Source organism: Pseudomonadota bacterium, from assembly GCA_039193195.1.
GTDB lineage: Bacteria > Pseudomonadota > Gammaproteobacteria > Steroidobacterales > JBCBZW01 > JBCBZW01.
This window is the reverse complement of sequence record JBCCWS010000033.1, coordinates 1-57,032: the sequence shown is the minus strand read 5'-3', so window position 1 is coordinate 57,032 and position 57,032 is coordinate 1. Positions and strand designations below refer to the sequence as shown.

The following is a 57,032-nucleotide window of genomic DNA, read 5'->3' as shown; positions in this document are numbered from 1 at the left end:
CGAGGCAGGCCAAAAACCCTGGACCGCGCGCGCGTTGTCGACAGTGCGATGACGCTTTTGTGGGAGAGCGGACCGGGGCTGCTCTCGGTGAATGAGCTGTGCGAGCTGATCGGTGTCTCGAAACCAAGCCTCTATCGCGAGTTTGGAGGCGAAGATGGCCTGCTGTCTGTGGTCCTCGCGCGCTACTACGAGGTGCGGATCGAGCCTTTGCTCACCAGGCTCTGCCAGGATCAGTCTCTGGCGCAGGCCGTGAGCAAGCTCGCCGATTGGTTGGCCACGCCGAACACCCCGCTTCCAGCGGGATGCCTGTTCGCTAAGGCTCGTACGGCCTTGCAACCCTTAGGCCCGCAGTCACGTGCGCAGATCGCTTCCATGAGGGAGATGCAGCTCGCGGCGTTGACGGCGTGGATGGAGGAGGCGCAGCGCCGCGGGGACCTCGCCGAGGGTATCGATCCTGAAATCGGCGGGCGCTACGTCGACACACAGCTCACCACGTTGCTGATGCTGGTCGCCGACGCGGAGCTTCCAGCGTCCATTCGGGAACAAACACGGCTGGCCTTTGCCGGCATCGTCCGGACCGCTGTCTAGGCTTCATCATCCCCACGCATCATCGCGCAGCCTCAGTGCGGCCCTCGTCGAGGAGGGCTCGGCGCGGCGCGACTGCGCTCGCAAGTGTGCGCGAATGACCCCTGAGCTCAGCTGAGCCTGTCTTCGGGCCTTCCCCGGGCGGTGTGCGACTAATCAGACGCTCGCTGCACGTAGGAGACGTGTCGGTGGGCAAGCCTGAGTCTTCTGAGCTCTCGAGGGCCCTCCGCGACCCGATCAGCCCAATGGCTCAGGAACGCTGAAAAGCAAGGCGGTGGGATGGACTCCTCCTCATTGAAAGAGAACGACTTCCATGGTGCGTCGCCGGACCCAGCCCCGACTGAGCGATCCTGGTGGAGCGGCTTGCTGTGCTGGCTTTGCGGCACCAGCCAGACCGGCGTTCGGGGCTATCCAAAATCGGAGCAAGATCGCATAAAGGTGCTGGGTTTTGCGATCTTGGTGCCGAGCTTCTTGGCCGTGGCCTCGATGTTCTTCTACGTGACGCATCAGTGGAGTGGGGTGCCGCGTTGGAGTGTGCTCGGATGGGCCTTAGCTTGGGGGCTCGTCATCATGAGCGTGAATCGAATCCTAATCGCCACGTACCGCCCCTTGGAGCCTCTGCGCGGGAGACTCCCACAAATCGCCCTACGCGTACTCCTGGCGACCTTCTTGAGCAGCGCCATAGCGCTTCCGTTTTGCTTGGATCTGTTCTCCGCCGCCATCACGACCCAGCATCTCGCCTCGCAGCAAGAGCTCCTAGCGCCCACTAGAGGCGCCTACGATCAGCGCCGATCGCAGATCGAGTCGCGCGCGAGGGAACGTCGCGAGGTGCTGGAGACACGACGGGATGAGCTTCGAGCCAGCGCCTATGTGCCGCGTGAGCTGCAAGTCTCTCAGCAGGCGAAAACATGGGAGTCTGAGATCCTGCCGCGCTTGCTGTTGGCGGACTCGGCACTTCAAGCGTTGGCCACAGAGGAGGTCCAGCTTGCATCGCAGGCGGATCAACAGCAGAGACGTGTGCTCGAGCTGGAAGCGCTGCGCGAGCGCTACGAGAAGGCAGCTCAAGCCGATGAGGACGGGGAGTCGCATGAGTTCATCAACGAGTTCCAGGACCGCACGTTGGGGAGAGGTCCGGGCGTCAGAACGGCGCAGCTACGCGGCCGCGCTGCGCAGACTCAACAGCTCGAGTCCGAAGCTCGCCAGCAGCTGGAAGCGACAACTGCGCAGTGGAACTCCGTCAGTGCTGAACGTCAGCGCGCCAGTGCCGCCGCGAAATCCACCCGGCGTCAAGAGTATCTTGCGCAGCTATCACAGCAAATCGACACCAAGACTGCGGCCGATCAGAGCAGTCTCGCGGCCGTAGAGCAGGCCCTGGAGGAGCTTGATCAGCGCTACGAGGCTGATCGTGCGGATCTCGAGCGCGCCTTTCCCCTGCGCGCCGCGTCCTCCGCTGGCCCCGAGGGTAAACCGGGTTTCTTGCAGCAAGTGGTCGCGATGTACCACTTGGCATTCTCAAGCGAGTCGGCGGCGACTCGTGGTGCCGTGTTGATGCAGTGCGTGTTGGTGTTCGGTGTGATCTTCACTCTCGATCTGATTCCCCTCATTGCCAAGGTGATGATGAAGGGAGGATTGCACGATGCCGTTGTCCACGTGCAAGAGTCTGTGGCCAGAGAGAACGCCTTGGCAATGGCTCGCGACTATCCTGCCGCGGCCGCAGCGTGGGTCAGCGCTCGCTCCAAGGGAGTGCCCGATCCCCGGACCGCCGGCACCCTGGATCTTCGCGATGAGGCGTCCTTGCTGCGCATGATCAGCGGCGTGCACGACGTCACCTTGCCCGCGCAGCAACTCGGCTTTCCAGGCGCAGTGACGGCGCCACCGGACGCGCGCTATCAGCGATCTGACGAAGAGCTCGAGCGCATGTTTGCCGATCAGGACTGAGTGGCACCGATGGGCAGCGTAGATGTATTCATCAGCTATCGCAGCGCGGACCGTGCTTGGGTTCGCGGCTTGGCGACGTACCTGATCGCCAATGGTCTGAGTGTGTATAACAACTTCTCTGAGAGTACCGATGGCATCGAGTCCGGAGCGGAAGTGGTGACTGGATACTCCGCAGCGCTGCGTCAAGCGGCCTGTGTCGTTTTCGTGATCACTCCGGACTTCTTCCTGTCCGACGATACATCTCGTGAGGTCGCCAATGCCTACAACTGGGGCAAGCGGAAGATACTGCTCTACGCTCGAACGGTGTTCGATACCGCCAACGAAGAGCGGCTGCCCCACTTCTACCGCTCCTTGAACTTCGTAGACTGCAGGCACTTGAACGAGGACGACGCCTTCGCGCGGGCGTTCAAGGCAACGAAGAAGGAGATCCTCCGTCCCCTGGCGAGTGCGTCGGCGGGAGATCTTCGCGCCGCCTACGACGCAGTGTGTGCTGGCACGGTCCTCGTGGAAGGAGACCTCTCCGGCCACCTCGGCCTCGCCTGGCACGACGGAGGTGACGCCCTCGCGTGTAGTCAGCGCACCGCCGCAGAGATCCAAGGTGAACTCTCCAAGGGGGGCGAGGTGAGGGTCTCTAGGATTCCACCCGATGCCGGCGAGACCTACGTGCGGGTTGTCGAGGCAGATGAATCGCAGAGGCTCGCACGGCTCAGAATTCGACAACCGTGGCGCTTTCCCCGCGTGTTGGCATACCGAATGGACGCCGAGCTTGCTTGCCTGGGTAGTCCGCTGGGCACGGTGGGGTGGGGAACCGAAAAGGGGCATCCAGTGTCATTCGCCAGCTTTACGCTCGAGCGCTGGGCAAGCCCTGTAGATCTGGACGGCGGTAGCACGCTGTACGTCGAGGGAGCTCCCATCTTCGACCCCGCCGGTTACATCGTGGGTACTGCCGATCAGGGAAGCACCCGCCAGGAATTTCTGCCAACACCGATGGACACAAGATGACATCTGAAGTCGAGCAAGATACCGCCAGCGAGGCCTTGTCCGAGTCGCCGACGCTCGAGCAGTCCCCAGAAGCGGCGCCGTCGGAGGAGACCCCAACCCAGGCCTCGACTGGCGAGCATGGCGCAAACGATGCTGCTGTGCCCGATACCACCGAGTTACACGGTGCCACGCCCTGGTACGAGCTTCTCGGCGAGAGGCCCTCTAACGAACCGTCGCTGGATGCTTCGGCACATCGGATAGATGGTGATCCCACGCGCCCGTTGGAGAGGGTCGCTGTGGACGAGCGGGATTTCAGCTTCGTCACCGGCTTAGCAAGAGACTATCAGCGAACGCTTAGGGACAAGGGCGTGCTGCTGATTGTGGCAAGCCATGAGCCGATCGGCTCCGCCGCCGCAATCGCCGCAGCCAATGCAGAGGAGCAGAGAGGACGCCAGGCGCGTTGTTGGGATATCGATACCAGCAACGTAGGCAACCTGTCCGCATACCTAAATCAACAGGCCAAGTTCGGCCTCCTTGGCAGTGCGACGACCACGGGCGTCGGCGGTGGGCACGACATGCTGCTCGTGGTGCGGATCCGCGACGATGCCTGCATCGATGAGCTGTTCCGCGTGGCGCCCGAGGGTTGGTGGGTCGAACACAACGTTGGCGTGATCTTCCTAGTCGCAGGATCGGCCACTACCTATGCGCGACCGCTAGTCGAACGATTCCATGGATGTTGTTGGATCATCGATTGCGTATCCGGCCTTTTGGCAGAGGCAGGCTGTGACAGCACAGAGCTTGATGAGACCCAGAGCTTGCTTCGAAATGCATGGGGCGGCGGCGCCGCTGACCACGAGGTCTGCAGAAGGCTCGAGAGGTTCATTCGAACCAACGGCCGATACCCTGGCGAGCTCGATCTGGGCGCCCGAGCCGATGCAGGATCGGCGTCGCAGGCAATCGCCTTGCTTAGGGACGCGAACGCAGTGGATAGAGCCGTGCTCTTCGTCGCGGCCTACCTGCCAGACTTCGCCGCCGAGGATGCGACGGAGCTCATCGACGCGCTCGTAGACGGGAGTTCCGTTCAGCAAGGCCCGATCGGTGTGCGCGTAAACCGTGTCCCCGCGCTCGAGCATTGGCAAGACAAAGAAGAGCACATCCTAAACTCACTCGGGTTGGCCTACGTTGGGCGCCCGCCCCGGCTGCAGTTCGTGGAACCCGAGATGGAGGTGGCTGTTCGAGAGAGCCTGGGCGTCCGGTACACGCTACGGGCGTTCGAGACGCTCTTCGACCTCCCGACACTCCTAAGCCCGAGCATGCGCTCAAGCAGCGTCCACTCACTGTCGTCGATGTGTGCCCAGCTGATGGTTCGCTTTCCGCAGCGGCTCGATTCCGGCTGGGCATTTGCGCAGGTTGCGAGCCTAGATCTCGGTCAGTCGCTGCAGATCGACCGGCTGAGCTCCTGGTTTCGGGCGATGCTCCGCCACCAAGAGACTGCCCAGGTGGTGGACGCGGTACTGAAACGGCTTGCGACCCACAAAACCCACGCGCATTTGAGCGTCAATCTCCTGTCGCGTCTCGGTTTTGCTCAGCAATTCGATGCCCTACAGCACTACCGGCATGTGTTCGACGTGGCAAGCCGTGGTTTGTGCGAAGGGGCGGCCCTGTCGATGTGCAGCCATTTTATTGCAGACAATCCCGAGGCGCTCTCCGTGCTCGAGACTATCTCGAGTTGGTTCCCCCCCGAGGATCAGGACGCGCCCCTATCGGGCTCGCAGCGTTGGGGGCTTGCGCTTCCGCTAGTGGCAAGCGCGGCGCGAGAACTGCTCACCAACGTCGCACAAGGGGATGACACGCGACGCTATGACCGTCAGCGCTGGGCGGTTGCCCCTGTGACTGAAGAGCACTTGTCGCTGCTGGTCAACTGGCTTTCGCACAAGCGATTCCTCGAGGCGGTGACGTGGGTCCTGGAGCACGGCAACCGCGCGTTCGTCAGTCGGTTCAACGCTGGACTTCCTCAAGGCTCGATGTGCCACTTTGCCTTGGTCGATCTGCTGGCGACCTGGTTGGAAGACTTCCCTGACCTGGCCGTCGAGCTTGTGGCCAAGCTGGCCAAACGGCTTGGTAAGAGCGAGCGGGATGATCTCGCCGCGCTGGCGTCATGGATGTCCAGGGGACCGATCGCAAGCGAGCTCCCTCCGGACGAGCTGGAACGCGTGCGCCAGCGCCTGCGGTCCAGGGAAAAGTTGAAGCGAATCTTGCACGACAATCGTTGAACTAGGTAGGTGCGACATGGACGGAAGTGGGAAACCAAACGGCGGCGGTGCGTACGGTAGGCGCTTCGAGAGGTTCTTCAAACGAATCGGTGAGCCACCGGCGGACTACCGTGCGCGAACCGATGCTCAGTACTTTGCTTTGACGGACTCCGGAGTAGCGAAACCTGCTCGCAGGTTTATCGGGTGGCCGACGAACCTGAGCTATTTCGAGCTGCGTACGCACGGCGCCGTAGTGTGCGACCCGATCCTGCTTCGGGAAGTTCGAGATGCCGCTGGAACCACCTACAACATCGAGGTCTTCCTTAGAATCACAGATTTGCGAAGCGGGCACGAGCTGGGCTTCGTGGAGAAGATGGCGCGCGCGCGCCATCCCTTTGACGTGATCGTCGAAGCGGTCGGGAACGCGTTTTGGGACTTTGTGCGCGACAATCTGATGCAGAAGCAGGACGTGGTCGCTCAGTTCGCCGTGGGCGATGCGAGTGAGGTCAAGGCGGCTCGAGAGCAGTGTACGGAGGCGATAGCGAGTCACCTAGAAGGGGAGTTCGGGCTGCTGGTGGACGTCAGCATGTCGGTGCCTTCCGCAGACTTCGTGGTACCGGAAATCGTTATCGACGAGCTGTCCGTGATCGTCTCTGACGCGGAGGATGATCTGAGTGTCGGACTCAGTATGGCGCTCGGCTCGGATCCATCCAGCGCGGAGGGCCCTCAGTTGGCGACGTCACCGTCGCGCCTGAAACAGCTGGTTGCTGACTTCGTTGTCAGTTGGTTCAAAGGCTCTTGCTCACTCGAGATGTACTGCTACGAACGCGTCCGAGTGCGACGTCTCTTAGAGGCGTCAGTGTCAGAGCGCCTATCCAAAACGCTAGGTCTAGAAGTTCGCCGCTTCCGCCTCGAGCTTCGCGTTCCCTTTGACACGGAGTTCAAGTTGGAGCACGAGTTCGCGATTCCATGCGAGGTGCAGCCAGGACCGACGCGGCTGGAGATACACCACACGGTGATCCTCGAGCGCCAAGATGTGGCTAAGTACCGCGCCTCTCGCGTCGAGGATCTCCGAGAGCAGGTCGAGGACATCCTGCGCCGCAAGACGAAGTCGGTGCTGCTCGAGAGAATGTACGCAGAGGTGCTCGTAGACTTCGACAGTCTCAAGGGTCGAATCAAGGAGCGTGTGTCGACGGAGTTGGAACGCATCGGATTTGGCGTAGCGCACTTTGTTACGCGGCCGAACGATAAGGACATGGAGGAGGTTCTCAGCGGGGAACTGACGTTCTCCGTGGAAGCGAATAGATTCAAGACTCGCGATGGGCGGGTCGATTTTGGTGTTAGCGCGATCGTTCGGGTGGAGCTCGGTGATGACCTTGGCGATGTCGCCAGATTCCTGCGCCCGGGTGGATACTTGGCCAAGCAGATGGAGCAGACCACCAAGGAAGAGCTAGCGAGTGCGATTCGCCAGCTGAACCCTGAACCCCTGCACCTGCATTTCGATGAACCGATGCAGGAGGTGGAAGGTCAGCCCTCGCCCGTGGATGTGATCTCCAAGCGTGTGGAGGCGGCTCTTGGAGCACGCTTCGGGGTGACGCTTCGAAGCATCGAACTGAGCCCGGAAGAGACTGATTTGAGCCGAGTCAATTCGCTGCTCTGCCCTCCCGAGCCTCGCTCGGTGAGCATCGGGGTGGATGTGGCGGGCAGCAAGGGGGAGGATCTGAAGTTCACCGTATCCTTCCGTGTTGTAGGTGTTGCCTTTGACGAATGGTCGCGCTTTGAGGAAACCTGCCGCAATGCTCGCGTCGGTGGTGAACATCAATCGGCAGCGACGGACGACGCACCGGTCACTTCGGATTTGCAACAGGCCGCCGAGCGGATCTTGGGGTCCGTGGACACCATGGTCGAGGCGTCTGCGAGAGAAGTGCTGAAGCAGTATCCGCAGGCCGTACTTACAGCCTCGTCGCGCGAGATCGTGGACGGGTTGAAAGATGAGCTGTGGGTTGCGGCGAGTGGAATGGTCGCCAGGGAGCTAGGCCTGGCCTTGTCGGGCTACACCTTCGATCGTCCCCGATCACCGATTCAGCAGGTTCAGGCCTTGATGCATCAGCAGAAGATACAGGATGCGATGAGCTCACTGCAGGGCGCTCGTGACCGGCTAAGGCAGCGTGTCTCTGACTTTGGTATCGACGATCCGGAGGTTGAGAAGCTGAGCGAGCAAATTGAACGCTGGACCGATCATCTCGAATCCATGTTCGATGATGACCACGATCGGAGCAACGAGGCCGCGGCCCAGGCGCTTCGTAGCTTGCGAGGTGACACAGCGCTGCCTGCGTTGCCCTCGAGGCGAACCAAGGGCAGGGCAGACCCTGATTGGAAGCCGTAGTCAGGATGTACACTCGTTCCCAACGTGCAGGGAGGTCGCCCTAGGTGGAAGAAGCGGTCTCTCCTGGCTATTCCTATCGCTCGCGCGGGGCAGCGGACGGGTCCGCGCTTTCCTGTGTCGCGCCCTCCGTGGCGTAGTCGTCGGAATCAGATTGTGGCCCGCCGTGGCGCGGTTTGTGCGGAGGTGGAGCCCCATGGAACCGCCGCGCATCCGTCGGTACGTTCGGGTCCTACGAACGACGCGTTACAATACGCCTCGTCCGAGCGCTCTGCGCCCGAAGAGGCGAGCTATGCACTGTCCATTCTGCGGTCACGAGGAGACCCGCGTCACCGATTCGCGCCTGGCGGGCGAAGGCTCCCAGGTGCGCCGCCGCCGCGTCTGCTCACGCTGCGGGGAGCGCTTTACCACCTTCGAGGCGCCGCAGCTGGTGATGCCCCACCTCATCAAGAGCGATGGCAAGCGCCAGCCCTTCGACGAGGCCAAGCTCCGTCGGGGCATCAGCATGTCCCTGCAAAAGCGGCCCGTCGGTGAAGACGCTGTGGAGGATGCGCTCCAACGCATCAAGCACGCGCTGCTCGCCACGGGAGAGCGCGAGGTGCCCTCCCGCCTAGTGGGCGAACTGGTGATGAACGAACTGCGTCGTATGGATCAGGTGGCCTACGTGCGCTTCGCCTCCGTGTACCGCAGTTTCGAGGACATCTCCGCGTTCCGGGAGGAACTCGAGAAGCTCGAAGCCTTAGATGAGCCGACCGGCGAGGCCGAGGAGCAGATGTCCCTGCTGCCAGATGCGTCTCGCGCCACCGTGACGCCCGCTACGGGTACCCGCCGCCGAACGCGCCGCTCGCGTCAGTGAACGTATCCGATAGGAAACATATGGCCGCCGCCGTACGCCTGGCGAGACGTGGCACCAATGCCTGTGAGCCGAACCCTCGCGTGGGCTGTGTGATCGCGAATGCAGGGGGCGATGTGCTCGGCGAGGGATGGCATGCTCAAGCGGGAGAGGGCCATGCGGAGGTGAGGGCGATCGCCGCAGCGCGCGAGGCTGGCCTAGGCGAAGCGCTGACCGGCGCCACCGCCTACGTCACCTTAGAACCTTGCGCGCACCATGGCCGCACGCCCCCCTGCAGTCAGGCGCTGCTTGAGGCAGGGATCGCTAGGGTGGTCGTCGCGGTCGAAGATCCGAACCCTCGCGTCGATGGTGCTGGGATCGAGCAACTGCGTGCGGCCGGTATCGAGGTGAGCGTTGGCTTGATGGCGGAAGAGGCCAGGCGCGTGGCACGCGGCTTTCTAAGTCGCCTCGAGCGAGGTCGGCCCTTCGTTACCGTCAAGGTGGCGACGAGCCTGGATGGCGCAACGGCCATGCGCGATGGAGAGAGCCGATGGATCTCCAGTGTGCCGTCGCGCCGCGACGTGCACCGACGTCGGGCGAACGTCGGCGCGATCCTCACCGGGGTTGGCACCGTGGTCGCGGACGATCCTTCCTTCACCGTTCGCGACGCCTCGCCCGTCGCGCCTTGGCACCACCCCCTGCGCGTGGTGATCGATCCGCAGCTTCGCACCCCGCCCCGGGCGGCCCTGCTCAACGACCAGGGCCGCACCCTGCTCATCCACCAGGCAGGCCTCGCGCAGGAGCTGCCGGCGGCACTTGCGGAGCGCGAAGGGGTGGAGCTGGTGCCCGCGCCGACGCACGCAGATGGCGTGGGACTGAATCTGTCCGCCGTGCTGGACGAACTTGGAAGGCGCGGCATCAACGAGGTCATGGTGGAGGCCGGCGCGCGCCTGAACGGGTCCCTGCTGGGGGCTGGTCTGGTGGACGAGGTCATCTGCTACTTGGCGCCTCACCTCATGGGCACGCAGACGCTGGGCGCTTGGAACGTGCCAGGGCTCTCGCGCATGGATGAGCGCATCCGCCTGCAGTGGCGCCAGGTCGATCGTATTGGCGAAGACCTGCGGGTTGTGGCCACGCCTCTAGCGTAGGGTTAAAGAAGGCTGAAAAGGCAACGCGATGTTTACTGGACTGGTTCAAGCGACCGCCCGCGTGGTGGCCCTGGAGGGAGTGGGCGGCGATGCGCGGCTCACGATCGATGCGGACGGCTGGGCGCCCCCGACGCCCATCGGCCTCGGCGACAGCATCTCGATTAGCGGGGCTTGCCTGACGGTCGTGCAGATGGACGGCCTGCGCCTCGCCTTCGACGTCTCCCGCGAGACCCTCGAAAAAACCACCTTGGGCGACCTGACTGCTGGGGCTCTGGTCAATTTGGAGCCTTCGCTGCGGGCTGGCGATGTGCTCGGCGGCCATCTAGTCACTGGTCACGTGGATGCTATTGCCGTGGTGCTGTCGATCACCCCTGAGGCCCGCTCCCAGCGCCTGCGCATCTCCCTGCCGCCTAGTCTCGCGCCGCTGGTGGCGCCAAAGGGGTCGGTCTGCGTGGATGGGATCAGCTTGACAGTCAACGAGGTAGAGGCAGAGGCCTTCGGCGTGAACATCATCCCCCACACGTGGGAGGTGACGGCCATGGCCCAGTACGCTACGGAGCGCCGCGTCAATCTCGAAGCAGACGTGCTGGCCCGCTACGTCGCCCGCCAGCTGGCTGCCAGCAGCGGCGATTGAATCGCCGTGGCGCAGCCGGCACCCCCGGCCGCAGCGCAGTAGAATAGGGCGATACGGATAAAACGAGCACGGCACGGCCATGACAGATAGCAGCAACATCACCCCCCTGCCAGAACGGGGCAGTTCCAACGACTTGGCGGACATCGAGACCATCCTGGCGGAGCTACGCGCGGGCCGCATGGTGGTGATGCTCGACGACGAGGATCGCGAAAACGAGGGCGACCTGGTGATGCTCGCCTCCCACGTACGCCCGGAAGACATCAATTTCATGGCGCGATACGGCCGTGGCCTGATCTGCCTGACCCTCACCCGCGAGCGCTGCGAGCAGCTGCGCCTGCCCCTGATGGTGAGCGAGACCGATTCGGAGCAACGCACCAACTTCACCGTCTCTATCGAGGCCGCCGAGGGGGTGACCACCGGCATCTCCGCCCACGACCGAGCCCGCACGGTGCTCGCGGCGGTGGCGCCCGATGCGGGCCCCGCGGACCTCACCCAACCTGGCCACATCTTTCCGCTCATGGCCCAGCCCGGCGGCGTGCTGACCCGAGCCGGCCACACGGAAGCCGGCTGTGATCTGGCGCGCCTCGCCGGTGCGGAACCGGCGGCAGTGATCGTGGAGGTGCTGCGTGAGGATGGGAGCATGGCACGGCGCCCGGATCTCGAGGCCTTTGCTCGCGAGCACAAGCTGAAGATCGGCACCATCGCCGACCTTATCGCCTACCGCCTGCGCAATGAGCAGTCGGTGGAGTGTATCGCCACCCGTACCGTACCTACAGAATTTGGTGACTTCACGCTGCATTGCTATGAAGATCATGTGGCGCGCAACGTTCACCTCGCTTTGGTCAGGGGCAAAGTGGGAGCGACGGACCCCACGCTGGTTCGCGTACACGTGCACGAGACGCTGAGTGACGTCGTTGGCGTTACCTGGCCATCTTTGGGGTGGCCCCTGCGATCGGCCATGAAGCGCATTGCCGAGGAAGGCAGTGGAGTGGTCCTGATACTGCGCGAGCGCGATGATCCAAGGGTATTGATCGAGCGCCTGCAGGGTAGCGAGCGGCCGCATCAAGGCAGTGGCGAGGTGAGCTCGGAGCTGCGCAAGTACGGCGTCGGCGCTCAGGTGTTGCGTGATCTCGGCGTCGCGCGCATGCGTGTGCTGAGCGCGCCCAAGCGCATGCATGGCCTGTCTGGCTTCGGGCTGGAAGTGGTGGAGTACGTGGACGAATGAACGGGCCGACGATCGAGACCTTGGAAGGCGCCCTTAGTGGCACTGGCGTGCGCGTGGGTGTGCTCGCCACCCGTTGGAACGACTTTATCGTCGAGCGGCTCACTCGCGGGGCCGTTGGAGCACTCACGCAAGCCGGCGTGGCCAGTGGCGACATCAAGCTGCTGATGGTGCCGGGTGCGTACGAGCTGCCGATCGCTGCCAGCAAGGCAGCGCGCAGCGGTCGCTTCCATATGCTCGTCGCCCTCGGCACGGTGATTCGCGGCGCCACCCCGCACTTCGACTACGTGGCAGGGGAATGTGCGAGCGGCTTGTCGCGTGTCGCCCTCGACACTGGTGTGCCGGTGGGGTTTGGTGTGCTCACGGTCGACACCTTAGATCAGGCGATCGAACGTGCCGGCGCCAAGGCGGGCAACAAGGGGGCGGAGGCGTCCCTGGCAGCCTTGGAGACGCTGGGGCTGCTGCGCCAGCTGGATGCTTGAGCGGATGGGCGAGGACCCCTCATCACCGGTCGACACCGCTGCCGACGGCGCGACGGCATCCCCGGCCCGGCGCCCGCGAAAGCGCCGCGCCAGCGCCCGCTCTTTGGCGCGCCGCGCCGCATGCCAGGCGCTTTACCAGCAGTTCCTCACCGGCGACCACGCGCGCAACGTGATCGCCCAGTTCACGGATTTCCCGGGGCTGGAGCGGGTGGATCAAGAGCTCTTTCGCCAGCTGATCATGGGCGTGGAGACCCACCGCGAGGCCCTCGACGCACTGATCGCAGAGCGCTCCGACCGACCGGTCGATCAGCTCGACCCGATCGAGCACGCGGTGCTGCTGATCGGCCTTTACGAGCTGCGTGAACGGATTGAAACGCCGTACCGTGTGGTGTTGAACGAGGCCTTGGAACTCGCCCACGAATTCGGCGCAGAGGACGGCCACAAGTTCGTCAACGCCGTATTGGACAAGGCATCGCTCACGCTGCGCAAGGTCGAGCGCGCCCGTTAACCGGCGCACGGTTTCCGGATCCTCCGGCGCGACACTTCAGTCCTTCGGCGCAGGGACGATAACCCCTTAGGAGAGCCCGACGACCTAAGGAGAACACGTGTCCACCATTCAGTTGCACCTAGAGGATCTGAGCGTACTCGTCGTCGAGCCATCGGGCGCCCAGCGCGCGGCCATGCGCCGCCACCTCGAAACCAACGATATTGATGACATTCAAGAGGCCCACTCCGGTGCCGAGGCTCTGCAGAAGCTGCGTTCTGGCAGCTTTCGCCTCGTCATCAGTTCGATGTACCTCCCGGATATGACGGCCACAGACTTGATCGTCACCCTGCGCGACTCCGATGACTTGTGCGACACCCCGTTCATGCTGGTCTCTAGCGAGGAGCGCTTCAAGCGACTCGATCCGATCCGCCAGGCCGGCGTCATCGCCATCCTGCCCAAGCCGTTCACGGCGCCTGCCATTCGCCGAGCATTGCTCAACACCCTGCATTTTCTGAACCCTGATGAGATGGATCTCGAGTACGGTGATCCCGCCAGTCTTCGCGTGCTCGTCGTGGACGACGTTGCCTACGCGCGCCTGCACATTGCCAAGGTGCTGAAGTCCCTTGGGATCGGCAACTTGGAGTTCGCGAAGGACGGAAGGGAAGCGGCTACGATGCTCTACCATCGCGAGTTCGATCTGATCGTCACGGACTACAACATGCCCGAGATGGATGGCTTGGAACTCACGAATTGCATCCGAGATGAGATCGGCGATAGCGACACGCCGATTCTCATGGTGACCAGTGAGAGCAACACCTCACGGCTGTCGGCGATCCAGCAGTCCGGCGTCTCCGCGGTGTGCGACAAGCCCTTCGAGGCTGACACGGTGAAGCAGCTCATCTACCAGACCCTACAGGCCTAAGTCTCCGCGGCATCCGACTCGTAGCGGGAACTCGTTACACTGCCAGCTCCGCGCCAGTGCGCGCACAGCGGTAGCCAGGCATGGACGAGTTCGCGCTCATCGAACGCTACTTCGCCTCGGCAGGCGTCGAGCGCCCCGAGGTCCGCTTGGGCGTGGGCGATGACGCAGCTCTCGTGGCGCCTCCTGCGGACCACCTCGCCACGATCGCCACGGACACGATCGTGAGCGGCGTGCACTTCCCCCCGTCACTCGACCCAGCGGCCATCGGCCACCGAGCACTCGCCGTCAACCTGAGCGACCTTGCCGCGATGGGGGCGACGCCTGCCTACGCCCTGATCGCCCTCTCCCTGCCAAGCGCTGACGCCACCTGGTTGGCGCCCTTCGCCCAGGCGTTCAGCACGCTCGCCCAAGCCCACGGGGTAGCCGTCATCGGTGGCGATACCACGCGCAGCGACGTGCTCTCCGTCACGGTGACCGCGGTGGGATGGTTGGCGTCGGACACCGTCGCGCTGACCCGTTCGGGGGCTCGCGTACGCGACCTACTGGCCGTGACTGGTTCGCCAGGTGATGCTGCAGCGGGGCTTGCGGCATTGGCGCAGCGGCAAGAGGGCAAGCAACATCGGTACCTCCGTCAGCGCTTTGCGTTCCCCCAGCCCCGTGTCGCCTGCGGTCGGTGCTTGTTGCCCGTGGCAAGCTCGGCGATAGACGTCTCCGACGGCTTGCTGGCGGACGCGCAGAAGCTCGCCGAGGCGAGCGGTGTGCATTTGGCTATCGAAGCGCATAGGCTGCCCCTGAGCGAGGAGCTGACCCAGTGCCATGATCGCGAAGCGGCCGAGCGGTTCGCCCTGACCGGTGGTGATGACTACGAACTGCTCTTTACAGCGCCGAGGGAGTGTGAACTAGTGCTGGAGAGGATCGCGCAGGACGTGGGTTGCGCCTTGACGGTGATCGGAGAAGTACGGCCGGTGGGCGACGGCCGCGCGCCGGGCGCGAGCGTGACGCGCGACGGGCGCACACTGCCCCTGCCCACGGCCGGCTATAGGCATTTCCATCGATGACCGCGGCGAAGCAACGGTTGCGGCGCCCGAGCTGGCGGGATCTGAAACGCCATCCGGTACATGTGCTCGCCTTCGGCTTTGGCACTGGCTACTCCCCCGTGGCGCCCGGAACCGTGGGGTCGCTGCTCGGGCTGGCGACTTTCGTGCTTGCCGATCGCTTGGGAGTGGGATTCGCCGGCCATATGCTCGCAAGCGTGGTTGGCCTGGGGGCGGGTGTCGCGATTTGCCGACGTTCGTCCGCACACCTGGGCGTACACGATCATCCAGGCATCGTCTGGGATGAGATCGTTGGCTGCTATCTCGCCTGTTCGCTGGTGCCCCAGAGCGCGGCGTGGTGGGGTGCGGCGTTTGGGGCTTTTCGCGCTTTTGACATCATCAAGCCCTGGCCGATCCGAGCGATGGATCACGGACTGCGTGGAGGGCTGGGAATTATGCTGGACGACATCGTAGCGGCGCTCTTTGCCGCCCTCAGCCTGTACGCCGTGGGTCGTCTCGGCGCCTTCCTGTGATAGCCATGAGCGACAGCGAAAAGCCTTCAGACAGTGCGCCCGAGCGCATCGGCAAGTATCCCATCATAAAGAAGGTGGGCCGCGGCAGCACCGGCACCGTGTACCTATCGCACGATATGTTCTACGGTCGTGATGTGGCCATCAAGGTCTACCACGGTGTCAACAGCACGGACAGCGACGCTCGCGTGGCGCGCAAGATGTTCTTCAACGAGGCCAATATGGTTGGCCGCCTGCAGCACGCGAATATCCTGCCCCTGTACGATGCCGGCGAGCACGACAACAGCTACTACGTCGTCATGGAACACGTGCAAGGTGCACGCACGCTCGCGCGCTTCTGCAAGGAAGAGAATCTGCTGCGCAAAGGTGATGTCATCGAGATCGCTTTCAAATGCGCGAAGGCCCTGCACTACGCCCACAACCGCGGCGTAGTCCACCGCGACATCAAGCCCAGCAACATCATGCTCACGCCTGACCGAGATGTGCGCATCATCGACTTCGGTATCGCCCTCGTCGAGCAATCCGAGGCGTCGCAGATCGAAGGGATCGCCGGCAGCCCGAGCTACATGTCGCCCGAACAGGTTCGCTCCCAGCCGGTTACGCCACGTTCAGATCTGTATTCCCTCGGCGTCGTTATGTACGAACTGCTGACAGGGCAGCGACCTTTCAAAGCCGATAACCTCGCGAAGCTGCTGCACTTGATCGTGTATCGCACGGCGCAGCCGCTGCACATGATCCGTGACGACATTCCCGAGTCACTGGAGAACGTGGTGATGCGGGCCCTACACAAGGACCCGGAGCAGCGCTATCGAAACGGCTTGGAGATGGCGGCCGACCTGACGCGTGCGAACCAGGAGCTGAGCCGCAACAGTGTGGCGATGCGCGTGACCGAGCAGGGGCGCTTCGAGCTACTGCGTCAGCTGCGCTTCTTCCATGACTTCCAGGCCTCTGAGATCTGGGAAGTGCTGCAGGCGGGCGAGTGGCGCGAGTACGAGCCTGACGAGGAGATCGTACGCGAGGGGCAACTCGATGACCGCTTCTACGTGCTGATCAAGGGCACGGTCAAGGTGTGTCGCGGGGGGCATGCGCTCGGCAAGCTATCGCGTGGGGACTGCTTTGGCGAGTCGAGCTACGTGCGCCGCGCGCGCCGCACGGCGACGATTCAGGCCGACGGCGAGGTCACCCTACTGCAGGTGAGCTCGACCCTGTTAGAGCAGCTGAGCTCCTCTTGCCAACTGCGCTTCATGCGCGTGTTCTTGCGCTCACTGGTCGAACGCCTGCAAAACGTCGAAGCGGAGCTGTCGGGCAAGGCCCTGAACGATGGCGCCGATCCGACGGCGCCACCGGAATCCTTCGCCAGCGCGGGTTAAGGCGCAGGGGCATCGCCTCTTGGGAATGGGCGGTTAGCGACGGGGAGGCCTTCCTAGCCCTATTCTGATTCGGCGTCCTTGTCGCACTCGATCAGTGCGTAAGCCGAGTGGTTGTGGATGGACTCGAAGTTCTCGCTCTCCACGACATACCCACGGATGCGATCGTCCTCGTTCAGGCGCAAGGCCACGTCACGCACGATGTCCTCGACGAACTTCGGGTTGTCGTAAGCACGCTCCGTCACGTACTTCTCGTCAGGTCGCTTCAGGATGCCGAAGAGCTCGCAGGATGCTTCCTTCTCAGCCATGTCGATCAGCTCTTCGATCCACACGAAGTCGTCGATACGCGCCGTGATCGTGATGTGCGAGCGCTGGTTGTGGGCGCCGTAGTCCGAAATCCCCTTTGAGCAGGGGCACAGGCTGGTGACCGGCACAACCACCTTCACTTTGGTATTGACCTTGCCCTCGTGGATTTCGCCGATGAGGCTGGCCTCGTAGTCCATGAGGCTCTCGACGCCAGACTTGGGCGCCTTCTTCATTACGAAGTAGGGGAAGCTCATTTCGATATGGCCGGTCTTCGCTTCTAGGCGGTCTGCCATACGCTCGAGCATTTCGCCGAAGTTATGTACGGAGATTTCCTTCTCGTACATGCTCAGTATCTCGACGAAGCGGCTCATGTGCGTGCCCTTGAAGTTGTGGGGCAGGCGCACGTACATGTTGAACTTGGCTACGGTGTGTTGTTCGCCACCCGATCGGTCCATGACCCGTACTGGGTGGAAGATATCCTTGATACCCACCTTGTCGATGGGCATGCGTCGCGTGTCTGGGTGATTCTGGACGTCATCGATGGGGGTGACGTTGGTCGCGCTCATATGTCGAATCCTCAAAAGCCAAGCTGCACCGCACGTGCCGCCCCGTTATTCGTACCGAGGGCCGAGAAGGGTGCACATTTCGCTCAGTATAGCCTCGGAAGGCGGCGTTTCGAGGACGGGTTGGCAACCGATGCCGCGCCCACTGAGCTTGCTAAGCCGCGGTTACTTGAGGGAAATATGGTCGCCAGGGGCGATTTGCAAGGGGCCCGGGTCAGTAGTCGCGTTCAATGATGTAGGCAGCTAGCCAGCGAAGGGGTTCGGCCTTCTCACCGAAGTCGGCTAGGGCATCCAGAGAGGCTCGGTACAGATCGCGTGCTATTCGTTTGGCTTCGTCCAGCCCCACGATGCTCGGGTACGTGGGTTTGTGGCGCGCTTCATCGGCGCCGGGAGTCTTGCCCAGGCGCTCCGCTTCGCCCTCCACGTCCAAAATGTCGTCCTGCACCTGGAAGGCGTGGCCCGCAAGCTCCGAAAAGCGCTCAAGCGCGGCCCAGCGTTCAGTCGAGAGGTCGGTGCGACAATGGGCGCTGAGCAGCACCGAGGCGCGGATGAGCGCGCCCGTTTTCAGCCGATGCATGAAGGCCAGCTCGTCGCGCGACATCGGCTTGCCAGTGTTCTCGACGTCGATCGCTTGGCCGCCGGCCATACCGGACGGGCCTGCCGCCGTCGAGAGGAGGTTGATCAGCGTCAGGCGGGTCTGCGCATCGCGTTGGAGTGAGGGATCGGTACCCAGGATCTCAAAGGCGAGCACCTGTAGCGCATCGCCCACGAGGATGGCGGTGGCCTCGTCGTAGGCGATATGGCAGGTGGGGCGCCCCCTTCGCATCTCATCGTCGTCCATCGCCGGCAGATCGTCGTGCACTAGAGAATAAGCGTGGATCAACTCGATCGCGCAGGCTGGGGCATCGAGCACCGCTGGGTCCAGGTCCAGTACTTCGCCCGTAAAGTAGACGAGCAGGGGCCGCACGCGCTTGCCGCCGCCCAGGGCGACGTAGCGCATGGCCTCATGCAAGCGCCGCGGGATCTGCTCTTGCGCCGGTAAGCGCTCGCTGAGGGCGGCTTCTATGCGCGCCTGATAGGCGGCCATCCGCTCATGTGGGTCCATGGCGCTCCCTACTCCTCTCGTTCACCGAAGGGGGCGAGGCTCTCTCCGTCCGGTCCCGCGAGGGCGTCGATCTTCTGCTCTGCCTCGCGCAGCGCCTGTTGGCAGCTGCGCGTTAGGGCGATGCCGCGCTCGAACTGCGCTAGGGAGTCTTCCAGGGAGAGGTCACCCTTCTCCATCCTGGCCACCAGGGTTTCCAGTTCTTCGAGCGAGCGTTCAAAGTCTGGTCGGGCGGCGCTTTTCGCTTTGGAGTCAGCTTCGGTCACGGTGGATCCGGGGGGTCGGGTTGGGCCAATCGCTGCGCATGGGGGCACTGAAGGGCAGGCACGTGAGCCGCCCACGACAACCAGCGCCGCGGCGTTGCCGCGAATGATAGGGACTATGTCAGAATCCGGCAACGCGGCAATAGGGGCGCGCTTTCATCGCCTTGCTCCCCCGATTAGACCAACTCTAGTATCGTGATAGTGCGCACCGCCAGCCAGGAGTGACGATGTATGGATCTGAAGGGCAGCAAGACTGAGCAAAACCTGAAGGATGCTTTTGCTGGCGAGTCTCAGGCGAATCGACGCTACCTTTATTTCGCATCCAAGGCCGACGTCGAAGGTTACAACGACATTGCAGCTATTTTTCGCTCCACCGCTGAGGGTGAGACCGGTCATGCTCACGGGCATTTGGAGTACCTGGAGGCCGTCGGCGACCCGATCACCGGCAAGCCCATTGGCGGTACGGCACTCAATCTGGAGTCCGCCGTAGCCGGCGAAACCCACGAGTGCACCGAGATGTATCCAGGCATGGCGAAGGAGGCCCGGGAGGAAGGCTTCGACGAGATCGCAGACTGGTTCGAGACGCTGGCCAAGGCTGCGCGCTCACGCGCTAGTCGTTTCCAGAAGGTGCTCGACACGATGGAGTGAGGCGGCCGCACTCGCCCCACGATGCGACCCGCGTGACCACCTTTGCCCGGAGCCCACCGCGAATCGAACGGCTGCCCCAATCGACCTGTTGCAGACGGTGAACGCACCTCGGCAGCGTGCTCCGAGTGAGCCTTCAGGGGTACGCCAGTTGCACTCTCGGGCGGCGCGGCCTACGCCATGCATTAGACCAGGGCCTGCCAGCAGAGGATCAACGATCTATGGCCGCTGAGAAGCTCACACGGGATGTGCTTATGGGCCTTGAGCAGTACGCCAAAGCGCGCACCGAGTTTCGCCGTCAGGTGATGGCTCACAAAGCCAGGCGTCGCGCTCACCTCGGCGAGCACGCCACCTTCATCTTCGAAGACCAGCTCACGATGCGGTACCAGGTGCAAGAGATGCTGCGCATCGGGCGCATCTTCGAAGCTGCAGGCATCGAGGCCGAACTCAGCGCCTACAACCCCCTCATCCCTGACGGCGACAACTGGAAGGCGACTTTCCATTTGGAGTTCGATGATCCGCGGCAGCGCGCCAAGCGCCTGATGCGCCTCATCGGCATTGAGGATCGAGTCTGGGTGCGCGCGGGCGATGATGGCGAGCGTGTGTACGCAATCGCCGACGAGGACCTGGATCGCGCCGCGCGGAAAAAGACCTGTGCCGTGCACTTCCTGCGCTTCCAACTCGATGCTCACTTCGTCCAGGCATTGAAAGGCGGCGCCTCTCTGGCTATGGGCATTGACCATCCGCACTACGCCGAAGCGTTGGAGCCGGTGCCGGCTCACCTGCGTGAGTCACTTCTCGCCGATCTCGACTGAGCACAGCGACCTGCAGGCGGTCGCACCCGTTCGTTCGCAGATATTGGCTGGCGCGAGCCGGCCCTCATCCCACGCCGGGCCCTTGCGCTTTTCGCGTACCATGCGCGGATGAGCAATAAGGACTACTCCGCGTCCGACATCGAGGTGCTGTCCGGCCTCGACCCCGTGCGCCGTCGCCCCGGCATGTATACGGACACCACCCGCCCCGATCACCTGGCGCGAGAAGTTATCGACAACGCCATTGACGAGGCGCTCGCCGGCCACGGCAAGCGCCTGGTGGTCACCATCTACGCGGACGGTTCCTTGCAGGTGGACGACGAGGGTCGCGGCATGCCCGTCGATGTACATCCTGACGAGAAAGTGCCTGGGGTCGAGTTGATCCTTACCAGACTGCACGCCGGCGGGAAGTTCTCCAACCGGACCTATGGTTTCTCAGGTGGACTGCACGGCGTGGGCGTGTCGGTGGTCAACGCGCTGTCCAAGCGCCTCACGGTGAGCATTCGCCGCGACGGATCCACCTGGGCCATGGCCTTCGCCGATGGCGAGCGAACCGAGAAGCTCAAGCAGACGGGCAAGGCCAAGCGCGGGCATAGCGGCACCACCGTGCGCTTCTGGCCGGACCCCAAGTACTTCGACGCCGCCAACTTCTCGATCCCGCGCATGCGCCACCTGTTGCGGGCCAAGGCGGTCTTGTGTCCCGGCTTAGAAGTCAACCTGGTGCAGGAGAAGTCAGGCGAGCGCGAGACCTGGCTCTACGCTGGCGGCCTTACAGACTACCTGACAGAAGCGTGTGGTGAGCAGCCCATGCTGCCCTCTACCGCCTTCGCTGGAGAACTCGACGGTGAGCGGGAGGCGGCGCAGTGGGCTATCGTCTGGCTGCCCGAGGGTGGTGAGCCCCTCGCCGAGAGCTATGTCAACTTGATCCCGACGGCCCAGGGCGGAACCCACGTGAACGGCTTGCGCATGGGGATCACCGAGGCGCTGCGGGACTTTTGCGAACTGCGAAACCTGCTGCCGCGCGGCGTTCGCATCACCCCGGAGGATGCGTGGGACAGGGTGAGCTTCGTCCTGTCTGTGAAGATGCAGGAGCCTCAGTTCTCCGGTCAGACGAAGGAGCGCTTATCGTCGCGGGAGTGTGCGGCCTTCGTGCAGGGCGTGGTGCGCGATGCCTTTATCCTCTGGCTCAACCAGCATGTGGAGAGCGGCGAGCAGATCGCCCAGCTTGCGATTGAGGCGGCGACGGCGCGCAGTAAGGCAGCTCGCCAAGTCGTGCGCAAGCGTGTCACGGCAGGTCCCGCCCTGCCGGGCAAACTCTCCGATTGCTCCAGTCAGGATCCGGCGCGCACGGAGCTGTTTCTCGTGGAGGGAGATTCCGCCGGCGGTTCGGCGCGCCAGGCTCGTGACCGGGAGTTTCAGGCGGTCATGCCCCTGCGCGGCAAGATACTCAATACCTGGGAGGTCTCGCCGGCCGAGGTGCTCGCGAGCCAAGCAGTGCATGACATCAGCGTGGCGATCGGCGTGGATCCCGGCACGAGCGACCTGAAGGGGTTGCGCTATCAACGTATCTGCATCCTCGCAGATGCAGACTCGGACGGACAGCACATCGCCACGCTCTTGTGCGCCTTGTTTCTTCGCCACTACCGCCCACTGGTCGCACAGGGGCACGTGTACGTGGCGATGCCACCGCTCTACCGAATCGATGTGGGTAAGCACGTGTTCTACGCCCTCGACGAGGCGGAGCTGCAAGGGCACCGCGATCGCATCACGGCGGAGAAGCTGTCCGGGAAGATCAGTGTGACGCGCTTCAAGGGGCTCGGTGAGATGAGCCCCTCCCAGCTGCGTGAGACCACCATGGCGCCCGAGACTCGGCGCTTGGCGCGCCTCACCATCGGCGAAGAGGCGAGTGAGCAAGGTGATGAGGCGCTAAGCGCCGACCAGCTGCTCGACATGCTGCTCGCGAAGAAACGGGCGTCCGACCGGCGCGCATGGCTCGAACGCAAGGGCAATCTCGCCGAGCAGCTTTGACCTTGTCCGCCCCTTGCCGGGGTGCTCCGCCGGTTTGGTGGTGCGCACCTATGAGATACACCAGGAGCTGATGGATTGATGCAAGATCAATCACTTGATTTTGAGGGTATCGAGCCGATGGCGCTCGAAGTCTTCACCGAGAAGGCCTACCTCGATTACTCCATGTACGTGATCCTCGATCGCGCCCTGCCGCAAGTCAGCGATGGCCTCAAGCCGGTGCAGCGGCGGATTATCTACGCCATGAGCGAACTAGGGCTTGCCGCGGGCTCGAAGCCGAAGAAGTCTGCACGCACGATCGGTGATGTGATCGGCAAGTACCATCCGCACGGCGACTCCGCGTGCTACGAAGCACTTGTGCTGATGGCACAGCCCTTCTCCTACCGCTACCCGGTGATCGACGGGCAGGGCAACTTTGGCGCCCAGGACGACCCGAAATCCTTCGCCGCCATGCGCTACACGGAGGCGCGCCTCTCGCCCTACGCGGCGACACTTCTGGGCGAGCTGGGCCAGGGCACGGTGGAGTGGGGCCCGAACTTCGACGGCACGCTGGAAGAGCCGCTCTCCCTGCCGGCGCGCCTGCCAAATGTGCTCCTAAACGGCGCCATGGGCATCGCCGTGGGCATGTCCACGGACATCCCGCCGCACAACCTTCGCGAAGTGGCGACTGCGGCGGGCGCGATGCTGCGCTCCCGTCGCCCAAGCATGGATGAGATCCTCGAGATGGTGCCTGCGCCTGATTTCCCCACCGGTGGCGAGATTGTGACGCCGCGCGAAGACTTGAAGGCGATCTATCGCACCGGCAACGGCACCTTGCGTCTGCGCGCCGCCTGGGAGCGCGAAGATGGCGATATCGTCATTACCGAACTTCCCTATCAGGTGTCCAGCGCAAAGGTTCAGGAGCAGGTCGCCGCGCAGATGCGGGCGAAGAAGCTGCCCATGGTCGAGGACATGCGCGACGAGAGCGACCACCGCAGCCCAACCCGTCTGGTGCTCGTGCCGCGGTCCAACCGGGTGGATGCGGAAGGGGTGATGAGCCACCTCTTCGCCACCACGGATCTCGAGCGCACCGTGCGCATCAACTTAAACGCGATCGGCCTCGACGGCCGGCCCCGTGTGTTCTCCCTGCGCGCGTTGCTAGAGGCGTGGGTGACCTACCGGATCGAGACCGTGCGTCGACGCTTACAGCACGAGCTCGACCGTATCCTCGACCGCCTGCACGTGCTCGACGGCTTGATCATCGCGTTCCTCAACATCGACGAGGTGATCGCGATCATTCGCAACGAAGACCACCCGAAATCCGCCCTGATGGTGCGCTTCAACTTGAGCGACCGCCAGGCCGAGTCGATCCTGGAGCTGCGCCTGCGTCGCTTGGCCAAGCTCGAAGAGATGCGCCTGCGGACAGAGCAGGGGGAGTTGACCACGCGCCGGCAGCAGATCGAGACGGTGCTCGCCAACGATACGCGCCTGCGGCGGCAGGTCCGTGAGGAGCTGGCGGCGGATGCGGACGAGTACGGCGATGATAGGCGCACACGCCTGGTGGAACGTCCGCCGGCGAAGGCCATCGACACGGCGTCCCTGGTGCCGACGGAGCCAGTGACCGTGGTGCTCTCCGAGCGTGGCTGGATCCGTGCGGCCAAGGGCCATGAGGTGGATGGCACCACCCTCAACTACAAGGCTGGCGACGGCTTTCTACAGGCCGCGCGCGGGCGCAGCTCCGAGCAGGCGGTATTCCTGGACAGCACGGGACGCACCTACTGCGTTGCCGCACACACAATGCCATCGGCTCGGGGTCAGGGAGAGCCACTTGCGGGCCGCGTTTCGGCCCCGGACGGTGCAACTTTCCGCGGCGTGCTGATCGGACCCGAAGAGACACGTTGTGTGCTTAGCACGGACGCAGGCTACGGATTCGTTGCTGGCCTTGCGGACCTCATGTCCCGGAACAAGTCGGGCAAGGCGGTGCTCGCCGTGCCCAAGGGGGCGAGCGTGTTGGCGCCTGCGCTCCTGCCCGCGGGCGCCGACCTCACGGAGTTACGGGTGGCAGCCGTGTCCTCCGACGGGCATTTGCTCGTCTTCCCCCTGAGCGAGCTCCCGGCGCTCGCGAAGGGAAAGGGCAACAAGATAATTGGCCTGCCGGCGGCAAAGGGCGGGAAGGGGCCCTCGATGATCGGCCTCGTGGTGGTGGGCCCGCGCGATGGCTTGGCACTGGATGCCGGCAAGCGGCGTATGACCCTCAAACGGGGTGATTTAGAGCACTACGAGGGCGCGCGCGGTCGGCGCGGCAGCATGTTGCCCAGAGGCTGGCGCAAGGTGCAGGGAGTGACCTTGACGTAGTGAGTACCGCCGAGTGGTCCCGCCGTCAGCTAGGGCATCCGTCGTAGGATAAAGCGCACAGTGTCGGCTTGAGCGTCGCTACCCCATAGGCACGGTAGCTGATCTTGATCCGCCGTGTTCAGGGCACAGGTGAAGGTATCTGGCGCGTAGACGCCCTCGATCTGGGGGCCGGACAGGAGGCGCGGCGCAGTGCCCCTGAGCACCACCGTACGGCCTTCGGGGTCGACCCTGGGCGTGAGGTCCTGGCGAATCACGCGCTCGGCGGCAGGCGTGTCGTCGGCACGGTATCGAATGTCTAGGGTGCCCTCGGTGAGTGAATCCTCCAGCCGTACGGTAAACGCGTAGCGCTCCGTAAGCTCGCCCCGAATTAGCAGCACGCCAGTGGCCTGCCAATTGCCGGCGAGGGAGAGGTGCTCGATATCCGAGTCACCCCTCGGTGTGCAGGCCACGAATAGCGATGCGCTCAGCAAGAGCGTTATAGAGGCCCTCGTCCACACGGTGTCCTCAATGCTTGGCATCGGGCACTGCCTTAGAAGGGATTTAGTTCGTAGCCCTCCGCGGCGAGCACGGCATGGGCGGTCATCGCCGAGAGGGACATCTGCACGCCGGGGAGCAGCTGATCCGAGGTCACCTCATAGTAGGCGGCGCTCTGCCCGCAGACGTACAGGCGAACGTCATGTTGCTGAAGGGCGGCGACGAGAGCGGCGTTGTCCTTCGCCCGTTGTGACGTACGTTTGTGCAGGACATCGAATACGGCGCGGCCGTGGACCACAAGCGCGATGTGCATTCTCCGGGCGGGCACGCCCGCTCGCGCATGCATGTTCAGAAAGCGGGCTGCCGTGACCAAGCTGCGGTTGAGCTCGTCGTCCTTCGCACCTTCCGAGATGTCGAAGCGTACGCGCAGATGCATGTGCGCGGGGATGGGAGCGGCGTCTTCGACCGTGGCTGCCGGGCCGAAGTCATCGAGCAGGGGGCCGGTCGTGAAGACGGCCGTGGACTGGGCGGCGCATGGCAGGCCGGCGCATGCAAGCACCAGGCCCATGAGACGGAAAGGTAAGGCGATGCGCATTTGGCACTCTCGAGGGTGGCGGTGGAGAAGCGTGCTAGCGTACTTCGCACGCGCGCGTCCGTCAGCGCTTGACAGCCTCCGCTTGCGCGCGTTCGAGCCAATCGGTGACCGGCCGGCCGCACCGTTCGGCCAGTTGCTCGAGTTCAGTCAGGTAGTACTGCGACAACCACTGGCGGATGGCCGGGGGCATCTGCGTGTGGGAGCGGGCGCTTCCGGCGTTGACGCGCTTGGCCAAGGTGGCGGCGGGGATGGCGCGAGGCTCCACCCCGAGATGAGTCGTGATGCGGTCCAAGGTCCTTTGGGGATCCGTGCTGATATGGTCCTGATACTCGATCAGGAACTGCTTTTGCGGGTACGCACGACCCCAGGTGTCGAGCGCGTGCAAATAGTGGCCCTCTACATGCGCACTTGGCCGCGCGAGGTAGTCCGCAAAGTCCGCCTCCGTGATCTGCGCTAGCGGGCGCTCCAGCATCAGGGGCAGCATCATGCGCGCGTTGGACCAGGCTCGCGCTACCGGGTCACGCATGAGGAAGATCACCTTGAGGTCGGGAAACCCCTCGCGAATCTCCTGCACCGCGTAGGCGGGAAGCGATGCGTAGAACGGGGTGATGTCGCCACTGACGCGACCGCGCGCTGGGTCGAATAGGGATGCGTACCAGTGGAAGTCCCCGGGGCCGCTAAGAAACTTGATCATCCAGCGGATGGGAAAGCCCGCACGCGGCGATAGGGAGCGCCTTAGGGCGCGTGTGATCACCCGCCGGGGGTGGTCTCGAAACAGGCCGAACAACCCCATGCGACGGCCGGGTGGCGCCTCGCTATTCTCGATGGGGTAGCGCTTGTTGAAATAGCGCACCTCCTTTTCAGGAGGGAGCCAGATCTGCGGATGTGAGGCGAGCTGCTGATACAACCATGTCGTGCCGCACTTCGGCGCGCCGATGCAAACGAAGGTGGGCTGAGGGGGCCCAGAGGTTGCGGAAGACATGAAGACGGCTGGCTCGCGGCTCGAAGGGGCGGAGTCGGCAGGTGAGCGAGGCAAGCAGCGTAGGGCCCTGCGCCTGCCGGGCGGCGCAAGGGTATTCTAGCAGCGGGCAAGCGGCCCACTAGGGGCCGTTGGTGCCGGTCCCGTCCATGACCACCTGTTCCGGAGCCTGCACGTAGTGGCCTTGCACGTAGTAGCCCTGAATGAACTCCACACCGATCGACCAAAGGGCGGCCATGGTATTGGCGTCCTCGACGCGTTCGGCGATTGCGACGATGTCTCGGTCGGTCGCCTCCTTCACCAAGTTTCGCACGTGATCTTGCAGATCGCTGCTAGTGGGGAATCCCTGCATCAGCGAGCCGTCGATCTTAATGAAGTCGATGGGGATGGACTCGAGCAGCAGGCGAGGCTCGCTGCCGAGGCCGAAGTGTTCCAGGCAGAAGCCACAGCCGATGCGACGGGCATCCTTCGCCATGTCGCTCGCGGCGCCGAGGTTGTCCGTCGCGTGCATCTCGGTGACCTGCAGCACCAGGCGGTCGGGCTTGATGTTGGCCTTGCTCAGCTGCTGGCTCAGCCAGTCTGCCAGGGAGCGGTCGGGTAGGGAGTCTTTGGATACGCGCACGAACAGCTTCGTGAGTTCCTGATCGTTAGCAGCGCCGATCGCCCGCGCCATCACCCATCGGTCGATGGCGCGCATCATTCCGTTGCGCTCGGCGGCAGGTAGGAACTGGTTGGGCAGCACCTCGCCGTCACCAGCGTCCATCATGCGGATCAGAACGTCGAACATCTCGATGCCGCGCTCTTCTAGATCGGCGATGGGCTGATAGGCAAGGCGGAAGCCGTCGTTGCGCATGGCGTGGTTGATACGCTTGACCGCAGCCTTGTCGTCGGCCGTCTGCTCCAGAGAGACGCCGTTGGCGTCGTGCAGAATCACATCGTCCCCACCTATCTCCTGGGCTTTACGCGAGGCGCGGGCGGCCTTCGAGGCGAGGGAGGAGAGGTCGTCGCTGCGACCCTTGACGGCAGCGCCCACGCACGCCCGAACCTTGACGTCCTCGCCCGAGAGCAGGAACGTGAGGTTAGTGATCTTCTTCAGTAATGCCTCGCCCCAGGCTTCGATGTCGCGGATTGCTCCGCGGTCAGCCAGGACGCAGAAATTGCCGCCGGCGAGCTGGCCCCAGATGTCACCCGGGTGCACGGAGTCAGCGATCGTATCCGCTAGGCCGTGCAGGATTTCCTCGAAGCCGAGCGGGCCCCAGCGTTCCACCAGGGCGTTCATCTTGTCGATGCGTACGTGGTAGAGCACGCGAAGTCCACCGGCATGATTGCGCTCTAGCCCGTCCGTGACCTTCTGCAGGAAGTTGCGTCGCTGATGGAAAGGCAGGAAGGGATCACCGCCGTTTCGGGCGGCGCTGTTCGCGCCGCGAGTGTCGACGCTGGTGGCAGTGTTCGCTTCGACCGCCGTGTCACCGGCGTCTGCCTCGGCGGCGTCGCGGCGAGCCGGCGTGAGTTCGATGCGCACGGCATCGTCACCGTCGAAGAGGTCTGCCTCGAGCATCGCGTCGACGGCTTGGCCCTTCGTGCCGTCCGCTTCCTCGTAGCTGCTGAGCACCCGGCAGCGTAGGGAGTCGTCTCGCCACATTCCCTTTTGGCAAGCCACTAGGGCGCCCTTGAGGGCGACGCGACTGTCGGCGGCGAACACGTCCATGACCGGCATAGCGACGAGATCCGCCACGTCGTCAAGACCGAGCAAGGTCACGCAGGCGAGGTTGGCGTCCGCCACCACACCCTCCTGGGCCCAGAGAAATGCACGCGTGCTCTCACTGGTGAGGCGCTCGACCTGGTCGCGGAAGCCGGCGACCTCCGTCTGTGCCTGCGAGAGCTCCGCCGCAGCGGTGGCCAGGCGGACCTCGCGCGCGATCACGTTCACGGCGCGCGCCTGCGCGCTCAGGGAAATGGCATCGTTGGCGCCCTGCGCTAGCGCAGCTTCGATCAGCGCTTCATCCACGATGTCCGCGACCAGCAAGGTGGAGGCGGAGGGTGCGTACTGCTCACTCCAGCTCAGCGTATCGCGCAGCTGGTCGGCCTCTAGGACGAGTATGGTCGCCGGGAGAGGCTCGGGGAGGCGCTCTTCGGGCAGGGACTCCGCATCGGCGATCCAGTGGCAATGCGCCTGCGTGCCGGAGGAGATCATCAACGACTGAATTCGCTCCAGGTCGTCCTGGTTCGGCGTGATGATGAAGACGTTGGCATTGGAGAGCTGATTCACTGAGTCCTCGCGACGCAGACACGGCAATGGGGCGGCGAGCCAGATGCCTTGTACCCTGGGGGGCCGAGCGCGCTGCACCCAGCACGCTGAATTCTGCGGAGAAACGCGCCGACGCGGCCGCGACGCTGTTCACACGGAGTGCCTACCCTGGCAAAGCCGTCTACTGGTTCTCGTTGTGGTGACGGCCACTCGTCCTTTTTAAGTAGCCTACCCCAACCCGTTCCGAGATTGACAGATGGAATATGGAAAGCGCGTGCGTCTCCTCCCAGCGACGCTCAGCGTGGAGATGCCATGGGCGATCGCCTATGATTGCGCCCTTCCAAACTGCTCCCCAGGGCGCCGACAGGTACCGCAATGGCCAGCTACAGCACCAACGAGTTTCGTTCCGGCTTGAAGATCCTCATCGACGGTGACCCCTACGCCATCGTCGAGAACGAATTCGTCAAGCCGGGCAAGGGCCAGGCCTTCAATCGAGTAAAGGTGCGCAACCTAAAGACCGGGCGGGTCACGGACCGCACCTGGAAGTCGGGGGACTCCGTGGAAGCTGCCGACGTCATGGAGACGGATATGCAGTACCTCTACACGGACGGCGAATTTTGGCACTTCATGGTGCCAGACAACTACGAGCAGTACGCCGCCGACGCCAAGACGGTGGGAGACGCCGCCCAGTGGCTGAAGGAAGAATCCGTCTGCCAGATCACGCTGTGGAATAACGAGCCGCTCGCCGTCGCTGCTCCCAACTTCGTGGAGATGACGATTACGCAGACCGACCCGGGCGTGAAGGGTGATACGGCTCAAGGCGGTACCAAACCCGCCACGCTGGAGACCGGCGCCGTGGTCCGCGTGCCGCTGTTCGTTGAGCAGGGTGAGATGATCCGCGTGGACACGCGGACGGCCGAGTACGTCTCACGCGTCAAGGAGTGACCGACTGCGCGGCGCCGCTGCGTCCCTGGTCGCCGAGCGCTAGCGCCGCTGCGATACGGGCTCGGGCGTCCCTCTACCGATCGCTGCGCGCGTTTTTCGCTGCCCGCGAGGTGCTGGAAGTCGACACGCCTATCCTCTCGAGGGCGAGCGGCACCGATCCCGCCTTAGCGCCGCTCGCGGTACAACGCTGCGCCGGCCGCCCGGCCTGGCTGCACACCTCGCCCGAGTTCGCCATGAAGCGCTTGCTCGCGAGCGGGATCGGCGACATCTACCAGCTCTGCCACGTGTTCCGCGACGATGAGTGCGGACGCCACCACAACCCCGAGTTCACCATGCTCGAGTGGTATCGCCTCGGCTACGATCATCATCGCTTGATGGACGAGGTGGATGCGCTCCTGCACGCCGTAGTCCCGCCCGCCCGCCTGCAACAGCCCACCGTGCGCACGACTTTCCATGCTGCCGTCGCCGATGCCACAGGCCTCGATAGCGACATGGCCACCGCGCGCGAATTTCGCGACTGCCTGGCATCGGCCGGGGTGCCCGTGCCAGAGGCATGTCTGGATGATCGCGAAGCGCTCCTGGATCTAGTGTTGGGCGATGTGGTGGGGCCGACGCTAGGAGAGGGGGGCCCGGTGATGGTGTACGACTATCCCGCCAGTCGCGCCGCACTCGCGAAGGTGCGCCCGGGCACGCCAGCGCGTGCCGAGCGCTTCGAGGTCTACTTGAGAGGGATTGAGCTAGCTAATGGTTTTCATGAACTGACCGACAGCGAAGAGCAACGCCGTCGCTTCGTGGCGGAAAGTGCCGCGCGGGAACGCGCTGGCCTTGCCGCCTTGCCTATCGACGAAGCGTTGCTCGCCGCGCTCGAGCGCGGCTTGCCAGCGTGCGCGGGTGTCGCCCTTGGCGTGGATCGCTTGCTGATGCTGATGCTTGGTGTAGCTCACCTCGATGAGGTGTTGGCGTTTCCCCTGAGTCGCGCCTGAGTTGCGCACGCCCTATCGAGAGGATGCCGCCCCATGGCTTCGACAGATCTAGCCGCCGTTGACTACGAGACCCTCGCCACGTCCTTGGACGCCCTCCTCGGCACGGAGAACGACTCGGTCGCGAACGCGGCCAACACCGCTTCGCTTCTTTTCCACGCCCTGCCGGCGGTGAACTGGTTGGGCTTTTACTTCACCCATGAGGGGGGTGCGGGCGAGGCCCCTCAACTCGTGCTGGGACCCTTTCAAGGAAAGAGCGCTTGTGTGCGCATCGACTGGGGGCGCGGCGTGTGTGGTACGGCGGCCCGTACCGGCAGCACCCAGCGGGTGGCCGACGTGCACGCATTCGAGGGGCATATCGCCTGCGATCCGGACTCCCGCTCGGAGGTGGTGGTGCCGCTGATCGATGGGCACGGCAAGGTCGTGGGGGTGCTCGACGTCGATAGCGCCGAGGTCGATCGCTTCGATACCCGCGACCAGCGAGGCCTGGAGGCCTTGGCGGCGGTGTTCATGAAGCGCTGGCCGGGTCAGCTCTGATCGGCTAGGCGCTTCAGCACCACGAGATCCGCGCGCACGACGTCGGCCACGAGCGGAGGCGGGGGATTGAACACGGCGGCGATGCGCCCGAGCGGGTCCACCACTAGCACTGCCGCCGAGTGGTCCACCGTGTAGGCGCCGCTATCCCCGAGGGGGACCTTGCCGTAGGCGATGGCGACGGCGGCGGCGAATTCGGCGATCGCCTGCGCGCTGCCGGTGACGCCCACCACGTCCTCCCCGAAGCGCGCTACGTAGGCTGCCATGCGCTCGGGCGTATCTCTTTCTGGATCCACGCTAACCAACACGATTTGCGCCGCCGGTGTGTCATCTGGTGATGCCGGCGCGACCGCCCGCGACAGCAGGCTCAGGGTTAGGGGGCATACGTCGGGACAGTGGGTGAAACCGAAGAAAAGCAATCGCCAACGACCCAGTAGATCGTCGCCGGTGAAGGGTGTTCCCTCATCGTCGGTCAAGGCGAAGGCGGGCAGGGGGCGGGGTTGTGGATAGGCGGTGGCCATCGCGAGGGTGTCGGCGGGCGTTGCGGTCCAGCGGGAGAGCGTAATGCCGGCGGCTACGGCTAGGACGCTGAGGAAGATCAGGCCGGTTCTTTGCATCTCGGGGGGGTTCTTTGTCGCTCGCGGTGGGGCGGCGGGGGCCTCGGGGCAGACCGCCGGCGGTCGCCAGGTATGATACTCCGCAAACGCGAGCCTATCGCTCGGCGTTTTTGGCGCGTGACAACGAGAGACCGCATTGATGAACGACGCTCATGCCCACGATCTGCAACAGGTAGCGCAAGTGCTGCGCACTGGGCTCGATTTACTGCGCTACGCGGTGAGCCGCTTCCACGCCGCTGAACTGCATTTCGGCCATGGCACGGATAACGCGATCGACGAGGCGCGGCTGCTCGTCTGCCACGCCCTCGACCTGCCGTGGGAGGCACCCGATCTGTTGCTCCAGGGCGCTCTGCTGGAGCATGAGAGGCTGCGCGCGCTTGCGCTGATCGAAGAGCGTGTGGAGCGCCGTTGCCCGGCACCCTACCTCACCGGCGAGGCCTGGTTTGCCGGGTTGCGATTTCTCGTCGACGAACGGGTGATCGTGCCTCGCTCTCCGGTGGCCGAGCTCATCGAGTGCGGCTTCTCGCCGTGGATTGGCGAGCCTGAACACGTAGGCGCTGTGCTCGACCTGTGCACGGGAAGCGGCTGCATCGCTGTGGCGTGTGCCTACGCCTTCCCCAACGCTCAGGTGCACGCGGCAGACCTAAGCGAGGACGCGCTGGACGTTGCGCGCGCTAACATCACAGCCCACGACCTCGAGGCACGCGTTCACGCTGTGCACTCGGACCTGTTGGACTGCCTGGGCGAGCAGCGCTATCAGCTCATCGTCTGCAATCCACCCTACGTAGCGGCGCAGGAGCTGTCGGGCCTGCCCGCGGAGTACGCCTGCGAACCCACCATGTCCCTGGCCGGTGGCGAAGATGGCATGGACTTGGTGGATCGGATCCTGCGCGGGGCAGCGGATCACCTGACTGCCGACGGCGTGCTCGTGCTGGAGGTGGGCAATAGCGCTCCTCAAGCGATGGCCCGCTGGCCTGAGCTGCCCTTCACCTGGCTCGAGTTCGAGCGTGGCGGGCACGGCGTGTGCCTACTGCGCGAGCCGGAGTTGCGCGCCCTGGCAGCGACGGGGGGCGCGAGCTGATGGCCGGCAACTGCTTCGGGCAGGCCTTCACGGTCACGACTTTTGGCGAGAGTCACGGTCCCGCTATCGGCGCGGTGGTCGATGGTTGTCCACCGGGCCTGGCCCTAGGGGAGGCCGACCTTCAGGTCGATCTGGACCGGCGTCGCCCCGGCACTTCGCGCCACGTCACCCAGCGCCGCGAGCCAGACCGCGTGCGTATCCTGTCTGGCGTGTTCGAAGGGGTGACCACCGGCACTTCCATCGGCTTGCTGATCGAGAACGAAGACGCCAGATCCAAGGATTACAGCAAGATCAAGGAGCTGTTCCGCCCCGGTCACGCGGATTACACATACCTGCAAAAATATGGCCGTCGTGACTACCGCGGTGGCGGTCGTTCCTCGGCGCGCGAGACCGCCATGCGGGTCGCCGCCGGTGGCATCGCCCGCAAGTACCTACGCGAGCACTCGGGCGTGGAGATCTACGGCTGGTTGGGTCAGCTCGGTCCCCTGCCGCTCGATTGTCCTCAACCTGAGACGGTGAACGACAACCCGTTTTTCTGTGGAGATCCATCGCGCGTCGCCGAACTCGAGCAGTTTATGGATGCGTTGCGCAAGGATGGTGATTCTGTCGGTGCGCGGGTGAACGTGATCGCCAAGGGTGTCCCGCCAGGCTTAGGCGAGCCCGTGTTCGCCAAGCTCGACGCGGACATCGCCTCGGCGATGATGGGCATCAACGCCGCTAAGGGCGTCGAGGTGGGGGACGGCTTCGAGGTCGTCGAGCAGCGCGGCACAGCGCATCGAGATGCGCTAACACCGAACGGATTCACCAGTAATCACGCGGGCGGCGTGCTCGGTGGCATCTCCTCCGGCCAACCCGTGCGCGTGAGCGTGGCGATAAAGCCTACCTCCAGCATCCGCTTGCCGGGGCGTACGGTCGATACCCAGGGAGAGGATGCGGAGATCCGCACCCACGGGCGCCACGATCCCTGCGTGGGCATTCGGGCTGTCCCCATCGCCGAGGCCATGCTGGCCCTGGTGCTGATGGACCATCTGCTCCGGCATCGGGGTCAGAACGCGGGGGTCGAGCCCCCGATGAAGCCCATCCCGGGCCAGACTCCGGATACCTGAGGCCGCTCAACCCCTTACTGAGGATCCTGGCGCGATGGATGTGACCCAGTTGTTAGTTTCGGTGTGCGCCGTGCGACACCATAACGCCCGTTTGCCCGGGACTTGCCTATGAGCCGCGCATTGCACGTCGCCGTGGTCGGCGCTACCGGATTGGTGGGGCGCACGATGCTGTCGATTCTGGAGGAGCGATCCTTCTCCAGCGGGCGCATTGTGCCCGTGGCCAGCGCACGCTCGCGCGGCCGGCGGCTGACGATTCGCGGTGAGCAGGTGACGGTGGAAGTGCTCGAGGAGTTCGACTTCGCCGGCATCGATATTGCGTTGTTCTCGCCCGGCGGTACGGTGTCCGGGGAGTACGCGCCGAAGGCGGCAGCGAGTGGTTGTATCGTCATCGATAACACCTCCCGATTTCGCTACGACGACGATGTGCCCCTGGTGGTGCCTGAAGTGAACGGCCATGCGATAGCGGAGTGTCGGCAACGCAACATCATTGCTAACCCGAATTGCTCGACGATCCAGATGGTCATGGCCCTGCAGCCGATCTACGCGAACGTGGGCATAGCGCGCATCAACGTGGCCACCTATCAGGCGGTCTCGGGCGCAGGACAGTCGGCGCTGGCGCAGCTGGCGCACCAGGCGGAGGCTGTCGTCGCGGGGCGACGACCCGAGGAATCGGTGCCGTTGGCGTTCAATGCAGTGCCACAGATCGATGTGTTCCAGGACAACGGGTACACGCGGGAAGAGATGAAGATGGTGTGGGAGACGCGGAAGATCCTCGGCGACGAGCGCATCGCCGTGAACCCCACGGCGGTGCGGGTGCCGGTGCACTACGGCCACAGCGAAGCGATCCACTTGGAGACGCTCGAGCCCGCGGAAATCGAGCAGGTGCGTGACTGGCTGCGGGTGGCCCCTGGCGTCGAGCTGATCGATGACCGGGCCGGCGATTTCCCCACCGCCTGGAGCCACGCCGCGGGCCGCGATCCCGTGTACGTGGGGCGTGTGCGGCGCGATCTGACGCACCCGCGCGGCATCGACATGTGGGTGGTATCGGACAACGTGCGCAAGGGCGCCGCCCTCAACAGCGTTCAAATCGCTGAGGTTTTGGCCGATTCCTACTGGTAGACTATAGTTAAATAACTCTCTTCACAGGGATTGTGAACAGTTGCGGACCCGGCGGGAACGTCACCGCTGCCGTCCCCTAGGCCCTGGCGCTCGCGTCGGGGCCACAAGCAGATCCGGGCGTTCGGGAGTAACCATGGCGCGTGTTTGCAAGCTCTTGTTAGGGACGGTGCTCACTGCACTGTCGGGGACCGCCGCAGCGTTGGGTCTGGGGGACATCACCCTCAACTCAGGGCTCAACCAACGACTCGATGCTCAGATCGAAATCGTCGCTGCCCTTCCCGGTGACCTCAATGAACTGGAAGCCACGCTCGCCTCACGCGAGCTGTTCGACCAGTACGGCATCGATTACCCACAGTTTCTGACCACGCTCACCTTCCAAGCCACGCGCACCGCGAATGGCGAAGACGTGCTGCAGGTCCGCTCTGACCAGCCGATCACCGAGCCCTTCGTCACTTTTCTGGTGGAGGCCAATTGGCCGCGCGGTCGCCTCTTGCGCGAGTACACGGTGCTCCTGGATCCCCCCACCTTCTTGCCAGGTGAGGCCGATACGGGTGTCGCGCCAGCGGTCAGTGGCGGCGGAAGTAGCAGCGCGAGCAACGGCGGCATCATCGGCGGACCGACGCGTTCCTCGCGCGCGCCAGCCACCTCATCGCCTCCACCCGTCGCGCCGCCCGGTCGCGTGAGTGGCAGCTCGTCGTCGAGCAGCCGCGGGAGCAACGGCATCCAGGCCGGCACCGAGTACGGTCCCGTGCGACGCGGCGAGTCACTCTGGAAGATTGCGGCGCGAGCGCGGCCGAATGGTGCCAGCCTCAACCAGACCATGATGGCGATCTACCGCCAAAACCCCGATGCCTTCCTCGGCAACATGAATCTGCTGCGCCAGGGCTCCACCCTGCGCATTCCGACCGCCGACACAATTCGTGGCGTCAGCACCGGTGAGGCCGCCGCCACCCTAGTGGCGGACACAGCGCGCTGGCGCGGCCAACCGGCCTCGCCGCCGCCGCTGGCCGCGCCCACTGGGCCTAGCGGCAGTTCGGACGCCAGCACAGCCACCGCGTCCGCGCCGGGATCTGTCACGCCGGAGCTCCAGCTGGTGGCTCCCAATGGCGATACCGCCGGTTTAGCGCGCGATTTGGACACGGCCCGCGAGCAAAACCAAGCCTTGCAGCAGACGGTGAAGGAGCAGCGCGAGCAGCTTGAACAGGCCCAGGAGCGCCTACGGGTGCGCGACGAACAGTTGGCCGAGCTAGAGCGCCAGCTGCGCGAGGCGGGCGCGGATGGCGCGAACCTCGCCTCCGTGCCCGAGATGAGTGAGCAGGATGATGGCGCGCGCACGACGCCGGGCGCCACCCTCGATACGGGTGCCGGTCTTGGCGATGCAGACGCAGGCGGCGCGAGTGAGGGCGAGGGCTCCGCGCCACCGGGCGGGGAGGCCGCCCTGGCTGAGCTGGTCGACGACGCTGCCAACGATGGGGTCGTAGGTGACGCGGACGACACGGTAGCTGGCGCGGCCGGTGAAGACGCAGTGGCAGAGCAAGCCGCAGCGCCACCTGCGGCCGACACCACTGTGGCCGAAACGCAGGCCTCGAGCCGCGACGCGGCGACCAAGGTCGTGACGACGCCGCCCGAGGCTTCTGGCGGGCCCTTGGACTTCATCTTTGGGCTGCTAGGTAATCGATTCCTTTGGCTCACCTTCGGCCTTGTAGCTCTGTTAGGTGCGGTCGCGGTCTTCCTTCGCAACCGAGTCAGCGGCGGCGATGAGGCGCTCGATGAATTGAGCGCCTTCCCCGAGGACGACGTCGACCTCGATGCCACCCTCGCCACCACCATGGGCACTACCGGCGCTACGCCCCTGCCGGGGGTCGACGGCGATCGCAGCTTCACGACTACGATCGATACGGAACTGCCCGGTGATGACCAGGAGCTGGCCCGCACCGCATTGGTCGATCCTGCCGTGGAGGATACGGCGCAGGTCAGCATCGCCCAGCCGATGGAAGTCGGCGAATTCAGTGATACGGGCCAGTTCGAGGCGGTGGGGACTACGAGTGCGAGCACGACCACCTCGGCGAGTACGCCGCTGCACGAGCCGACCCAGCTGATCGACATCGGTGACGGCGGCGAGGACGGCAACGACCCGATGTCGGAAGCTGATTTCCACATGGCCTACGGCTTGTTCGATCAAGCGGCTGACTTGATCAACAAGGCGCTGGAGACGGAGCCCGATCGGAAGGACCTACAGGCCAAGCTTCTGGAGATTTACTTCGTCTGGGGCAACAAGGACGCCTTCCGCGAGGCGGCCGAACGTCTTAAGCCGTCCCTATCCGATGCTGAGGGCGGCTGGGAGAAATTCGCCATCATGGGCCGGCAGATCTGCCCCGACGACGATCTCTTTGCCACCGAGGGCGGCGATAGCGCGGGCGCGGTGGCGGATCTCGACGTCGGTCTGCAGACTGCCTCGACGCCTCAGGACCTGAGCCTCGACAGCGCCTCGACGGGCGATGACGACGTGCTGGACATCGGTCTGGACGAACTGCCCGAGGTGCCCGAGTTTGGCGCCGAGGATGAGTTGCAGGCCCTCGTCGCGGATGGCACAGATGGCTCGAGCGCCGATGGCGCCCTGGACATCGATCTCGACTTGCCGCCCCCCCTGCCGGACGCGGATGAGGAAGACACGGAGGTCAAGCTCGAGGATATCGGGGTGCCGGAGGTGAACGTCGATGAGACGACGCTCGGCGCGGATGGGGATCTCGAGCCCGACGAAGAACTCACCGAAATCGCGCGCAAGCTGGAGGAGCGCATGGCGCCGGCTACCGATGGGGCCGACCATCTCGATCTGTCCCTCGACTTGGGGCAGACGATCGCGCCCGAGGCGCCGCCAGAAACGAGCGTACGCCTCGACATGGACGAGGAAGACGATGGCTTCGGCGATTTCTTCGCGTTCACCGGCGTCGTAGACGAGAGCGACCTCTCCAAGGAGCAGGATGCCCCGCCGGAGGAGCACGTACTCGATGCCAGCGGAGACTTGCTGGGGCTCGCAAGTACGGGCGAGTTCAAGATCGAACTGCCAGAGGAGGACAACTCGCCCTTCGAAGTGACCGAGGAGCTGCCGCAGGGCGACGTCACGGGCAAGAACCTGACCCTTGGCGATGGCGGCAGTGAAGGCGATACCGAGCAGCAGCCTGCCTTCGAGCTGCCTGGGGGCCTCTCCCTCGGGGATGAGACCCAAGAGGGGTTCATGCTGCAGCCAGTTGACGATGACTCTCCGGATGCCGCGGAAAACACGGCGCTAATCTCCGCCGCTACCATGATCGGCCCAGATGGACTTGCGGGCAGCGAGAGCACCGTGGAGACGCCGCTAGTCGGTGACGATGAACTCTCCGAGTCCAGCGTGGCACCGACGATCCAGATGCCGATCGCCCCCGAGGTGAGTAGCACGGCCGAGACCGTGAGCGCCCAAGTGCTCGATCTACGAGCGCACGTAGGAGAGGGGGGCGATGGCGATGAGACCACGCGCGTGCCGGCCAGCCAGATCGCGTTCCCAGAGGCGGACGACAACGCGCTCGATGAGGTGGGCACCAAGCTGGACCTGGCCCGCGCCTACATCGACATGGGCGATGCGGAGTCTGCCCGCAGCATCCTCGAAGAGGTGGTGCAAGAAGGCAGCACCGAGCAGCGCGACGACGCGAATACTCTTCTGAGTTCGCTCGGCTGATCGGCAAGGGGCTCTCACCGAATGGGCCGCGCCGAGCGTACGCCGGCGCGGCTGACTTGCTCCCTCCCTCGATGTAGCGCTGTGGCTAGGATCGCCGTGGGCGTCGAGTACGACGGCGCCGACTTCTACGGTTGGCAGGTACAAAAGGACGGTCGCAGTGTGCAGGCTTGCCTCGAGCAGGCGGTGAGTCTCGTAGCTGACGAGTCGGTGCGCGTGCACTGCGCCGGTCGAACCGACACGGGCGTTCACGCCACCGCTCAGGTCGCCCACTTCGATACTCGTGCCCACCGACCGGAACACAACTGGATCCTGGGTATCAACAGCGCCCTACCGCGCGACGCGGCAGTCACCTGGGCGCTGCAGGTAAGCGGTGAGTTCCACGCTCGCTTCAGCGCCGTCGAGCGCGCCTACAGCTACTTGATCCTCTGCGATCGCGCGCGCACGGCCCTCTATCGAGAGCGGGTCTGTTGGCGACCGGGTTCCCTGGACGGCGAACGGATGGACCGCGCCGCCCAAGCCCTAGTGGGGACCCACGACTTCAGCGCCTTTCGAGCGGCGGGCTGCCAGGCCAAGTCCCCGATTCGCACGGTGCACTCGCTACGGGTGCAACAGCGTGGCCCGTGGCTGCGCATTGACGTGCGGGCGAACGCATTCCTCCAGCACATGGTGCGCAACCTTGCGGGCGTGCTAATGGCCGTGGGGGCGGGGGAGGCGGAGCTCGACTGGCCGGCGCAGGTGTTGGCCACCCGAGACCGCACGCGCGGCGGTATGACTGCCCCGGCAGCGGGTCTGTACTTGGTCGATATCCACTACCCGCCCCCCCATCGATTGCCGCCCGGCGTTCCTGTTCGCTTGGGGCCGTGGGCGAGTGGAGATTCTGTCGGCCCGCACACAAAGCTTGTATGATCTGACGCTTTGTTTCGCGGGCGTTTTGCGCCCGCGCTAGTCGATCCCCAGCGTAGCGGACGGCACTGTGTCACCAGTGAGGAAGACCCAAGAATGAGTTGGATTGAGCGGCTCATGCCCTCCCGTATCAAGACGCGCGGCCGCACCCGCTCCGTTCCCGAAGGCCTGTGGACCAAGTGCCCTAGCTGCGGCGCCGCGCTGTACCGCGCCGAGGTTGAGCGTAACTCTCACGTCTGCCCAAAGTGCGCTCACCACATGCGAGTGGGGGCAAGATCGCGCCTGATGCAGTTTCTCGATCCGGAGGGCCACCAGGAGATTGGGGCCGAGCTCGAACCTAGCGATCCTCTGAAGTTTCGCGACAGCAAGCGCTACAAGGATCGGATCACCGCCGCGCAGCGGGCGACCGATGAGAAGGACGCTTTGATCGCCATGCGCGGCAGCCTGGACGGTATTCCCGTGGTGGCGTGCGCCTTCGAGTTCTCCTTCATGGCCGGTTCTATGGGCTCCGTGGTTGGCGAGCGGTTCTTTCGCGCCGCCGAGGTCGCGCTCGAGCACCGCGCGCCGCTGATCTGTTTCGCCGCGAGCGGTGGTGCGCGCATGCAGGAGGCTCTCCTGTCGCTCATGCAGATGGCGAAGACCAGCGCCGTGTTGGCGCGGCTTGCGGAGAACGGCGTGCCGTACATCTCTGTCTTGACTGACCCCACGACGGGCGGCGTCTCGGCGAGCTTGGCCATGCTCGGAGATGTCAACGTGGCGGAGCCTAAGGCGCTGATCGGCTTCGCCGGGCCCCGCGTCATTCAGCAAACGGTGCGTGAGACCCTGCCCGAGGGTTTTCAGCGCAGCGAGTTCCTCCTTGAGCACGGCGCCGTCGACATGATCGTGGATCGTCGCCATATGCGCGCTGAGCTCGCTTCGCTGCTGTCCAAGCTCACGGGGGCAGCGGCGCGGCCTGCCATCTTGGATGCGGAGGATGCTGCCGTAGCGACGGCGACTCCGGAGGCGACCGCCGCCGAAGGCGAGGATGGGGCGCCAAGCAGCCCGCAGGCGGCCGGCGAGCAGCGTGACGGTGGCGCTGAGGGTCGCATTGACGGTTAGTGCTTGTTCCCGACAACCACCGGCTGACGCGAGCGTAGGCGAGTGTTGAACAGGTCGACGCCGCTGGCGCAATGGCTCTCGGCCATCGAACAGCGCCATCCGACGGCCATTCAGCTCGGCTTGGATCGGATCGGTCGCGTTCTCGACCGCCTTGAGCTCAGACAGCCCCGAGCCACCGTGATCACCGTGGCAGGCACCAACGGCAAGGGATCTACGGTGGCCTTTGTCGAACGCATCTACGGCCAAGCAGGGCTGCGCACGGGCGCCTACACCTCGCCCCATCTACAGCGCTTCAATGAGCGCGTTCGGGTGCTTGGCGAGGAGGTCGATGACGCAATCCTGTGCGAGGCCTTCGCTGCGGTCGAGGCGGCGCGCGGCGCCAATGAGCTTACCTACTTCGAGTTCGCCACGGCCGCGGCCCTGCTTGTTTTCTCTCGGGCAGAGCTCGACGTGATCGTGCTCGAGGTCGGCCTCGGAGGGCGCCTAGACGCCGTGAACGCCGTTGACGCCGCCGCGTCGGCGGTGGTCACCGTAGCGCTCGATCACACCGAATGGCTGGGCGATACGCGCGAGCATATCGGTTGGGAGAAGGCACACGTCTATCGCGCCGGCGCGCCCGCCGTGTGCGGTGACCCCGATCCGCCGCAGCGCTTGCTCGCCCATGCGAAGAGTATCGGCGCGCCGGTGCAGGTGGCAGGACGGGACTACCGCTGGAAGCACCGGGGCGAGACATGGGACTTCTACGGGGCTTGCGGCGCTCTGTGCGGCCTTCCACTGCCGGCTGCGAGCGGGGCCTTCCAGTTGCACAACGCCTCTGTGGCGCTGAGCCTCGTGCAGTCATTGCAGGGCGAGCTGCCGGTCCCGGAAGAGGCGATCGTCGATGGGCTGGCGCGGGCCGAGGTGAGGGGACGTCTGCAGCGATGTGAAGGCCCCGTGACCTGGATTTTCGATGTCGCCCACAACGTTCAGGCGGCGCAGGTGCTGGCGAGTGCGCTGGAGCAGGGAGCCAGCGACGAGCCGGGGAGGACCCTAGCGGTCTTCGGTATGATGCGGGACAAGGATATCGAGGGCGTGGTTCAAGCGCTCACGGAGCTAGTGGACGAGTGGTGGATGGCGAGCTTGCCACCCCCGAGGGGCGTGGCTGGCGACACCCTGGAAGCGGCTGTGCTCGATGTGGCACCGAACGTCGGGGGCTGCACGCATGTTTGCACTACCGTGGAAGGGGCCTGTGAGGCGGTCCACGCGCGAGCGCAGCCGGGCGATCGGGTGGTGGTGTTCGGTTCCTTCTTGACCGTCGGCCCCGGGTTGGCGGCTTACGCGGCGCTGGCAGGGCGCTGAGGCATGCGATGGAACGCCGACAGCAGGAACGCTTGGTAGGCGCCGTGGTGGTGGCCGTAGCGGCCGCCGTGGTGGTGCCGTGGTTGCTCGACGGCTCGCCGGAGCGCTGGGCCGCGGCCGGTCGCCAGCAGCCCTTGGAGCCGGCGCGCATGCAGCGGCACCAGATCGACCTCGGCAAGCCCGCCTCCGCGCCGGCGGTCGCCCAGCCCACGCCTATCCGAGAGGCGCAAGCCGAAGCGCCCCCAGCGCAGGTAGCGACGCCCACCGCGGAGCCCGTGGAAGAGCTGCCGGCGACGACAGCGGCGAACACCGTCTCTGACAGAAAGGAGGCTGATGGCGACAGCCCGGAGCCACCCGTGGCGGAGCCCTCCCGCGTGAGTCAGCCCCTCTCTCAAACTGCCCCGACCCCCGGGCCGCCGTCGCCGGCGGTCGACGCACCCCTTTCCGACGCACCCGCTCCGGCGGGGGTTGATACCGGCTGGTCGGTGCAAGTGGGCAGTTTTCGCGACAAGGGAAATGCCCAGGGACTGGTCGATACGCTTACGCGCAAGGGGTATCGTGCGTTCCTGTCGCGCCACACGCGCAACGGCGTTGTCTGGTACCGGGTGCGTGTTGGTACGGAGCAGACCCGTGCTGCCGCCTTGGATGTCGCCGCGCGCCTGCGTCGAGACGGTCAGGTGGCCGCGCCGGTACGCCATCCGTGAGGCCGTTACCTTTGTTCAAGTCGCGTTCAGCGATGGTCGATGACAATGGCGCCTGCAGCGGTGCGTCGGAGTCTCTTGTAACGCGTCCGATCGACCACATCTCAAGCGCCGTTAGGCGAGGAGAGCTTCGATGATCTTTGTGGATAACATCATCATCGCCGTGATCGCGATTTCCGTGCTCATCGGCTTATTCCGCGGCTTTGTGCCCGAGGTGATGTCGATCGTGGTGTGGGTGGCGGCTGTGTTTCTCTCCTGGCAGTACGCTGACCTCGTCGCGGTCCGCCTGGAACAGCATATAGACTCGCCGGCGTTGCTGACCTGGCTGTCGCGGGCCATCACCTTCGCGGGGGTGCTCATCACCGGCGGCGTCACCACATCGCTGGTCTCCCTCCTGGTGGAGAAGACCGGCCTGTCCGGCACGGATCGCGTGCTCGGGATGGCCTTCGGCTTCGCCCGCGGCGTGCTGGTGGTAGGCGTTTTGGTGATTTTCGCCAATGCGCTGGAATTGCAGCAGGAGAGCTGGTGGGACGAGTCGGTGCTGATCCCCTATGGCGAACGGGTTGCCGGGGTGGTGCTCACCGTGCTGCCCGAGGACGTCAGCGCCAGGCTCCCCGAAGCCGTGCAACAGATGGAGGAGGCGGCCGATGTGCTCGGCAACGCCACCGATGCGGCCGAGGCCTTGGAAGAGGCGGCTCGAGAGCGGCTCGAGGCGATAGAGGACGCGACCAACTAGCGCTGCGGGCGTACAATCAGCTAACGGGACGGCAGGAAGGGCGTTATGTGCGGTGTAGTGGGGATCGTCGGCCGGCGGCCGGTTAATCAGATCATTTACGACGCGCTGACCGTGCTCCAGCACCGCGGTCAAGATGCCGCCGGCATCTGCACGATCGACGACGAGGGCTACCTCAGGGCGCACCGTGGCAACGGGCTGGTGAAGGACGTCTTCCAGCATCGCGAAATGGTGGATCTGGCCGGCGAGGTCGGCATCGGCCACATCCGCTACCCCACGGCGGGCGGCTCCAGCGCCGATGAGGCTCAGCCGTTTTACGTCAACAGCCCCTACGGCATCTGCCTTGCTCACAACGGCAATCTCACCAACCTCGCCGAACTCAGCCAAGCCCTCATGCGCCAGGATCTGCGGCATCTGCGCACGGGCTCGGACTCCGAGGCCTTACTGAACGTCTTGGCGCAGGAGCTGGTCACGCGCGCGCGGCCGACGATTGCCCCGGAAGACGCCTTTGCCGCCGTCCGTTCCGTGCACAAACGCTGTCGGGGCAGCTACGCAGCGGTGGCGCTGATCACTGGCCACGGAGTACTCGGTTTCCGCGATCCCCACGGCCTGCGCCCCTTGGTGCTCGGCAGCCGCAAGACCAGCGAGGGGTCGGAGTACATGATGGCGTCGGAGAGCGTCGCCCTCGACATCTGCGGCTTCGAGCTCGAGCGCGACGTGCGTCCCGGCGAGGCCGTGTTCATCGATATGGCCGGGCGCCTACACGCCGAGGACTGCACTGAGCAGGCGGTCGAACACACGCCGTGTATCTTCGAGTATGTCTATTTCGCACGCCCCGATTCGATCATTGATGGCATCTCCGTCTACCGGGCGCGCATGCGCATGGGCGAGAAGCTGGCGGACAAGATCGCCCGCGAACGACCCGATCACGATATCGACTGCGTGATTCCCGTGCCCGACACCAGCCGCACGGCGGCGCTGGAGGTGGCACAGACCCTCGGCGTGAAATACCGCGAAGGCCTAGTCAAGAACCGCTACGTCGGGCGCACGTTCATCATGCCGGGCCAAGAGATTCGCAAGAAATCTGTTAGGCAAAAGCTGAACACGATCGACCTCCAGTTCCGCGACAAGACGGTGCTGTTGGTGGACGACTCCATCGTTCGCGGCACCACTTCACGTCAGATCATCGAGATGGTGCGCGAAGCGGGCGCAAAGCGTGTGTACTTCGCGTCCGCGGCGCCGCCTGTTCGCCATCCGAACGTCTACGGCATCGACATGCCGACGCCCCACGAGCTGATCGCGCATGGTCGCAGCAACGAGGAAATCTGCAAGGCGCTCGGTGCCGATTGGTTGGTGTACCAAGAGCTCGAGGACCTAGTAGATGCGGTGAAGTGGAAGACCTCGCCCGTGCAGGAGTTTGATACCTCCTGTTTCTCCGGTGAGTACGTCACCGGCGACATCACTGAGGAGTATTTGCACTGGCTACACGAGTCGCGCAGCGACGATGCCAAGATCCGCCGCGCACTAGGGCCGACGCCGACGCGATCATCAGCCGCCGCGCCGGGGGATGGTGCCGGGGCAGCTGCTGACACGCCGGCCTTGAGGGGAGTGGGCAACGGATGAGCGATGCGGGGCGCCAGGATGGCCGACCGAGGGGCGATGCTCAGGACTTGGCTGAGCTGACGCGGGGCTTCCTGCGTCGAAAGCAAGAGGAGTTCGTCCCCCTCAGCCGCGGGCCACGGCTCGACCTGGAAGGGCTTGCCAATGCCGCGCATCGCCTGCGCGGGTCTGGCGGCGCCTACGGCTTCGATGTGCTCAGTGAGGTTGCCGAGCGCCTGGAACAGTTCGCCGCCCGCGAACAGCACGATGCGGCCCGCGAGGCCCTCGCCGAACTGCTCGATCTGCTGGAACGTCTCCAGGGCCAGGCCTCCTGAGGCCTCTGCGCTCGGCGGATGCCGCGTCGCAATTCGCGTCGCATCCTGGTATACAATTTAACAATAGGAACCCCAAACATACCGATTGGGTGATGTCTGGCCGGTTCGCGGTCACGGAAAGCACGTAGCGCAAGGGGAGGCGCGATGCGGATCGCCGTACTCGAAGACGACCAAGATCAGTCCGCCATCGTCCGGCACTGGCTCGAGGGCGCTGGCCATTCGTGCAGCGTGCGCGATCGGGGCGAAACCTTCCTGCGTATGGTCTTACACGAGAGCTTCGATCTGCTGCTCATGGACTGGATGCTGCCCGGCGAAGCGAGCGGACTGGAGATCATGCAACGAGTCCGCGAGAGCGGTCGGGACTACACCCCCGTGCTCATGACCACGGCTCGCGACGAGGAATCGGACATCGTCGCCGCCCTAAGCGCTGGGGCCGACGACTACATGATCAAGCCCCTGCGTCGTTCAGAGCTGCTCGCTCGCGTTGGCGCCCTGGTCCGCTTGGCACGCGGTGGCCGCAGCAGTCACGAGCTGCCCGATACCGTTCCCTACGAGATCGATCGGGAGGGTAAGCGCATCAGCCTCGACGGTGAGCAGGTCACGCTTACCCACCGCGAGTTTGACCTCGCCGTGTTTTTGTTCACGAACGCGGGCCGTGCCCTCTCGCGCGGGCATATTCTGGAGTCCATTTGGGGTATGCCCAATGCAGATCTCAACACTCGCACCGTCGATACGCACATGAGCCGCCTGCGCCGAAAGCTCTCCATCGGTGAGGACAACGGCTGGAAGCTCACCGCGATCTACCAACATGGCTATCGGCTCGAGCGCCTATCCTCCGCTGACGAGTCATCGGACGACGCACCGACTACCGCATGATCGCGGTTTCTTTACTCATCGCTCGTGTTGCCCCCAGGGAGTAGCGCCGTGGCATCGCAAGAACAGCAGGTTGAACAGCAGCCCGGAAAGGACGGTCCCGAGGCCGGTCAGCAGATCGACAAGATCCGCGAGATCATCTTCGGCGTCCAGATGCGCGACTACGAAGAGCGCTTCCGGTTGCTGGAACGGCAGCTAACAGACCGCACCGAGCAATTGGGTAAGCAGCTCGCTCAGCGTCTCGAATCCCTCGAGCAACAGATGCGGGCTGACGTGGGTCGACTCGGCGAGCAGCTGGCGAGCGAGGCCCGCCAACGCGGCGAAGAGCGAGACGCCGCAGCTGCTGCCTTGCGCGACGCCGATACGGCGATCAAGGCTCGCCTGGAGGCCGTCGCCAAAGGCGGAAACGAAGACATCGGCGAGGTGCGAGATGTCATTCAGCGCAACAGCGCCGATTTTCACGACGCCTTGATGAACCTCAGCGAACGCCTGGATAGGGCGTTGGCGCAGACGGCGGATACGCTCGAGGACGTGAAGGTGTCCCGCGATGACCTGGCCGGCCTGCTGAGCGATGTGGCCCGCCGCCTGCGGCGAGAGAACGACTCGGACTGAGCCGGTGGTGACGCGCTCGCCGCCGCCCGACCTGACGTCGGCGTCGCAGGAAGAGGAAGCCGAGCGCCGCCTAGAGGCGCTGCGTGAGATTCTCTCTGGCGCCGACCAGCGCCGCCTCGACGAGCTGGCGCGCCGCATCCAGGAGCGCCAGCTGCGCGCGGACGACGTAGCCGACGTCTTGCCCGAGGCATTCGTCCGCGAGTTCGATCGCTCGCCGGCACGCCTCACCGAAGCGGTCCGAAAGCCCATTGAACATACCTTACGCGAGGCCGTGCGCAACGACCCGCGGCCGATCGCCGATGCGATCTTCCCCATCATCGGCCCGGCGATTCGTCGCTACATCACGGCAAGCGTCCGCTCTCTGGCCGAGTCCCTGAGTCGCACTATCGAGCGCGGTCTTTCGCCACGCCGGCAGCTGGCCTGGCGCCTCAAGGCGTGGCGCTCGGGCGTTAGCTTCGGCGCCTACGTGCTGCAGCGGACCTTCGTCTATCGGGTCGAGCATGTTTATCTCATCCAGGCGGGCAGTGGTTTGCTGGTGGCTGAAGCGCACCACGACGAGTCGCCATCCATGGATGGCGATGCCATCTCCGGGATGCTGGCGGCGCTGCAGAGCTTCGTGCTCGATTCCTTTGAGCTGGGCGATGATCGGCGGCTGGAAACCGCCCAGCTCGGTGACTTCACCCTGTGGGCCATCCACGGTCCGCACGCCCTGCTCGCCTGTGCGATTCGCGGCGTTCCCGGCAATGATCTGCGAACGCGCCTGGCATCATCTCTCGACTCCATCCACCTGCGTTTCGCGCGGGAACTCGAGGGGTTTGACGGCACCCAGACGGTGCCGCCGGCGGTGGATGAGGAACTTGATGCCTGCCTGTACCTGCGCCGCGCCGATGAGGATACTGCCGACGGGAAGCGGCGCATCGGCTGGCCCGTTTGGGTGGCGCTCATCGTCCTGGCCGCACTCACCGTGCGTTGGCTAGTGAGCGACATCAATCAGCGCATGGCGATGGAGCGCCTAACGGAGCAGCTCGCCACTACGCCGGGCGTGGTTGCCACTGATGTGGTGCGTGATCGCAAGGTGCTCAGCGTGCACGGGTTGCGCGATCCTCTGGCGCCGACGGTGGCGGAGCTCGCCGCCGCGGCCGAGGTGGGCGGGCTGGAGGTGATCGATGAGACTGAGCCTTACCAATCCCTGGAGCCCGGGCTGGTGTTGCAGCGTTTGAGCCGGGCCCTAGATCAGCCCAGTTCTGTCGAACTGCGCTTGGATGGCAGCGTCTTGCGCGTCGCCGGCGTCGCCGACAGCGAGTGGGTGGACATGATGGATCAGCTGGTGCTGGTGTCGCCGGCGATAGATGAGGTCGACACCTCCCGGTTGCGCGTGTCCGACGAGACCCTTCTCGAGACCGTGCGCCGACTCCTGTCGCCGCCCAGCAAGGTCACTCTGGGCGTGAGCGACGCAGTGCTCGAGGTCGGGGGTATCGCGCCGCTCGCCTGGGCGCGCGAGGCGGTGACGCGTGGCCCGCAGATCGCCGGTCTTCGTGAGGTCGATATCAGTGCCGTGAGGGTGGCCGAGGTGATCGAGGCGGCAAGCCTTGTCGAGCGCATCGGCGATGCGCAGATCTACTTCGCGCGCGGCAGTGCCGACTACCGCGAGGGCGGCGCCGGGGCCGTCGCGACCGCCGCTCAGGATCTGCGTCGCCTGCTTCGCCTGGCGGAGGAGTTGTCGCGCCCCATCGCCATCGTCAGCGTTGGCCACACGGATGGCCTTGGCAGCAGCGATGAGAATCGCACCCTTCGCGAAGCGCGCGCTGCCCGCGTGCGCACGGACTTGGTCGCGGCAGGGGTGCCTGCCGCTGCCGTAGCTGTGCGCGATGCCGGTGACGCGACGACCGAGGATGAGGACTTACGCAAGGCGGAGATTCGGGTGGAGATGGACCTTAGCCCCTACCAGGTAACCCCGGCCCCATGAACGCGGCCACGAAGCACAAGATCTGTTTGCTCGGCGACGTGGGCGTGGGAAAGACCAGCCTGGTGACCCGTTTCGTCCACGGCGGATACTCGGCAGACTACCTCACGACAGTGGGGGTCAAGATCGACACGAAGGTGGTTGAGCCACCGCGCGGCAGCACCGTGAAGTTCGTCATCTGGGATATTGCGGGCACGGAGGCGCTCTCCAGTATCGATCGTACGTATACGCGCGGTGCGTCGGGGTTCTTCCTGGTGGCCGACGGCACGCGCCCCGCCTCCTTGGAGGTGGCAGCAGGACTGCACGACCAACTCGACGATGAACTAAAGGCCTTGCCCTTCGTCCCCATCATCAACAAGCGCGACCTCGCCGCCGAGCTCACCGATGAGTCTATGGCGCGCTGGCGTCAGGCGGGCTTCGGGGCGATCACCACCAGCGCGCGCACGGGCGAAAACGTCGAGTTTGCCTTCGCCCAGCTAGCCATGCAGATCGCCCTGTCGTGAGTACGCTGGACGCGAGCGCGCTGCCGGCGGCGGCCCAGCTACTACACGCGCAACTTCTCACGCAGTGCGGGGAGCGGGGCGTGCTGTGCCTTTCGCTCGACGGTCGCTACGCCGTGCGCGGGTGGCTCGGTGAGCCTTCGCGCTTCGGCTTAGGGGATTTGGTCACAGGCATGGACGTGCGTGCAGGGGCTCCGTACCTGGATCACTTCGAAGATGCGGGCCGGCTAACGCTGCCGTTTGTGAATATCGGCGAGCATCGTGCGGTTCACCTTCACGTGTTGCCCGACAGTGCCGATGAGGGCAAGCCGAGCGACGGTTGGCATGTCCTGTTCGCGGATGCGGACGGCGAACTCGTGCGCGAGCGGGATGTGCAGCAGCGCGAGAATGAGGCGCGCGCCCGCACGCAGCGCCTACAGGGGCGGTTGGTGGAAGCCACCGCTCAGGGGCAACTCTGGCGCGACCAGGCAGAGCAGGCGCGCGCGGCTACCTGGCGCCTCGCCGGGATGCTGTCGCACGAGCTGCGTACGCCGCTGAGCGCCATCGCCGGCTACGCGCGCCTGCTGGAACAAGCGCTCGAGGGGGTCCCTGAGCAGCGCGATCATGCGCGGGTGATCTCGCGCAGCGCTACGCACATCGCGGGCCTCATCGAGGCCACGCTGGAGCAGTACCGGCGTGACAGCGCCGAGGTCTCTGTGCACCCTCAACCCACCGACGTTCGCGCCTTGGTCAGTCACCTTACAGCCTTACTCGCGCCCCTCGCTGCCGATAAGGCCCTAGGTTTCGCCGCCTTCGTAAGTCCGGACCTGCCCGAGCGCTTGCATCTGGATGGTATGCGCCTTCGGCAAATGCTATTGAATCTACTGGGTAACGCGATCAAGTACACGGAAGAGGGCGGCGTGCGCCTCGACGTTCATTGGGAGGACGAGGGGCATCAGCTCGAGCTGGCGGTGGCGGATACGGGGCTGGGAATTCCCCCCGAGCTGCGCGAGCGCGTGTTTCAGCCCTTCGATCGTGCCGGGCGCGAGGGCCAAGACGGTACGGGCCTTGGTCTGCATATCTCCCGGCTGATCGCCCAGCGCATGGGCGGTGGCATCAGCCTGGATGACACGGCGCCCGGTGAGGGCAGCCGCTTCGTCATCCGCATCGTTGCGGACCCCATTGCCATGGGTGCGCCGGCGCAGGTCCTGGACAGCGAGATGGATCTGAATCCTGGCGAAGTGTTGGTAGGGGAGGACGACCCGGACCTCGCCGCCCTCTTCAAGATCTTCCTGAGCCGAGCCGGCTTCAAGGCGACCTTCGTGAGCCGGGCCAGCGCGCTCGTATCGGCGGTGGCTGCGCAGCCGCCGCAGTTGGTGTTGGTCGATCTGAACCTTGAGGATGGTGATGACGGTCTCGCCGCCGCGCGTCGCGTCCGAGCCGATGGCTACGAGGGGGCCATCATCGCCATGAGCGCCACCGATGTGTCGGTTCGCGAGGATGCCCTGGCAGCCGGCTGCGATGAGTTCCTGGTCAAGCCCATTCCGCCGGAGGATCTGCTGGCCTTGATGTTCGAGGTGCTGCGGCGTCGGGCCGCCGCGTAGCGCCCCGTGCCAGATCTTCCGTCCTGCGGGCTACAATGCTGGCAACCGTGAATACACCTGATCTTGGCGCTCTGCTGGCGAACGACGCCGACGTCACCGATCTGCTCGCCTGCGCCACGCCAGCGAGTTGGCTGGAGGCAGCGGCGGGCAATCTGCCCGTGCTGCTCATCGATCACGCCAACTGCGAGAAGAAGGCCGCGTCTACTGCGATGGCCCTGCTCTTTCGCTACCCGGAAAAATCGCAGCTGTGCTACTGGATGTCTCGTCTGGCCAGGGAGGAGCTGCGACATTTCGAGCAGGTCGCGAAGCTCATCGGTGCGCGGAACATTCCCTGGCAACAGGTGCCTGCGTCTCGCTACGCGGAAGGCTTACGCGCCCACGTGCGGGGCCAGGATCCGCACCGCTTGGTCGACATTCTGATCGTGGGTGCACTGATCGAGGCGCGCAGCTGCGAGCGCTTTCAGGCCTTGGCGCCGCACCTCGACGAGGAGCTACGCGCCTTCTACACGGGGCTGTGCGCCGCCGAGCGCCGCCACTTCCAGCGTTACCTGCGACTGGTGCGCGAGGAGGCTGACCGAGAAGCACGCACCATCGGCGAGGGCGTGCTGTGCGAGCGTATCGCTGTGCTCGTAGACGCTGAGCGGGCACTCGTGCTGGCGCCAGATGCGGGGTTCGCTTTCCACTCCGGGGTGCCGAGTGACGCGCAGACCGCCGAGGCGATCTGAGCTAGTCCTAGCGGCGCATCTCCACCAACGCCAAGCCCTCGGGGTCCCAGCGCACCACGCTGCCCTGATCGAACCAGTCGCCGAGCACTACGCGGGTGCCGATCGTTCCGCCCTCAAGGGGAAACTCGTGGATTGCCGGGCGATGCGTATGTCCGTGTAGCAGCAGTTCCACGTCGTACTCGCGCATCGTGGCTAGCACGGTCTGCTGGTTTACGTCCATGATCTCCGACGGCTTGCGTGCGGTGGCAGCCCGCGTCTGTTGGCGAATCTTCTGCGCTGCTGCCGCTCGGAACCTAAAGGGCATCATGCGCATCATGCGCTGCCAGGCGGGATTGCGCACCATGGTCCGAAACTTTTGGTAGTCGATGTCGTCGGAGCACAGGAGGTCGCCGTGCATGAGCAGGATGCGGTAGCCGTAGAGATCGATCACCGTAGGCTCTTTCAGCAGTGTAGCACCGGTGTCCTGACAGAACTGTTCACCCAGGAGGAAGTCGCGATTGCCGTGCATCAGCTGGACGGGCACGCCGGAATCGACCAGGCCGCGGATGGCAGACTTGATTTCCGCGTAGAAGGGCGTGGGATCGTCATCGCCGATCCACATTTCGAACAGATCCCCAAGGATGTACAGAGCATCCGCATCACGTGCCTCTTCAGCCATGAAGGCGAGGAACTGCCCACTCACCTCGGCCTGGCCGGGTTCCAGGTGGAGGTCGCTGATGAACAGGGTCGTGCCGGGCATGAGGATCGTCTAAGCGAAGGCGAACCGACAGGCGCGGTTAGGGCACAACCGTCATCTTCTCGATGATGATGTTGCTTTGGGGTACGTCGCGAGGCATCGGCCCGCGCGGCCCCGTCGGCACCTCGGCGATCGCATCCAGCGTCTCCATGCCCTCGATCACCTGGCCGAACACCGTGTAGCCCCAGCGTCGGGAGCTGGGATTCAGCGCAGGATTGTCGACGAGATTGATGTAGAACTGAGCTGTGCCAGAGTGTGGATCGTTGGTGCGGGCCATGGCGATGGTGGCGCGAACGTTGCTCAGCCCATTACCAGATTCATTAGGTACTGGATCTCGCGTTTCCTTCTGTTTGAGTTCCGTGTCGAAGCCACCGCCCTGGGCCATGAACCCGGGGATGACGCGGTGGAATACGGTGCCCTCGTAGAAACCGTCTTCAACGTACTCCATGAAGTTCGCCACCGTGAGAGGCGCCCGTCGGCCATCGAGCTGCAGCACGAAGTCCCCGTGGGTGGTCTCCACCTTGACCCGAGGGATGGCCATCTGGGCTGTCGCTGTAACAGCGCTTAGGGAGAGCGCTACGGTGGTGGCGAGGGCGGTGAGGGTCGTGCGCAAGCCGGGCATGCGGGCTCCTTTGGTTTGAGTCTAGGACACAGGCCAGCGCTGGATCATACCGTTCGATTCGCGCTAGCCAAAGCGACTCATCAGAGGGTGAAAAACCGTCAGCTAAAGTCCCTGAGGTATATGTCCGGACAACTGAGTTCGAGCTTTCTGGTTGTATCTTCAACAACCCCTTTGATGATGAAGTGGCAGGGGTCCGACGGGCTATCGCCCGAACGGGTGATCCACGTCATTCCTATTTCGGTATTCGCCGCGATTCACCCATATCCGACATCGTGCTGCTCACATAGCGGCCCATAGATCTGCGGCCGACTGCGGGTTCCCCGTGCCCGCCTCGGGGTTCACCTCCAAGGCCAGAGCGGACATTCGTATCGGCAATGCGAGGGCGGGCGAACTCCCGGCGAGCCTGCGACCTAGGAAGCGGCGATCCGGGTGCGTTGCGCACAGACCAGGCATTGCGCTCCTCGTCGAGAGTTGGCTGGGCTTGTCGCCTGCGCCTTATAGCCCCTCGGCGGTCGCCGCGGGCACTTGGGCTTGTGAGTTGGCCCACCGCCTAAGCACGGCCCCGGCGCCAGATGCTCGCCCCGACGATCGAAGGATGGACGAAAAGCAGGCCTTTCCCTCGCGGGTGGGCGACAATATGCCGTCGCCGCCCGGCTCAACGCTCCTTAGCGCACAGCGCGTGGCGAGCGATCATCGACAGGATGAAGAGAAAGCGCCCCGGAAGTCACTGTGCTGAAAATCCACAACAGCCTCACCCGCAAGCTCGAGCCCTTCGAGCCGATGACCCCCGGCAAGGTGGGCATGTACGTGTGCGGCATCACCGTTTACGACTACCTACACATCGGCCATGCACGCATGCTCGCCGCCTTCGACATGGTGTATCGCTACCTGCGCCACCTCGGCCACGAGGTGAACTATGTGCGCAACATCACCGACATCGATGACAAGATCATTCGTCGTGCCAACGAGAACGGCGAGGCCTTCACGGATCTGACGGCGCGCATGATCGAGGCGATGCACCAGGACTGCGAAGCGCTGGGCCTGGAGCGCCCCGTACACGAGCCGCGTGCCACGGACCACATCGACGGCATGATCCAGATGATCCAGCAGCTCGAAGCGAAGGATCTGGCCTACGCCGCCCCCAACGGTGACGTGTACTACCGCGTGAGCGGCTTCGCCGACTACGGCTGCCTTTCTGGTCGCAAGCTCGACGATATGCGCGCTGGCGCTCGAGTGGAGGTGGACGAAGCCAAGGAAGACCCTCTCGACTTCGTGCTCTGGAAGGCCGCCAAACCCGGCGAGCCCTCGTGGGAGTCGCCCTGGGGCGCCGGCCGCCCCGGCTGGCATATCGAGTGCTCAGTGATGTCGACGCGTCTGCTCGGGCGCACCTTCGACATCCACGGCGGTGGCATGGACCTGAAGTTTCCCCACCACGAGAACGAGATCGCCCAAAGCTGCGGTGCCCACGGCGAGCGCTTCGTGCAGATGTGGATGCACAACGGTTTCGTGGAGGTGAACTCGGAGAAGATGTCGAAGAGTCTCGGCAACTTCTTCACCGTGCGCGAGGTGACGCAGGTGTACTGGCCCGACGAGGTGCACTGGCTGATGGTGGCGAGCCACTACCGCAGCCCGATCAACTACTCGGACCAGGAACTCGACGGTGCACGCGCCTGCCTCACACGTCTGTACACGGCGCTGCGCGGTCTGGTGCTTCCCGAGGACGGGAGCGCGGCGAAGCAACTGATCGCCAGCCTGGGAGATGAGCCATACAGCGCGCGCTTCCACGCCGCCATGCAGGAGGACTTCAACACTGCCGGGGCCGTTTCCGTGTTGTTCGACTTGGCCCGTGAAATCAACCGACTGAAGGATGCGGGGGAAAGCGACGGTGCGCTCGCCCATGGGGCGTTGATGAGGCAGTTGGCGGGCGTGCTCGGCCTGCTGCGCGCCTCAGCTGATGAGTGGCTTAAGCGCCCGTCCCAACCCTTGCCTAGGGAGGCTGCCGCGAGCGCCTTGAGCGACGGGGAGGTCGATGCGCTGGTGGCTGAGCGCACGGAGGCACGCAAGGCGAAGAATTTTGCTCGCTCAGACGAGATTCGCGATGAGCTCGCGGGGATCGGCATCGTTTTGGAGGATGGCGCGGGCGGCACCACCTGGCGCCGCCGATGAGGGCATCGCTCGCGGCCGTGGCGCTCAGTCTGCTCATGGCGGCGGCAGCATTTGCGCAGGTCGAAGCGGATGTGCACCTCTCGGAGCCCCTCGCTGAAGGGGTGTGGATGCACGTGAGCTACCAGCAGACCCAGCGTTGGGGGCGCATCCGCTCGAATGGCCTCGTGGTGGCGCGGGGGGACGGGGAAGCGGTGCTCATCGACACCGCCTGGAACGATGAGCAGACAAGCGCGCTGTTGCGTTTGGTCCGCGATGAGCTTGGCCGGAAGGTGGTGGCCGCCGTCAGCACGCACGCCCACAACGACAAGATGGGCGGCGTGGCCACGCTACGCGACGCACACATCCTCACCTTCGCCCACCCCGTGGCCAACGCGCTCGCGCCCGATCGCGGTTTGATGCGCGCAGAGTTCGATCTGGCGTTTGGTGCTGATGGCATGGCTCGCGAACCCCGCCTTGCGCCGGTCGAAGTGCTCTTCCCTGGGGCTGGCCATACGGTGGCCAACCTTGTCGTACACGCGCCCCAGGGCGAGGTGCTGTTCGGCGGCTGTCTGATTCGACCTGGCAGCGCCTTCAACCTAGGCAATACGGCAGACGGCGACGTGCAGGCCTGGGGCGCATCGGTGCAGGCCGCGGCCGAGCGCTTCCCCGCGGCCACCATCGTCGTGCCCAGCCACGGCAAGCCCGGCGGCCGAGAGCTGCTCACGCACACCGCGCGCCTCGCGGAGGCCGCCGTTGCGGGCGATTGACGGTCCCGGCCCCTCGTCCTATCATTGCGAGTCCCGTAGCTGTTTGGCTCGGGCCGAGGCTCGAAAAAAATACGGCGGGGCATGGCGCAGCCTGGTAGCGCATCTGCTTTGGGAGCAGAGGGTCGGGGGTTCGAATCCCTCTGCCCCGACCACGACGACGGCAAGCCAGCGGCGGGGACGGTAACGAGGACGCCAGCGAGTACTCAAGCGCCCGTAGCTCAGCTGGATAGAGCATCGGCCTTCTAAGCCGGCGGTCGCAGGTTCGAGTCCTGCCGGGCGCGCCAACCGCGCACTTCCGCGACGAGTGATCTGGCGCGGACGGACTTCTTGGGGGAGTCCGAGGTAAGTTAAGGTCAATGGTGGGCGTAGCTCAGTTGGTAGAGCCCCGGATTGTGATTCCGGTCGTCGTGGGTTCGAGTCCCATCGTCCACCCCATATTTCGGTAGCGCCGTCCTGGCGGCTACCTACCAGTTTTCCAAACTGGGGCATTAGCTCAATTGGTAGAGCAGCTGACTCTTAATCAGTAGGTTCGGGGTTCGAGTCCCTGATGCCCCACCATTTT

General features: G+C 64.6%; 51 protein-coding genes and 4 tRNA genes. 45 read left to right on the top strand and 10 right to left on the bottom strand.

The genetic code is table 11. The annotated features are described in order from the left end of the window. Positions 1-48: 48 nt before the first annotated feature. The 15 genes from AAGA68_20300 to AAGA68_20230 all read left to right on the top strand — a co-directional run bounded on the left by AAGA68_20300 (position 49) and on the right by AAGA68_20230 (position 16,800). Positions 49-588: a TetR/AcrR family transcriptional regulator gene (locus tag AAGA68_20300; GenBank protein MEM9387409.1), complete on the top strand. Its 540-nt coding sequence runs from the start codon at positions 49-51 to the stop codon at positions 586-588. A 276-nt stretch (positions 589-864) separates the two neighbouring features. Further along, positions 865-2,523, top strand: coding sequence for a DUF4407 domain-containing protein (locus tag AAGA68_20295; GenBank protein MEM9387408.1), 1,659 nt, complete (start codon positions 865-867; stop codon positions 2,521-2,523). 9 nt (positions 2,524-2,532) lie between these two features. Further along, positions 2,533-3,525, top strand: coding sequence for a toll/interleukin-1 receptor domain-containing protein (locus AAGA68_20290; GenBank protein MEM9387407.1), 993 nt, complete (start codon positions 2,533-2,535; stop codon positions 3,523-3,525). Next, positions 3,522-5,777: a hypothetical protein gene (locus AAGA68_20285; protein MEM9387406.1), complete on the top strand. Its 2,256-nt coding sequence runs from the start codon at positions 3,522-3,524 to the stop codon at positions 5,775-5,777. The genes AAGA68_20290 and AAGA68_20285 overlap by 4 nt, the downstream gene beginning before the upstream one ends. A gap of 16 nt (positions 5,778-5,793) precedes the next feature. Then, the gene (locus AAGA68_20280) at positions 5,794-8,142 is read left to right on the top strand and encodes a hypothetical protein (protein ID MEM9387405.1); all 2,349 of its coding nucleotides are present in this window, start codon (positions 5,794-5,796) and stop codon (positions 8,140-8,142) included. Between the two features lie 289 nt (positions 8,143-8,431). Then, entirely contained in the window at positions 8,432-8,995 is a 564-nt protein-coding gene (gene nrdR / locus AAGA68_20275) for a transcriptional regulator NrdR (protein ID MEM9387404.1), read from the top strand. After that, positions 8,992-10,119, top strand: a complete 1,128-nt coding sequence (gene ribD, locus AAGA68_20270; protein ID MEM9387403.1) for a bifunctional diaminohydroxyphosphoribosylaminopyrimidine deaminase/5-amino-6-(5-phosphoribosylamino)uracil reductase RibD — start codon at positions 8,992-8,994, stop codon at positions 10,117-10,119. The genes nrdR and ribD overlap by 4 nt, the downstream gene beginning before the upstream one ends. A gap of 28 nt (positions 10,120-10,147) precedes the next feature. Further along, on the top strand, positions 10,148-10,753 hold the full coding sequence (locus AAGA68_20265; GenBank protein ID MEM9387402.1) for a riboflavin synthase: 606 nt from the start codon (positions 10,148-10,150) through the stop codon (positions 10,751-10,753). 79 nt (positions 10,754-10,832) lie between these two features. Next, positions 10,833-11,978 (top strand): bifunctional 3,4-dihydroxy-2-butanone-4-phosphate synthase/GTP cyclohydrolase II, encoded by a 1,146-nt coding sequence (gene ribBA / locus AAGA68_20260; protein ID MEM9387401.1) that lies wholly within the window; start codon positions 10,833-10,835, stop codon positions 11,976-11,978. After that, positions 11,975-12,457: a 6,7-dimethyl-8-ribityllumazine synthase gene (gene ribH / locus AAGA68_20255; GenBank protein ID MEM9387400.1), complete on the top strand. Its 483-nt coding sequence runs from the start codon at positions 11,975-11,977 to the stop codon at positions 12,455-12,457. The genes ribBA and ribH overlap by 4 nt, the downstream gene beginning before the upstream one ends. Before the next feature lie 4 nt (positions 12,458-12,461). Next, complete coding sequence (nusB, locus tag AAGA68_20250) at positions 12,462-12,965, top strand: transcription antitermination factor NusB (protein ID MEM9387399.1); 504 nt, start codon at positions 12,462-12,464, stop codon at positions 12,963-12,965. Positions 12,966-13,062: 97 nt separating this feature from the next. Beyond that, on the top strand, positions 13,063-13,866 hold the full coding sequence (locus tag AAGA68_20245; protein MEM9387398.1) for a response regulator: 804 nt from the start codon (positions 13,063-13,065) through the stop codon (positions 13,864-13,866). An 80-nt stretch (positions 13,867-13,946) separates the two neighbouring features. After that, the gene (thiL, locus tag AAGA68_20240; protein ID MEM9387397.1) at positions 13,947-14,924 is read left to right on the top strand and encodes a thiamine-phosphate kinase; all 978 of its coding nucleotides are present in this window, start codon (positions 13,947-13,949) and stop codon (positions 14,922-14,924) included. After that, positions 14,921-15,433 carry a phosphatidylglycerophosphatase A gene (locus AAGA68_20235; GenBank protein MEM9387396.1) on the top strand — a complete coding sequence of 171 codons (513 nt, stop codon included), beginning with the start codon at positions 14,921-14,923 and terminating at the stop codon, positions 15,431-15,433. Before thiL ends, AAGA68_20235 begins: the two co-directional genes overlap by 4 nt. 5 nt (positions 15,434-15,438) lie before the next feature. After that, positions 15,439-16,800 carry a serine/threonine-protein kinase gene (locus tag AAGA68_20230; GenBank protein MEM9387395.1) on the top strand — a complete coding sequence of 454 codons (1,362 nt, stop codon included), beginning with the start codon at positions 15,439-15,441 and terminating at the stop codon, positions 16,798-16,800. Positions 16,801-16,859: 59 nt separating this feature from the next. Here the strand turns inward: AAGA68_20230 and folE2 are convergent, their stop codons facing one another. From folE2 to AAGA68_20215, 3 genes are all read right to left on the bottom strand, one after another. Beyond that, positions 16,860-17,669, bottom strand: a complete 810-nt coding sequence (gene folE2 / locus AAGA68_20225) for a GTP cyclohydrolase FolE2 (GenBank protein MEM9387394.1) — start codon at positions 17,667-17,669, stop codon at positions 16,860-16,862. A gap of 211 nt (positions 17,670-17,880) precedes the next feature. Further along, on the bottom strand, positions 17,881-18,771 hold the full coding sequence (locus AAGA68_20220; protein ID MEM9387393.1) for a farnesyl diphosphate synthase: 891 nt from the start codon (positions 18,769-18,771) through the stop codon (positions 17,881-17,883). An 8-nt stretch (positions 18,772-18,779) separates the two neighbouring features. Beyond that, on the bottom strand, positions 18,780-19,034 hold the full coding sequence (locus tag AAGA68_20215) for an exodeoxyribonuclease VII small subunit (protein ID MEM9387392.1): 255 nt from the start codon (positions 19,032-19,034) through the stop codon (positions 18,780-18,782). A gap of 228 nt (positions 19,035-19,262) precedes the next feature. On the opposite strand from AAGA68_20215, the gene AAGA68_20210 reads away from it, so the two are divergent. The 4 genes from AAGA68_20210 (at position 19,263) to parC (ending at position 24,847) form a co-directional block, all read left to right on the top strand. Further along, positions 19,263-19,679: a rubrerythrin family protein gene (locus tag AAGA68_20210; protein MEM9387391.1), complete on the top strand. Its 417-nt coding sequence runs from the start codon at positions 19,263-19,265 to the stop codon at positions 19,677-19,679. A gap of 218 nt (positions 19,680-19,897) precedes the next feature. Next, entirely contained in the window at positions 19,898-20,491 is a 594-nt protein-coding gene (locus AAGA68_20205; protein ID MEM9387390.1) for a DUF3501 family protein, read from the top strand. A 108-nt stretch (positions 20,492-20,599) separates the two neighbouring features. Continuing rightward, entirely contained in the window at positions 20,600-22,516 is a 1,917-nt protein-coding gene (gene parE, locus AAGA68_20200; protein MEM9387389.1) for a DNA topoisomerase IV subunit B, read from the top strand. Positions 22,517-22,594: 78 nt separating this feature from the next. Further along, a complete protein-coding gene (gene parC, locus AAGA68_20195; protein ID MEM9387388.1) occupies positions 22,595-24,847 on the top strand; it encodes a DNA topoisomerase IV subunit A in 2,253 nt (750 codons plus the stop codon). A 29-nt stretch (positions 24,848-24,876) separates the two neighbouring features. On the opposite strand, the gene AAGA68_20190 is transcribed toward parC, so the two are convergent. The 4 genes from AAGA68_20190 to AAGA68_20175 form a co-directional block, all read right to left on the bottom strand. Then, positions 24,877-25,365 (bottom strand): hypothetical protein, encoded by a 489-nt coding sequence (locus AAGA68_20190; protein ID MEM9387387.1) that lies wholly within the window; start codon positions 25,363-25,365, stop codon positions 24,877-24,879. Positions 25,366-25,376: 11 nt separating this feature from the next. Further along, on the bottom strand, positions 25,377-25,916 hold the full coding sequence (locus AAGA68_20185) for a DsrE family protein (protein ID MEM9387386.1): 540 nt from the start codon (positions 25,914-25,916) through the stop codon (positions 25,377-25,379). A 61-nt stretch (positions 25,917-25,977) separates the two neighbouring features. Continuing rightward, entirely contained in the window at positions 25,978-26,898 is a 921-nt protein-coding gene (locus tag AAGA68_20180; protein ID MEM9387385.1) for a sulfotransferase, read from the bottom strand. A 118-nt stretch (positions 26,899-27,016) separates the two neighbouring features. Continuing rightward, the gene (locus tag AAGA68_20175; GenBank protein MEM9387384.1) at positions 27,017-29,164 is read right to left on the bottom strand and encodes an EAL domain-containing protein; all 2,148 of its coding nucleotides are present in this window, start codon (positions 29,162-29,164) and stop codon (positions 27,017-27,019) included. A 354-nt stretch (positions 29,165-29,518) separates the two neighbouring features. On the opposite strand from AAGA68_20175, the gene efp reads away from it, so the two are divergent. From efp to AAGA68_20160, 3 genes are read left to right on the top strand one after another with little or no spacing between them, the layout of a single operon-like run. Further along, the gene (gene efp / locus AAGA68_20170; GenBank protein MEM9387383.1) at positions 29,519-30,088 is read left to right on the top strand and encodes an elongation factor P; all 570 of its coding nucleotides are present in this window, start codon (positions 29,519-29,521) and stop codon (positions 30,086-30,088) included. After that, a complete protein-coding gene (gene epmA / locus AAGA68_20165) occupies positions 30,085-31,071 on the top strand; it encodes an EF-P lysine aminoacylase EpmA (GenBank protein ID MEM9387382.1) in 987 nt (328 codons plus the stop codon). Before efp ends, epmA begins: the two co-directional genes overlap by 4 nt. Positions 31,072-31,104: 33 nt before the next feature. Next, a complete protein-coding gene (locus tag AAGA68_20160) occupies positions 31,105-31,605 on the top strand; it encodes a GAF domain-containing protein (protein ID MEM9387381.1) in 501 nt (166 codons plus the stop codon). Here the strand turns inward: AAGA68_20160 and AAGA68_20155 are convergent. Further along, a complete protein-coding gene (locus AAGA68_20155) occupies positions 31,596-32,219 on the bottom strand; it encodes an SCO family protein (GenBank protein MEM9387380.1) in 624 nt (207 codons plus the stop codon). The two genes, AAGA68_20160 and AAGA68_20155, sit on opposite strands and share 10 nt — an antisense overlap. A 139-nt stretch (positions 32,220-32,358) precedes the next feature. Here AAGA68_20155 and prmB point away from each other — a divergent pair, with 139 nt between their 5' ends. From prmB to AAGA68_20070, 17 genes are all read left to right on the top strand, one after another. Then, positions 32,359-33,300 carry a 50S ribosomal protein L3 N(5)-glutamine methyltransferase gene (prmB, locus tag AAGA68_20150; protein MEM9387379.1) on the top strand — a complete coding sequence of 314 codons (942 nt, stop codon included), beginning with the start codon at positions 32,359-32,361 and terminating at the stop codon, positions 33,298-33,300. Beyond that, the gene (gene aroC, locus AAGA68_20145) at positions 33,300-34,406 is read left to right on the top strand and encodes a chorismate synthase (protein ID MEM9387378.1); all 1,107 of its coding nucleotides are present in this window, start codon (positions 33,300-33,302) and stop codon (positions 34,404-34,406) included. The genes prmB and aroC overlap by 1 nt, the downstream gene beginning before the upstream one ends. A 108-nt stretch (positions 34,407-34,514) precedes the next feature. Then, positions 34,515-35,525, top strand: coding sequence for an aspartate-semialdehyde dehydrogenase (locus AAGA68_20140; GenBank protein MEM9387377.1), 1,011 nt, complete (start codon positions 34,515-34,517; stop codon positions 35,523-35,525). Between the two features lie 133 nt (positions 35,526-35,658). Beyond that, positions 35,659-39,237, top strand: coding sequence for a FimV/HubP family polar landmark protein (locus AAGA68_20135; GenBank protein MEM9387376.1), 3,579 nt, complete (start codon positions 35,659-35,661; stop codon positions 39,235-39,237). A gap of 81 nt (positions 39,238-39,318) precedes the next feature. Then, a complete protein-coding gene (truA, locus tag AAGA68_20130; protein ID MEM9387375.1) occupies positions 39,319-40,143 on the top strand; it encodes a tRNA pseudouridine(38-40) synthase TruA in 825 nt (274 codons plus the stop codon). A 93-nt stretch (positions 40,144-40,236) separates the two neighbouring features. Then, entirely contained in the window at positions 40,237-41,238 is a 1,002-nt protein-coding gene (gene accD, locus AAGA68_20125) for an acetyl-CoA carboxylase, carboxyltransferase subunit beta (GenBank protein MEM9387374.1), read from the top strand. A gap of 42 nt (positions 41,239-41,280) precedes the next feature. Next, positions 41,281-42,576, top strand: coding sequence for a bifunctional tetrahydrofolate synthase/dihydrofolate synthase (folC, locus tag AAGA68_20120; GenBank protein ID MEM9387373.1), 1,296 nt, complete (start codon positions 41,281-41,283; stop codon positions 42,574-42,576). Positions 42,577-42,584: 8 nt separating this feature from the next. Beyond that, entirely contained in the window at positions 42,585-43,280 is a 696-nt protein-coding gene (locus AAGA68_20115) for an SPOR domain-containing protein (GenBank protein ID MEM9387372.1), read from the top strand. 130 nt (positions 43,281-43,410) lie between these two features. After that, on the top strand, positions 43,411-44,013 hold the full coding sequence (locus tag AAGA68_20110; protein MEM9387371.1) for a CvpA family protein: 603 nt from the start codon (positions 43,411-43,413) through the stop codon (positions 44,011-44,013). Between the two features lie 45 nt (positions 44,014-44,058). Further along, positions 44,059-45,633: an amidophosphoribosyltransferase gene (gene purF, locus AAGA68_20105; GenBank protein MEM9387370.1), complete on the top strand. Its 1,575-nt coding sequence runs from the start codon at positions 44,059-44,061 to the stop codon at positions 45,631-45,633. Beyond that, on the top strand, positions 45,630-45,944 hold the full coding sequence (locus AAGA68_20100; GenBank protein ID MEM9387369.1) for an Hpt domain-containing protein: 315 nt from the start codon (positions 45,630-45,632) through the stop codon (positions 45,942-45,944). The genes purF and AAGA68_20100 overlap by 4 nt, the downstream gene beginning before the upstream one ends. A gap of 144 nt (positions 45,945-46,088) precedes the next feature. Next, complete coding sequence (locus tag AAGA68_20095; GenBank protein MEM9387368.1) at positions 46,089-46,820, top strand: response regulator transcription factor; 732 nt, start codon at positions 46,089-46,091, stop codon at positions 46,818-46,820. Positions 46,821-46,868: 48 nt separating this feature from the next. Continuing rightward, positions 46,869-47,429: a hypothetical protein gene (locus AAGA68_20090; GenBank protein ID MEM9387367.1), complete on the top strand. Its 561-nt coding sequence runs from the start codon at positions 46,869-46,871 to the stop codon at positions 47,427-47,429. 7 nt (positions 47,430-47,436) lie between these two features. Continuing rightward, the gene (locus AAGA68_20085) at positions 47,437-49,395 is read left to right on the top strand and encodes a hypothetical protein (GenBank protein ID MEM9387366.1); all 1,959 of its coding nucleotides are present in this window, start codon (positions 47,437-47,439) and stop codon (positions 49,393-49,395) included. Beyond that, the gene (locus AAGA68_20080) at positions 49,392-49,895 is read left to right on the top strand and encodes a Rab family GTPase (protein ID MEM9387365.1); all 504 of its coding nucleotides are present in this window, start codon (positions 49,392-49,394) and stop codon (positions 49,893-49,895) included. Before AAGA68_20085 ends, AAGA68_20080 begins: the two co-directional genes overlap by 4 nt. Continuing rightward, a complete protein-coding gene (locus tag AAGA68_20075) occupies positions 49,892-51,475 on the top strand; it encodes an ATP-binding protein (protein MEM9387364.1) in 1,584 nt (527 codons plus the stop codon). The genes AAGA68_20080 and AAGA68_20075 overlap by 4 nt, the downstream gene beginning before the upstream one ends. Before the next feature lie 35 nt (positions 51,476-51,510). Next, the gene (locus AAGA68_20070) at positions 51,511-52,200 is read left to right on the top strand and encodes a tRNA-(ms[2]io[6]A)-hydroxylase (GenBank protein MEM9387363.1); all 690 of its coding nucleotides are present in this window, start codon (positions 51,511-51,513) and stop codon (positions 52,198-52,200) included. 7 nt (positions 52,201-52,207) lie between these two features. On the opposite strand, the gene AAGA68_20065 is transcribed toward AAGA68_20070, so the two are convergent. Both AAGA68_20065 and AAGA68_20060 read right to left on the bottom strand, forming a co-directional pair. After that, positions 52,208-52,939 carry a UDP-2,3-diacylglucosamine diphosphatase gene (locus tag AAGA68_20065; protein ID MEM9387362.1) on the bottom strand — a complete coding sequence of 244 codons (732 nt, stop codon included), beginning with the start codon at positions 52,937-52,939 and terminating at the stop codon, positions 52,208-52,210. Between the two features lie 37 nt (positions 52,940-52,976). Further along, the gene (locus AAGA68_20060; protein MEM9387361.1) at positions 52,977-53,558 is read right to left on the bottom strand and encodes a peptidylprolyl isomerase; all 582 of its coding nucleotides are present in this window, start codon (positions 53,556-53,558) and stop codon (positions 52,977-52,979) included. A 729-nt stretch (positions 53,559-54,287) separates the two neighbouring features. Between AAGA68_20060 and cysS the strand changes: the two genes are divergently transcribed. The 6 genes from cysS (at position 54,288) to AAGA68_20030 (ending at position 57,028) form a co-directional block, all read left to right on the top strand. Continuing rightward, a complete protein-coding gene (cysS, locus tag AAGA68_20055; GenBank protein MEM9387360.1) occupies positions 54,288-55,724 on the top strand; it encodes a cysteine--tRNA ligase in 1,437 nt (478 codons plus the stop codon). Beyond that, a complete protein-coding gene (bla, locus tag AAGA68_20050) occupies positions 55,721-56,470 on the top strand; it encodes a subclass B1 metallo-beta-lactamase (GenBank protein MEM9387359.1) in 750 nt (249 codons plus the stop codon). Before cysS ends, bla begins: the two co-directional genes overlap by 4 nt. 75 nt (positions 56,471-56,545) lie before the next feature. Continuing rightward, positions 56,546-56,622 (top strand) — tRNA-Pro (locus tag AAGA68_20045). 55 nt (positions 56,623-56,677) lie between these two features. Beyond that, positions 56,678-56,754, top strand: a tRNA-Arg gene (locus AAGA68_20040). 75 nt (positions 56,755-56,829) lie between these two features. Further along, a tRNA-His gene (locus AAGA68_20035) sits at positions 56,830-56,905 on the top strand. A 47-nt stretch (positions 56,906-56,952) separates the two neighbouring features. Continuing rightward, a tRNA-Lys gene (locus AAGA68_20030) sits at positions 56,953-57,028 on the top strand. Positions 57,029-57,032: the final 4 nt, after the last annotated feature.

Bases quoted from the DNA above. Each gene is read 5' to 3' on its own strand.
- AAGA68_20205 (MEM9387390.1), top strand. From the start codon at position 19,898: ATGGCCGCTGAGAAGCTCACACGGGATGTGCTTATGGGCCTTGAGCAG.
- AAGA68_20280 (MEM9387405.1), top strand. From the start codon at position 5,794: ATGGACGGAAGTGGGAAACCAAACGGCGGCGGTGCGTACGGTAGGCGC.
- AAGA68_20190 (MEM9387387.1), bottom strand. From the start codon at position 25,365: ATGCCAAGCATTGAGGACACCGTGTGGACGAGGGCCTCTATAACGCTC.
- bla (MEM9387359.1), top strand. From the start codon at position 55,721: ATGAGGGCATCGCTCGCGGCCGTGGCGCTCAGTCTGCTCATGGCGGCG.
- AAGA68_20140 (MEM9387377.1), top strand. From the start codon at position 34,515: ATGAGCCGCGCATTGCACGTCGCCGTGGTCGGCGCTACCGGATTGGTG.
- parC (MEM9387388.1), top strand. From the start codon at position 22,595: ATGCAAGATCAATCACTTGATTTTGAGGGTATCGAGCCGATGGCGCTC.
- thiL (MEM9387397.1), top strand. From the start codon at position 13,947: ATGGACGAGTTCGCGCTCATCGAACGCTACTTCGCCTCGGCAGGCGTC.
- accD (MEM9387374.1), top strand. From the start codon at position 40,237: ATGAGTTGGATTGAGCGGCTCATGCCCTCCCGTATCAAGACGCGCGGC.
- AAGA68_20095 (MEM9387368.1), top strand. From the start codon at position 46,089: ATGCGGATCGCCGTACTCGAAGACGACCAAGATCAGTCCGCCATCGTC.
- parE (MEM9387389.1), top strand. From the start codon at position 20,600: ATGAGCAATAAGGACTACTCCGCGTCCGACATCGAGGTGCTGTCCGGC.
- AAGA68_20220 (MEM9387393.1), bottom strand. From the start codon at position 18,771: ATGGACCCACATGAGCGGATGGCCGCCTATCAGGCGCGCATAGAAGCC.
- AAGA68_20265 (MEM9387402.1), top strand. From the start codon at position 10,148: ATGTTTACTGGACTGGTTCAAGCGACCGCCCGCGTGGTGGCCCTGGAG.
- AAGA68_20185 (MEM9387386.1), bottom strand. From the start codon at position 25,916: ATGCGCATCGCCTTACCTTTCCGTCTCATGGGCCTGGTGCTTGCATGC.
- AAGA68_20290 (MEM9387407.1), top strand. From the start codon at position 2,533: ATGGGCAGCGTAGATGTATTCATCAGCTATCGCAGCGCGGACCGTGCT.
- AAGA68_20080 (MEM9387365.1), top strand. From the start codon at position 49,392: ATGAACGCGGCCACGAAGCACAAGATCTGTTTGCTCGGCGACGTGGGC.
- ribBA (MEM9387401.1), top strand. From the start codon at position 10,833: ATGACAGATAGCAGCAACATCACCCCCCTGCCAGAACGGGGCAGTTCC.
- AAGA68_20180 (MEM9387385.1), bottom strand. From the start codon at position 26,898: ATGTCTTCCGCAACCTCTGGGCCCCCTCAGCCCACCTTCGTTTGCATC.
- AAGA68_20160 (MEM9387381.1), top strand. From the start codon at position 31,105: ATGGCTTCGACAGATCTAGCCGCCGTTGACTACGAGACCCTCGCCACG.
- efp (MEM9387383.1), top strand. From the start codon at position 29,519: ATGGCCAGCTACAGCACCAACGAGTTTCGTTCCGGCTTGAAGATCCTC.
- purF (MEM9387370.1), top strand. From the start codon at position 44,059: ATGTGCGGTGTAGTGGGGATCGTCGGCCGGCGGCCGGTTAATCAGATC.
- AAGA68_20100 (MEM9387369.1), top strand. From the start codon at position 45,630: ATGAGCGATGCGGGGCGCCAGGATGGCCGACCGAGGGGCGATGCTCAG.
- AAGA68_20230 (MEM9387395.1), top strand. From the start codon at position 15,439: ATGAGCGACAGCGAAAAGCCTTCAGACAGTGCGCCCGAGCGCATCGGC.
- AAGA68_20210 (MEM9387391.1), top strand. From the start codon at position 19,263: ATGGATCTGAAGGGCAGCAAGACTGAGCAAAACCTGAAGGATGCTTTT.
- AAGA68_20155 (MEM9387380.1), bottom strand. From the start codon at position 32,219: ATGCAAAGAACCGGCCTGATCTTCCTCAGCGTCCTAGCCGTAGCCGCC.
- AAGA68_20300 (MEM9387409.1), top strand. From the start codon at position 49: ATGACGCTTTTGTGGGAGAGCGGACCGGGGCTGCTCTCGGTGAATGAG.
- folE2 (MEM9387394.1), bottom strand. From the start codon at position 17,669: ATGAGCGCGACCAACGTCACCCCCATCGATGACGTCCAGAATCACCCA.
- AAGA68_20295 (MEM9387408.1), top strand. From the start codon at position 865: ATGGACTCCTCCTCATTGAAAGAGAACGACTTCCATGGTGCGTCGCCG.
- AAGA68_20060 (MEM9387361.1), bottom strand. From the start codon at position 53,558: ATGCCCGGCTTGCGCACGACCCTCACCGCCCTCGCCACCACCGTAGCG.
- AAGA68_20285 (MEM9387406.1), top strand. From the start codon at position 3,522: ATGACATCTGAAGTCGAGCAAGATACCGCCAGCGAGGCCTTGTCCGAG.
- prmB (MEM9387379.1), top strand. From the start codon at position 32,359: ATGAACGACGCTCATGCCCACGATCTGCAACAGGTAGCGCAAGTGCTG.
- AAGA68_20135 (MEM9387376.1), top strand. From the start codon at position 35,659: ATGGCGCGTGTTTGCAAGCTCTTGTTAGGGACGGTGCTCACTGCACTG.
- ribH (MEM9387400.1), top strand. From the start codon at position 11,975: ATGAACGGGCCGACGATCGAGACCTTGGAAGGCGCCCTTAGTGGCACT.
- AAGA68_20065 (MEM9387362.1), bottom strand. From the start codon at position 52,939: ATGCCCGGCACGACCCTGTTCATCAGCGACCTCCACCTGGAACCCGGC.
- AAGA68_20110 (MEM9387371.1), top strand. From the start codon at position 43,411: ATGATCTTTGTGGATAACATCATCATCGCCGTGATCGCGATTTCCGTG.
- AAGA68_20235 (MEM9387396.1), top strand. From the start codon at position 14,921: ATGACCGCGGCGAAGCAACGGTTGCGGCGCCCGAGCTGGCGGGATCTG.
- nrdR (MEM9387404.1), top strand. From the start codon at position 8,432: ATGCACTGTCCATTCTGCGGTCACGAGGAGACCCGCGTCACCGATTCG.
- AAGA68_20070 (MEM9387363.1), top strand. From the start codon at position 51,511: ATGCTGGCAACCGTGAATACACCTGATCTTGGCGCTCTGCTGGCGAAC.
- AAGA68_20115 (MEM9387372.1), top strand. From the start codon at position 42,585: ATGGAACGCCGACAGCAGGAACGCTTGGTAGGCGCCGTGGTGGTGGCC.
- nusB (MEM9387399.1), top strand. From the start codon at position 12,462: ATGGGCGAGGACCCCTCATCACCGGTCGACACCGCTGCCGACGGCGCG.
- aroC (MEM9387378.1), top strand. From the start codon at position 33,300: ATGGCCGGCAACTGCTTCGGGCAGGCCTTCACGGTCACGACTTTTGGC.